The following is a 56,389-nucleotide window of genomic DNA, read 5'->3' as shown; positions in this document are numbered from 1 at the left end:
GCCCTGCACCAGCGAGGTGCCGGGGTAGACCTTGATGTTGATGCGGCCGTCGGTGCGCTCGCGCACCAGCTTGGACCAGATCTCGGCGCCCTGGCCCCACGGGAACGAGGTGCCGACGACGATGGACAGCTTGTATTCGGACTTGTAGTTTTGCGCCTGGGCCGGAGCCATGGCGGCGAAGGCGGCGCACAGCGCGGCGCCGATCAGGGTGCGGAATTTCATGGCAGGTCTCCTCTTTGCAGTCTGTAGTCGTAATAGGACGGGCATGGGTTCAATAGCCCAGCTTGTGCGGCAGCCACAGCGCCAGTTGCGGAAAAGCCAGCACCGCGACCAGCACCAGGAACATCGCGCCCAGCAGCCAGACCACCCAGCGCACGGTGGCTTCCATGGGTACGCGGGCGATGCGGCAGGACACCATCAGGTTCACGGCCAGCGGCGGCGTGAACTGTCCCAGCGCCACCTTCAGAGTGAGAATCACGCCGAACCATACCGGATCCCAGCCATACGCATTGGCGATGGGCGTGAGCAGCGGCACGAAGATCAGGAAGATCGAAATGCCGTCCAGGAACATGCCCACCGTCATCAGCAGCAGGATCAGCAGCGCCAGCACGCCCCATTCGCCCAGGCCCGAATTCACGATGGCGTGGGTAATGGGATCGATCACGCTGAGCGTGGACAGCGCCCAGGCGAAAATGCCGGCCAGCGTCACCACCATCATGATGACGGCCGACAGCTCGGCCGCCTCGCGCAGGATCACGAACAGATCGCGGATCTTGATGGTGCGGTGGATGCACATCCCCACGAAGAGGCCATAGAACACCGCCACCACCGCGGCCTCGGTGGGCGTGAACCAGCCCAGCCGCATGCCGCCCAGAATGAGCACGGGCGCGGCCAGGCCCCAGGACGCCTCGCGCAGGCTGCGCCAGAAGGGCGGGCGGGGAAGGTGGGCCTCCAGCGCACCCATCCTGTGCTTGCGCGACAGCCATACGGCCGGCACGATGAGCGCGATGCCGGCCAGCACGCCGGGCACCATCCCCGCGGCGAACAGCGCGGGCACCGAAGCCGCCGGCACCAGCACCGAATAGATGATGAACGCTACCGACGGCGGGATCAGGATGTCGGTGGCGGCGCCCGCGGCCACTACCGAGGCCGAGAACGCGCCGGGGTAGCCGGCGCGCGACATGGCGGAGATCATCACCGCGCCCACCGCGGCCGCGCAGGCCGGGCCCGAGCCCGAGATGCCGCCCAAGAACATCGCCACCGCGATCGACACCAGGGGCAGCATGCCCGGGCCGCGCCCGACGATGGCAATGGCGAAATCCACCAGCCGCTTGGCCACGCCCGAGCGGTCGAAGATCGAGCCCACCAGCACGAACATGGGAATCGCCAGCAGCGGATACTTGGCCAGGCCCGCGTAAAAATTCTGCGGCACCGTCAGCAGCCCATACCAGGGCGTGTCCAGGTTGGACAGCACGATGGCCACCGTGCCGCCGATGCCCAGCGCCACGCCCACCGGCACGCCGATGAGCATGAGCAGGATGAAGACCGCGAAAAGCAGGGTGGCGATCATTGGCCGCCCCTTGCCAGGCGGCGCAGGGTGCCCAGCGTGCGCAGCGAAATCGCCGCCGCCATCACGGGCAGCCAGATCGAATACCACCAGGTCGGCACGCCGATGGCGGGCGAGGTTTCCTCGTAGGTGAACTCGTCCATCACCAGCTTCACCGACAGCACGGTGAGCAGCGCAAAGAACAGCAGCACGAAGCCGTTGGCCCACAGCGCCATGATGCGCTGGCGGCGCGCGGAGCCGGAGTCGGCCAGGATCTCGATGCGGATGTGGTGATTGCGCACGAAGGCCATGCTGCCGCCCGCCATGGTGAGCACGATCAGCAGGAACACGGAAATCTCTTCCGTCCAGGCGAACGACTGGTCGGTGAAGTACCGCACCAGCACGTTCAGGAAGGTAATGACGGCCAGGAGGCCCAGCACGCCCACGGCCAGCCAGTCTTCGATGGCCAGCGGCACTTTTACTTCGGGGTCGGTCTCGGGAGGGATGATCGGTTCGACGGGCTCGTCGGGAGCTTCGGGGCGGGACATGAGGGTTGCAGCCAGCGCGCCGCGGCGCGGTTTGTCTCTTTTTAATAGGGTCGCTGCATCCTACCGTCGCCCGCCGGGCGCGTTAGTTCGTGTTTTCCCGTGTTTCGCGCCGGGCGCAACATGTTGCGTTGCCGCAAGACGGTGGCTCTCGGGCGGGTTGCCGGGATTAAAACAACCCCATCGCACTGGTAAATGCGGCATTGTTGCGTCGCAATATCGAACTGGCGGCGCGGCGGAATTCTTTTGTAACAGAACCCCGGGGCATCCCGCCGGGCCCTCGGCAAATACGAATCCGGGAAAACCCCTGAACGGGTAAAATCTTTGTTTTGCACCCATCCCATTACGGCGCCCGCATCGTGTCCCTAGTTCAGCATCTGCCCGGTTCCTCCGTCCTGTCCTCCTTCCGCCGCGAGCGCCTGCTGGCGCAACTGAAGGGAGCCGGCCTGCCGGTGGCCGACATTTCCGCCCGCTACGAGCACTTCGTCCATACCGACGCCGCCCTGTCGGCCGAGGAGCAGCAGCGGCTCGTCCAGTTGCTGGACTACGGCACGCCCTCCGAGGCCGGGCAGCCTTCGGCCAAGAGCCTGGCCCTGCTCGTCATTCCGCGCCTGGGCACGATTTCCCCCTGGGCCAGCAAGGCCACCGACATTGCCCACAACTGCGGGCTGTCGGCGGTGCGCCGCATCGAGCGCGGCGTGCGCTACCTGCTCACCCCCGAGCGCGGCCTGCTGGGCGCCAGGTCCTTCGACGCCGACATGCTGGCCCGCGCGGCCGCCTGCCTGCACGACCGCATGACCGAAACCGTGGTCGGCGCCGGTTTCGATGGCCGCGCGCTGTTCGAGCCGCTGGCGGGCAAGCCCATGCGCACCGTCGACGTGCAGTCGCGCGGCGCGCAGGCGCTCGAGGAAGCCAACACCGCCCTGGGCCTGGCCCTGTCCGACGACGAAATCGAATACCTCGCCAAGTCCTTCGGCGATCTGGGGCGCAATCCCACCGACGTCGAGCTCATGATGTTCGCGCAGGCCAACAGCGAGCACTGCCGCCACAAGATCTTCAACGCCCAGTGGGTCATCGACGGCCAGGAGCAGCCCGACACGCTGTTCGGCATGATCCGCGCCACCCACAAGGCGCAGCCGGCCGGCACCGTGGTGGCCTATTCCGACAACGCCGCCATCATGGAAGGCGGCGCGGCCCAGCGCTTCCAGGCCGGGGTGCCGGGCGTGGCGGGCGAGGGCGCCGAGGCCGCCCGCTACGTGCGTCGCGACACCGTCGTCCATACCCTCATGAAGGTGGAAACCCACAACCATCCCACCGCCATCGCGCCGTTTCCGGGCGCTTCCACCGGCGCCGGCGGCGAAATCCGCGACGAGGGCGCCACCGGCCGCGGCTCCAAGCCCAAGGCCGGCCTTACCGGCTTCACCGTCTCGCATCTGCGCTTCGACGACGCCCTCCAGCCCTGGGAGGCCGACCACCACGGTCTGCCGGAGCGCATCGCCTCGCCGCTGTCCATCATGATCGACGGCCCCATCGGCGGCGCGGCCTTCAACAACGAATTCGGCCGGCCGAACCTGCTAGGCTATTTCCGCACCTTCGAACAGACCGCCGGGGGCGTGCGCTGGGGCTACCACAAGCCCATCATGATCGCCGGCGGCCTGGGCAGCATCGACGCCGGCCTCACGCGCAAGGAGATCATTCCGCCGGGCGCGCTGCTGATCCAGCTCGGCGGCCCGGGCTTTCGCATCGGCATGGGCGGGGGCGCGGCCTCCAGCATCAGCATGGGCAGCAACTCCGCCGAACTCGACTTCGACTCCGTCCAGCGCGGCAACCCCGAAATCGAACGCCGCGCCCAGGAGGTCATCGACCGCTGCTGGCAGCAGGGCGAGCGCAACCCCATCCTGGCCATCCACGACGTGGGCGCGGGCGGGCTGTCCAACGCCTTTCCCGAGCTCGTCAACGACGCGGGCCGCGGCGCCGTGTTCGACCTGAAGCGCGTGCCGCTCGAAGAATCGGGCCTGTCGCCCGCCGAAATCTGGAGCAACGAGTCGCAGGAGCGCTACGTCCTCTCCATCTTGCCGCAAGACCTGGAACGCTTCGACGCCATCGCGCGCCGCGAGCGCTGTCCGTATGCCGTGGTCGGCGTGGCCACCGAAGAGCGCCAGTTGCGCGTGGTGGACGGCGAAGGGCTGCCGGGCCTGGACGACGTCCGACCGCAGGGCGAGAGCGAAGTGCGCCCGGTGGACGTGCCCATCGACGTCATCCTGGGCAAGCCGCCCCGCATGACGCGCGACGTCCGGCGCCTGCCCGGCGTGTCCGGCCCCCTGGACCTCGCCGGCATCGACCTCACCGAAGCCGCGTACCGCGTGCTGCGCCATCCCGCGGTGGCCAACAAGACCTTCCTCATCACCATCGGCGACCGCACCGTGGGCGGCCTTTCCAGCCGCGACCAGATGGTCGGCCCGTGGCAGGTGCCGGTGGCCGACTGCGCCGTCACCCTGGCCGACTACGAAGGGTTCCGCGGCGAAGCCATGGCCATGGGCGAGCGCACGCCCATCGCCATGCTGGACGCCCCGGCGTCCGGCCGCATGGCCGTGGCCGAGGCGCTCACCAACCTGGCGGCCGCCGACGTGGCCCGCCTCGAAGACATCAAGCTCTCTGCCAACTGGATGGCCGCCTGCGGCGTGCAGGGCCAGGATGCCGCGCTCTACGACACGGTTTCCGCCGTCAGCGAGCTGTGCCAGGCCACGGGGCTGTCCATCCCCGTGGGCAAGGACTCCCTCTCCATGAAGACCACCTGGGAGCAGGACGGCGAGCAGCGTCAGGTCGTGGCGCCCGTGTCGCTCATCGTCACGGCCTTCGCGCCCGTGGGCGACGTGCGTGCCAGCCTCACGCCGCAATTGCGCACCGATGCCGGCGACAGCGTGCTCATCCTCATCGACCTCGGCCGCGGACGCCACCGCATGGGCGGCTCCATCCTGGCCCAGGTCTACAACCAGGTCGGCCAGACGGTCCCCGACATCGATGCGCCGCAAGACCTGCGCGCCTTCTTCGTCACCATCCGCACGCTGGCCGAGGCCGGCACGCTGCTGGCCTACCACGACCGCTCCGACGGCGGCCTGTTCGCCACCCTGGCCGAAATGGCCTTCGCGGGCCGCACCGGCATCTCGGTCAACCTCGACATGCTCACGTTCGACCCGCAATCGGCCGATTGGGGCGACTACAAGATCCGCCCCGAGCAGGTGGCCGTGCAGCGCGACGAACTCACGCTCAAGGCGCTGTTCTCGGAAGAGGCGGGCGCCGTCATCCAGGTGCCGGCTTCCGAGCGCGACGCGGTCATGCAGGTGCTGCGCGGCGCCGGCCTGTCGGCGCACTCGCACGTCATCGGCGGCTTGAACGCCGCCGACGAAATCGAATTCTTCCGCGACGGCAAGAAGGTCTGGGGCCAGCCGCGCGCCGGGCTCGCGCGCGCCTGGAGCGAGGTGTCCTACCGCATCATGACGCGCCGCGACAATCCGGCCTGCGCCCAGGCCGAGTTCGACGTCTGGAACGACGCCCAGGATCCCGGCATGACCCCCTCGGTGGCGTTCGACCCGCAAGAAGACATCGCCGCCCCGTTCATCGCCTCGGGCAAGCGTCCGCGCGTGGCCATCCTGCGCGAACAGGGCTGCAACAGCCAGGTCGAGATGGCTTGGGCCTTCGATACCGCCGGCTTCGAGGCCATCGACGTCCACATGACCGACCTGCTGGCCGGCCGCATCGACCTGGCCGGCATGCAGGGCCTGGTGGCCGTGGGCGGCTTCAGCTATGGCGACGTGCTGGGCGCGGGCGAGGGGTGGGCCCGCACCATCCGGTTCAACGGCAAGCTCTCCGACCAGTTCTCCGCCTATTTCTCGCGGCCCGACACCTTCGCGCTGGGCGTGTGCAACGGCTGCCAGATGATGGCCGCGCTGGCGCCCATGATCCCCGGCGCCGAGCACTGGCCGCGCTTCACCCGCAACCAGTCCGAGAAGTACGAGGCGCGCCTGTCCATGGTCGAGGTGGCCGAGTCGCCGTCCATCTTCTTCGCCGGCATGCAAGGCGCCCGCATTCCGGTGGCCGTGGCCCACGGCGAAGGCTATGCCGATTTCTCCCAGCAGGGCGACCCGAGCCGCGTGCTTGCCGCCGCTCGCTACATCGACAATTACGGCCGGGCCACGGAAGCCTATCCCTTCAACCCCAACGGCAGCCCCGGCGGCCTGACCGCCGTCACCACGGCCGACGGCCGCTTCACCGTCATGATGCCGCACCCCGAACGCGTCACCCGCAACGTGATGATGTCCTGGGCACCCGCCAAGTGGGGCTCCGCCGACAGCGGCGGCCAGTTCAGCCCCTGGATGCGCATCTTCCGCAACGCGCGCGCCTGGTTGAAGTAACGGGCGCAGTACGCCATCCGCCTCTCTTGCGGGCAGAAGCCCGCCGGCGCGCCACGCCGGCGGGCTTTTCGTTTCGGGCGCGCCGCGCAACCGTACATGCAAGCTAATGAGATATTTAACTTTTCATTGCATGGACCGTTATAGCTGCAACAGCCGCGCTGGCGCTTCAAGCGCGCAGCAATCCGTATCCCGTCCGTCCCGTTGAAAACGGCGTGGGTTCCCAAGCATCGTATCTGGAGGTGCGCCCATGGTTTTCATGGGGCGCTTTTGGCGCGACGCCCGCCCTCGCTTGCTTCTGCCTCCGCGTCTGCTTTTCGCCAACCCGGAGCGCTTTCTTTCATGTTCAAGAACCTGAGTATCCGCGCGATCCTGACCTCGGCCCTGGGGTTGTTTTTCGCGCTCTTTCTTCTCGTCGGCATCGCCGTCTATCAACAACTGACCTCCAACCGCAACTCCATCGAGGTGCTGCTGGACACCAACCTCGTGCGCGCCAACGCCATCGACGACGCGGGCTCCGAGCTGCTGCGCGCCCGCCTGGTGCTGCTCGCCGCCCAGACCACGCTCATGGAAGGCAAGAGCATCGACAAGCTGGCCAGCATGCAGCGCCTGGATGGCTACCTCAAGAAGGCCGGCGACCTGATCCAGCTCGCGCGCGGCACGCCCGAGACGTCGGCCGAAGGCAAGCCGTTGTACGAAGCGGCCCTCGCGGCCTACGACGTCTACAGCCGCGAAGCCATCACTCCCATGGTGGCGGCCATCCGCGCCGGCCGCGCCGACGAGGCCGGCCGCCTCAACCTGGACAAGGTCACGCCGCTGGGCATCACCTTCACCCAGGCCATCCAGAAATACGCCGACTATGCCGACCGCGTGGGCCAGCAAGTGGCGCACGACGCCTCCTCCCGCATCGGCGGCGCGATCGGCCTGCTCGTGGGCGTGCTGGTGGTCGTGGCTTTCATCGTCGTCTGCCTGTATGCCCTTTTCACGCGCTCGGTCTTCCGTCCGCTGCGCGAGGCGGGCAGCCTGTTCGACCGCATCGCCGGCGGCGATCTCACCAACCACATCCCGCAGCGCGGCAACAACGAAATCGGCGTGCTGTACGCGGCCGTCAAGCGCATGCAGGACAGCCTGTCGCGCACCGTGTCGGCCGTGCGCGAGGGGGTAGAGGAAATCCACACGGGCGCGCGTGAAATCGCCGCCGGCAACATCGACCTGTCGTCGCGCACCGAAGAGCAGGCTGCCTCGCTGGAAGAAACCGCCGCCAGCATGGACGAGCTCGCCTCCACCGTGAAAAACAATGCCGACAGTTCGCGCAATGCCGCGCAACTGGCCGAGGCCGCCTCCGACGTGGCGGCGCGCGGCGGCCGCGCCGTGGGCGAAGTGGTGGGCACCATGCGCGCCATCGCGGACAGCTCCAACCGTATCGCCGACATCGTGGGCGTGATCGACGGCATCGCCTTCCAGACCAACATCCTGGCGCTCAATGCCGCCGTAGAGGCGGCGCGCGCGGGCGAACAGGGCAAGGGCTTTGCCGTGGTCGCGAGCGAAGTCCGCGCGCTGGCGCAGCGCAGCGGCCAGGCCGCCAAGGAAATCAAGACCCTCATCGACGACTCGGTGCAAAAAGTATCGGTGGGCTCGGAGCAGGTCGAATCGGCCGGCGCCACCATGCAGGAAATCGTCAGCTCCGTGCGCCGCGTCACCGGCATCATCAGCGAGATATCCAGCGCGTCCGACGAGCAGTCGCGCGGCATCGAACAGGTGAACCAGGCCGTCTCCCAGATGGACGGCGTTACCCAGCAGAACGCCGCCCTGGTGGAACAGGCCGCAGCCTCGGCCGCCTCGCTGGAAGCCCAGGCCCAGAAACTGCGCGAAGCCGTGGCCGTCTTCAGGCTCGGCAGCGGACGTGTCATCGAGGCCGATGCGCCCGCGCTGGCGCGCGGCGAGCCGGCGCTGATCGGGGCCTGATGCGGGGAGGGCGGTGTGTCGCCGCCCTCCCGCCCCGGAAAGGGACACATCCGCCGGCAGGGCGTCCCGCGGCGCGCGGGCAGGCATAAAATAGCAGTTTGTCCACCCTCCCAGTCCAGGACCCCGCGCCATGAACGCCCGACTTCCCGACGACGCCCTGCCGCCCACGCTCGATCCCAAGGCTCTGCAAGCTTTCGTGGACGACAAATGGGACCGCGAAATCATTCCCGCGCTTACCGACTACATCGCCATACCGGCCAAGAGCCCTGCGTTCGACGCGGACTGGGAGAAAAACGCCTATATCGACCGTGTGGTGCGCGACGCGGCGCAATGGGTGGAGGCGCAGAAAGTCGCCGGCCTCAAACTCGAAGTCGTGCGCCTGCCGGGCCGCACGCCGGTCATCTTCTTCGACGCGCCCGCCACGCGCAGCGACAACGGCGACACCGTGCTGCTCTACGGCCACCTCGACAAGCAGCCCGAGTTCTCGGGCTGGCGCGCCGGCCTCGGTCCCTGGACGCCCAAGTACGAAGACGGCAAGCTCTACGGACGGGGCGGCGCCGACGACGGCTACGCCATCTATGCCTCGCTCACCGCCATCATGGCGCTGGACAAGCAGGGCATTCCGCGTCCGCGCTGCGTGGGCATCGTGGAAACCTGTGAAGAATCGGGCAGCTACGACCTGCTGCCGTACGTCGACGCCTTGCGCGACCGCCTGGGCAATGTGGCGCTGGTGGTCTGCCTGGATTCCGGCGCGGGCAACTACGACCAGCTCTGGATGACTACGTCGCTGCGCGGCATGGTGGCGGGCACGCTGGAGGTCCAGGTGCTGGACGAGGGCGTGCACTCGGGCGACTCCAGCGGCGTGGTGCCGTCCAGCTTCCGCATCCTGCGCCATCTGCTGGACCGCCTCGAAGACAGCGCCACGGGCCGCCTGCTGCCGCGGAGCCTGCATTGCGAGATTCCCGCCGAGCGCATCGAACAGGTGCGCGACACTGCGCGCATCCTGGGCGACGAAGTCTGGCGGCGCTTCCCCTGGAGCTGCGGCGCCGACGGCGGCTTCGTGCTGCCCATGACCACCGAGCCCGAAGAGGCGCTGCTGAACCGCACGTGGCGGCCCACGCTGTCGGTCACCGGCGCCGAGGGCCTGCCGCCGCTTTCCAGCGCCGGCAACGTGCTGCGTCCGCGCACGGCCTTCAAGCTTTCGCTGCGCTTGCCGCCGCTGGTCGACGCCGTGGCCGCTTCGCAGGAAATCAAGGCCCTGCTCGAAGCCGACACGCCATACAACGCCAAGGTGGTCTTCAAGGCCAACGAGGGCGCGGCCACCGGCTGGAACGCCCCGGCCTCGCAGCCCTGGCTGACCCAGGCCCTGGACGCCGCCTCGCAAGCCTACTACGGCGCGCCTTGCGGCTACATCGGCCAGGGCGGCACGATTCCGCTTATGAGCATCCTGCAGAAGGGTTTCCCCAAGGCGCAGTTCATGGTCTGCGGCGTGCTGGGTCCGCGCTCCAATGCGCACGGCCCCAACGAATTCCTGCACGTGCCCTACGGCAAGAAGCTCACCGCCGCCGTGGCCCAGACCATGGCCGCCATGCCGGCGTCCTGACCGCAAACCTCACCCGTTCCGGCGCAGGCCGTTCGCCACGGCCGCGCCGCCGTGGCGGCCCGGCCATGCCATTTCAGCCATGTCTTCTCCGCGGACCCTTCTTTCATGATTTCCACCTCCGACGCCTATGATCACGTGCTGGAAGAAACCCGCCACTGGGTGACGGCGGCGGTCATCGGGCTGAATCTCTGTCCCTTCGCCAAGGCGGTGCAGGTCAAGGAGCAGATTCGCTATGCCGTCAGCGACGCGACTGACGAGGAGAGCGTGCTGGCCGATCTGCAGACCGAGCTGGCCCTGCTGGCCGAAGCCGACCCGCAGCGGATCGATACCACGCTGCTCATCCTGCCAGACGCCCTCGACGACTTCCTGGACTTCAACGATTTCGAGGCCCGGGCCGAGCGCCTGCTCAAGCGCATGGGGCTGGAAGGCGAACTGCAGGTCGCTACCTTCCACCCCGACTTCCAGTTCGCCGGCACCGAGCCGGACGACATCGAAAACTGCACCAACCGCTCGCCATACCCCATCCTGCACCTGCTGCGCGAAGCGAGCATCGACCGTGCCGTGGAAGCGTTTCCCGACGCCGCGGAGATCTATGAGAAGAACATCGACACGATGCGCCGCCTCGGCCTGGACGGTTGGAAGAAGCTGATGGCCGGGCAATAGCCCGGCGGCCTCATCGGGTGAGGCTGATGAAATAGATCTTCTTCACGTGGCGGTCCACTTCCCAGCGGCCGGCGTATCCCTCGGGCATGACGAACGCGTCGCCCGCCGCCAGCTCGTGCACGGCGCCGTCCGGATCGACCAGGCGGCATCCGCCGTCGACGATGTAGCCGAACTCGATATAGCCGGCGTTGTCGGCCTGGAAGGCGCCCGCGGTGCTTTCCCACACGCCGGCGCGCGCCTTCGGATGATCGAACGCCTTGACGCTGAGAAACGAGGCGTCGCCGGTCAGCGGTTGCTTGGGTTTGCCGGGAACCGGATCGACCATCGGGCCGCCGTCGAAGCGGATCAGTCGCGCATTGTTGTCGGGCACTGCATGCTCTCCATGAAACAGGAAAAAAAGGGGTTATGCGAAGCGCGACAGACGGAAGGCGGCGGGGTCCACGGCAGGCGTCCTGCCCAGGACCAGCTCGCTCATCAGCTCGCCGGCGGCGGGGCCGATGCCAAAGCCGTGGCCCGAGAATCCGGACGCCAGGAAGAACCCCGGCACGCTCTCGACCGCGGACATCACGGGCAGGGCGTCGGGGGTGACGTCGATCATTCCGGCCCAGGCGGCGGCGACCCGGGCCGGCGCGAAGGCGGGAAAGGCCGCCTTGAGCTTTTCCAGGGCCGTGGAAATGGCAGCCATGCCGGGCCGCGGGTCGAGGATCCGGTGCTGCTCGAAAGGCGTGGGCGCGTCCAGCGCGAAGCGCCGCGGCATCGCCAGCTCTTCGAAGAAGCGCCGGCCCACCCGCAGCTTCAGGTACTTGCGCTCCGCCATCCAGGCAGGCAGGAACTGGCGCATGAGGCGGATGCTGTCGGGCGTCAGGTCGGCCGTGGAGGCGCCGAGCTGCGAAACCGTATAGCCGCCGTCGGCGCGCTTGCGGCAGGTGAAATCGCCGCCATTGATGGCCAGGTCCATGCCGGTGTCGAGCGGCGTGGTGCGCAGCACGGACGCGTGCACCTTGAGCTGCGGGAACGACACGCCGCTGTTGCCGCAGAAAAGCCGCGACCAGGCGCCGCCCGCCAGCACGGCCGCCGCTGCGCCCACCGTGCCGCGCTCGGTGACGACGCCGCCGACCTTGCCGGCGGCCACGTCCAGGCCGCGCACCGCGCAGCTCTCGAAAATCAGGCAGCCCGCCGCGCGCGCCAGGCCGGCGATGGCCGCCGTCGCCAGTTGCGGTTCGGCCACGCCGTCCTCGGGGTTGTAGAGCGCGCCGGCCCAGTCGCGCGCGCTCTGCGCGCCGAGCAGGGCGGGCAGGCCCGCCGCATCCACCAGCCGGGCGGGCACCGCATAGGGACGGGCGGCTTCCAGCCATTTGGCGTGGCTCTGCATGTCTGCGGCGTTGCGGCCCAGGTAGGCGAGGCCGCGCTGCCGGTACCCTACGTCGGCCTGTTGCTGCAATGCGCGCCACAGAACGTTGGCGCGCAGCGCCAGCGGCAGTTCGCGGTGGTCGCGCCCGACCGAGCGGATCCAGCCCCAGTTGCGCGACGACTGTTCGCCCGCGATCGCGCCTTTCTCGAAAACAGCGACGCGCAGACCCGCGCGGGCCAGGAACCAGGCGGTGCTGATGCCGATGATGCCGCCGCCGATGACCGCGACGTCGACTTGGGAGGGTAAGCGGGTGTCCATGAAGCGCAAGCGTGTAAAAAAGGTTGTCGGAAGTTCAGCGGACCCGGGCGCGCACGCTCGCCAGCGCGACGATGGCGACAAGGCCGATCGCGATCAGGTAGTAGGCGGGCGACATGATCGTGCCGGTGCGGGTCACCAGGAAGCCCACCACCACCGGCGTGATGCCGCCGAAGAAGGTCTGCGAAGCCACGTAGGCGATCGACACGCCGGTGGTGCGGCAGGAAGTCGGAAACAGCTGCGCCAGGAGCGAGCCGACCGGCGCGAAATAGAAGCTGTAGAACACCAGCGACATCAGGCACTGGAACAGCACCAGCGAGCCGAACGACGGCGTGCCCGTCAGCACCCTGAAGGTGGGCACGATGACGATCAGCCCCAGCACCAGCGCGCAGGCCATGGTCTTGACCGCGCCGTAGCGGTCGGCGGCCAGCCCGCCCAGCATCGGCAGGAAGGTGCACACCAGGCCGCTGCAGATCGACGCCACGAACGCGTCGTCCTTGGAAATGCCCAGGTTGTTGATCGCAAAGGTCGGCATATAGATGTTGAGGTAACTGGCCACGTTGCCGGCCGCCACGATCAGCGCGCCCAGCAGCAGATAGCGCTTGTGCAGGCGGAACGTCTCGCGCAGCGGCGCGGCGCGCTGCGCTTTCTCGTCGTCGAACTCGGGCGTCTCGTCGATCTTGAAACGGATGTAGAGGGCGACCGGGCCGATCAGGCAGCCGAACACGAAGGGCAGGCGCCATCCCCAGCTGTCGACCTGCTCCTGGGTCAGGTAGTGGTTGATGAAATACGCGAACAGCGCGGACACGACCAGGGCCAGCCCGGTGGTGGAGAACTGCAGGCTGGCCAGGAACGCCTTGAGCTTCGGATTCTGCTCGGTGAGGTAGGAATTCGCCGTGCCGAACTCGCCGCCCGCCGAAAAGCCCTGCAGCAGGCGGCCCGCCACCAGCGCGACCGGCGCCAGGGCGCCGATGGTCGCGTAGGTGGGAATGAGCGCCATCAGCGCGGTGCCGATCAGCATCAGCGTGGCGGTCAGGGAGAGGGCGGCCTTGCGCCCCTTCTTGTCGGCGTAGATGCCCAGCAGGACGGCGCCCACCGGCCGGATCAGGTACGAACTCGCGAAGGTCAGGAAACTGAACAGCAGCGCGGTCTGCGGATCGTCGGCCGGAAAGAACAGCCGCGAGATCGGCAGCGCGAACAGCGCATAGACCAGCAGGTCATACCACTCGAAGAAGGCGCCGATATTGGCGGCCACGATGTCGCGCAGCTTGCCTTTGCGCGCGGGAACGCGCGCCGCACGCACGCCGATCGATGCTGAGGAGGAATTCATTGCGTGTTTTCCCTTGCGAGGCCGCCTGCCGGCCTTTCATTTGGTATGTGTCGGAATGCGTAGAAGAAACCGGGGGAGAAGGGCTCAGACGTAGAAGTGGGTGCTGTTGATGACCAGGAAAACGGTCTTCTGGTCCCAGCCGTTCTGCCAGCGGTACGGATGGCTGCCGGAAAAGCCGTAGCTGTCGCCGGCCTCCAGCAGGAAGGATTTGTCGTCGACGTAGACTTGCAGCCTGCCGGACAGCACGTATCCGATCTTGTCGCTGGCCTGCACCAGGAAACCGGGGTCGGAGGCGGCGCCCGGCTCCAGTTCCATCAGGAAACCTTCCAGCGTGGCGCAACTGCCGGGCGTGATGCGGTACTTGGTGACGCCGTTGTTGCCCAGCTTCAGCGGTTTGCGCGTGGAGGCCCGCACCGTGAATTCGTTCTGCTCGTCAGTGGCCGCGCCGCCCGCGGCGGGAGCCAGCAGGCTGGCGCCGTCTATGCCCAGGGCGTGGCAGATCGCGCGCAGGCTGCGGATGGAAGGGGAGCTGACGCCGCGCTCGACCTGGCTGATGAGCGCGATGGACATCTCGGTGCGCTCGGCCACGTCCTTCAGTTTCAGTCCCCGCTGCAGCCGCGCCGCTCGCAGGCGTTCTCCCAGGGCCTTGTCGTGGTCGTCGGCGGAAGCCGGGGCGTTTTCCAGGCTGTCGGTTTTCATGAAATCCGTCTTTATTTTTCAATCACACTTCAAAAATATTAAGTAGATTTCACTTTTGCCACAATATTGGCTCGGGTATACCCCTAGAAATCGCTTGCGCGCCCGATGGCCGCCTCTTCGGTAGCCGCCTCTTTCCCGAGCGCGAGGCGGCTGGCCGCCGCCCGCCACGGCACAACATTTTCCAAAGCTTGGTAACCCGCGCCGGCGCCGCCGGCGGCTATCGTCGATGTATCGCACATCCCTCGAGCCGGGCAGTCCGCCGGCGGGCCGGGTTCCACATCGATTGGAGAAGCAGAATGGCCAGCAAGAACACGATCTGCGTCTGGTACGATCGCGACGCCCTGGACGCCGCGCAGTTTTATGCCCGGACATTTCCCGACAGCGCCGTGGGCAGGGTCTTGCGCTCGCCCGGCGACTATCCGTCCGGCAAACAGGGCGACGTACTGACGGTGGAATTCACCGTGGCCGGCATTCCCTGCGTGGGCCTGAACGGCGGCCCGTCGGTCAAGCACACCGAAGCCTTTTCCTTCCAGATCTCCACCGAAGACCAGGCCGAAACCGACAGGCTGTGGAACGCCATCGTCGGTAACGGCGGCCAGGAAATCGGATGCGGCTGGTGCCGGGACAGATGGGGCGTGTTCTGGCAGATCACGCCGCGCGTGCTGCTGGAAGCGATCGCGGATCCCGACGCCGCCGCGGCCAAGCGCGCTTTCGAGGCGATGATGACCATGCGCAAGATCGACGTCGCCGCGATCGAGGCCGCGCGGCGCGGGTGAGGGGGCGGGGCCTCGTGCGGCTGGCGGCCCTTGCGGCGGAACGGGCCGCCGCCGGGGTTCATCCCCTGTCCGGCAGCAGGTTCAGGCCCGTGCGCCGCACGAATTCGTCGTAGCTGATCGGGGGACCCGCCTTGGTGCCCGCGGCGTTCGCCTGCCAGTGCACCCAGGAGCGGTGCGTGGTGGCGTCGTACACCACCTTGTACAGATAGCTGGGCACGGCCACGCCCGAGCCTATCGTCCTGGGCTTGCCGGCGTACACCGGCCCCGTGAACACGTACACGTCGCCCGCCGCGCGCATCACGTATTTCCGCGTGTCCTGCTCGATATGGCTCCACGCGCCGGCGTTGTGCGTCTGGTCCTGCGGCACCATGTTCGCCAGCGAAAAACTTTGCGCCATGGCCTGCGGCGTGGACATGTCTCCCGCCGGCGCCATGTGGCCGCGCGAATAACCCGAACCGCGGTAATCGTCGAGCTCGGCGCGCTCCGAGCGCGGCAGCCGCGCCTCGGCGTAGAACTTGTCCGTGCGGCGCAGTCCCTGCCCGTCGGCCAGCATCTTGCGGTTCAGCCGCTCGGCCACGAAAACCGGCGTCTTGGTCTGGCCGTCGTGCAGGATGGCGAACGCGGAGAAACAGATCTCGCGCAACTGCTGGCTGGCGGGAACCACGGGCGGGCGCGCGTCCGGAAAGAACTGCGGGCACTCCGCGAACATCGTATGGGCCAGCGGGCCCTTGGGCGTCGAGACCGGCACCGCGGCCGGCGTGGCGGTTGGCGTGGCGGTTGGCGTGGCGGCAGGCGCGGCGGCAGGCGTCCTGCCCGGCGCGGCGTGCTCCCGCGGCGGCCATCCCAGGCGCGCCAGCAGGTGCTCCAGCGAAACCGGAACCGGAACGGAAATCGAAGCCGGAATGCGCCATTGCGAATGCAGCATGTACGTCCCGGCGCCGAAACCCGCCAGCGACGAGAGGGCCAGCGCCCGCAGGAACCGCGTCACGCGTCCGGACGACCGGGCGCCCGTTCTGGTTTTTCTACTGTTAGCGGAACTTCTCTTCCGGGAGGCGGATGTCTTCGCTCGCGTCATGCTACCTGTGGACTGCTGACCGGCTGCGGCAGGCAGCCAATGTGGCCACGAATTGTAGATGAGAGACGAAATCGTCACATCGGGATCTGCGACGCCGCCATTCCCTGTGGAGCCGGTCCCTTCCCGCGCGCCTGCTTTTCCGTGTGGCCGATTTCAGCGAGATGGCCGCCAGGCCGCGCGCCGCGCCGCCTTCGGCCTGGATGCCACCCCCATCCGCGCATCTCGCGCCAGCGCAAGCGTGGCGAGTTTCGCCGAGATGGCCTCGAAATCTTCATCTGTCTGCGGCAGATACAGCCACTTTCCCAGGACCGGATGCGGCAGCAGGCCGGGGAGGTCGGCCGCCAGCGCCGCGTGGCGTTCTCTGGACGTGCATACCAGGACGCCGCTCCAGGGATCGCCGCGGTCGGCGACGACGAGGTACAGCACGTCGTCCAGGTAAGCCGCGTCGCAGCCGAACATTTTTCGACGTGCGTAGCCGGCGTCCCGTTCCAGCGTCTCAAGCACCCACAGAAGCGAGTTGGGGCGCGCAGGGCGCTGCTTCCGGGGCGGGGCGAACAGATCGGGCGGATGGCGCATGCGAGTGCTCAAAAACGCAAAGGACCGCATTGCGATCCTTTGTCGATCTTCATTCCTGCGCCGCCTGCGGCAGGAAAAAACGGTCTTTCAACTCCTGCAGCCCGATACGCTCCAGCATCTCCGTCAGCCGCTCCGCGGGCTTGCGCCGCGGCAGGTTCTTGTACTGCGCGATGATGAGCTCGTTTTTCATCGAATGCTCCCAGCCCACCAGCTCGGTCACGCTGACCTGATAGCCATGCGCCTCAAGCTGCAGGCACCGCAGCACGTTGGTGATCTGGCTGCCGAATTCCCGCGTGTGCAGCGGATGCCGCCAGATCTCGGCCAGCGGGTCGGCCAGGGCCTTGGCCTTGTTCTTGCGCAGCACGGCGGCCACTTCGGCCTGGCAGCAGGGCACGACGACGATGTGCCTGGCTTTCTTTTCCAGCGCGAAGCGGATGGCGTCGTCGGTGGCGGTGTTGCAGGCGTGCAGGGCGGTGACGATGTCCACCGTCTTGGGCAGCTTGTCGGAGGCGATGGAGTCCGCCACCGACAGGTTGAGGAAAGACATGCCGGCAAAGCCCAGGCGTTTGGCCAGTTCTTCGGAGGATCTGACCAGTTCTTCGCGCGTTTCGATGCCGTAGATGCGCGAACCGCTTTTCGCGGCGTCGGGCTGTTCCTTGAAGAACAGGTCGTACAGGATGAAGCCCAGGTACGACTTGCCCGCGCCGTGGTCCACCAGGGTGACCGCGCCGCGCTGCTGCACGTCCTTGAGCAGCGGTTCAATGAACTGGAACAGGTGGTAGACCTGCTTCAGCTTGCGGCGGCTGTCCTGGTTCATCTTGCCGTCGCGGGTCAGGATGTGCAGGGCCTTGAGCAGTTCGATCGACTGGCCGGGGCGGATGTCGTGGGTTTTCTCGGGCATGGGGGCAAGGCAATGCGCCCCGCGTGGGCGGGGCGCTGGGAAAGGCGGAAAGCGTCAGTGTAGCGAAAGTGCGGGCGGTTTCCGCTTCCGGAAGGATTCAGGCCAGCGCGGGCGGCGCGACCGCGGCCCCTTCGATGCCGTGGCGGGCCAGCGCCTGGGCAACGAAGCCGCTGCGTTTCATGTCTTCCACGAACGCCGCCAGCACCCGGGCCGCCGCGCCGCCCCGTCCGCGCGGCAACCCCATGGCCTGACGTACACAGCGCCGGCAGGCCGCGACATTTCTGCGAAGTGCAGCATGTGCCGGCGCTGGTCAGCATGGTGGAAGCGGGGTTGGGCGTCGGCGTCGTTCCGCGCCTGGCAATGCCGGACGACGGCCATGGCATGCTGGTCAGCATTCCGTTGCGCGACCCGGCGGTGAGCCGCACGATCGGCCTGATTCATCCGCGCGGCAAGGCGCTCAATCCGGTGGCAAGCCTGTTCTATGACCTGTTGGCGCAAAGGGTGGAAGCGCGCCAGAAATGACAGGCCGCAAAAGCGGCCTGTCCCGGGGGCTTCCGGCTCTGGCGGCAGGCCGCCTCAATCCCCCGGAAACACCGGCTCGCCCAGGTTCAGCATCAGCCGGTTAGCCCAGGCAAAGATCGCGTCCGAGTGCAGCAGGTCCAGGATCTCGGCCTCGTTCAGGCCGACGTCTTTCAGCGCCTGGACGCTGTCGGCGTTGACGGAGGCGGGCGCCTGGGTGATCTGGATGGAGAAGCGGGCGATCGCTTTTTCGCGTTCGGTGATGCCGGCGGTGGCGGGGTCTTCGAAGACCTGGGCGATGACGTCGTTGCGCTTGGCGAGCTGTTCGAAGCGCTGGGCGTGCACGGAGGCGCAGTAGACGCAGCCGTTCACGCGCGACACCACGGTGGCGCCCAGTTCGCGTTCGGCGCGCGCCATGCCGCCCGGGGCATACATGATGGCGTTGAAGGCGGTGGAGCGCTGGCGCAGGATTTCGGGCTGGTGGACGAGGAACAGGTAGTAGTCCGAAACCTTGGCCTTGGGGTGGCTTTCTTCCAGTACGGCGATCTGTTCGGGCGTGGCCTTGTCCAGGTCCACCACGTCGAGCCAGGCCTTCCATTCCAGGGTTTCGTTGGTGAAGCCATGGGCCTTGATGACGGCGCCCAGGGTATTGCCCTGCGCGGCAGGCGCGGTGCAGGCGGGGGGCGGCGCGACGGCGGGGCCGCTGGGCCGGCTTTCCAGCGCCTTCATGGCGTTCAGGCCGGCGACCAGGCGAACCTGGTACGACAGGAAGGCGATGAGCTGCGAGAGCGTGACGACGGCGGGCGTGGACACGCCGGCGGCCGGCAGGGTCTTGAGCGCGGCCTCGTCGCCCTCGACAGGCTTCTCGATGAGCTTGCGCGTGAACTCCAGGATGGCCGCCAGGCGCGGGTCGGCGGCGTCCGCGGGTTTGCCGGATCCGGCGACGGCGATATCGGCGGCGCTGGCGCCGGCGTCGGCCAGGCGCTGGCGGTAGTGGGCGGCCAGTTCGGGCGCGGGCGTCAGGCGCGAGGCGTAGAGCGCGACGAGCAGGCGCTCGGCCAGCGTGAGGCCGGCAAGCGCGGGGTCGAAGAGGGCGTCGTAGCTGCCCTGGGTGGCGGCCGCGACCTTGTCGCGCTGGTGGCGGACGGCGTAGGTCCTGCTGTCGGGCTTCAGGCCGGCGATCTGGTCCACCAGGTCGCGGGCAGCGTCGTACACGATGGGTTGCTGTGCCATGTTAGAGAATCTCCTGAGGTGTCGTTCAGCCGGCGGCATGGCCGGCAGGGGCGGCCTGCGCGCCGCCGGCGCGGGCCTTGACCGCCGCGTCCAGGAACTCGCGCACGCCTTCCCAGGACTCCTCGTCCGCGCGCGCATTGTCCCGGGGGTTGCCGCCGCTGGTGCTGATCTTGCCGGACACGGGGTGGGCGTAGACGAGCTGGGTGGTGGGCACGTAGGGAAACAGAATGGCGTGACCGCCGTTCTGATAGTCCAGCCATCGCACCGGATACGGGTGTCGCACTTCTTCCAGCTTGTCGCGCACCATCCTCGAGTAGAGGCTCGACGGCCAGGAGCCGTCGTCGGTGGCCGAGAGCAGCATGACCGGGCCCCGGATGTTCTCCACCTTGATGCGGGCGCGGGCCACGGCGTCGGGATCCCGCAGCGCGGTGAGAATGGCGCGTTCGTGGCGGTGCGGGGCGGGGCCTTCGTCAAAGGGCGCCCAGGTGGCGGTGCGGTTGTTTTCCCAGACGTGGGGCAGGGGCTTGCCGCCCAGGAGCCAGGTCGGGCCCTCGCGGCCGAGCCTGGGGTCGCAGGCGTTCTGCGCGCTGTGCACCACCGCGCCCGGCACATAGGCCACCACGGCCGAGACTTCGTCGGGGAAGGTCGCGCCCAGCAACAGCACCAGTTCGCCGCCGCGCGACTGGCCGCTCACCGCCACGAAGTCGTGCAGCGGGCGCACCTTCTTGCGCAGCCAGCGCAGGCCGGTCTGGAAATACTCCAGCGGCGTGTTGGAAATGTAGTCCGACAGGCCGGGCGCCTTGAAATACGCCAGGGCGAAGGCGGCGTAGCCCCGCGATGCATAGAGCGCGGCGCGCGGTTCGTTGATGCCGCCGCCCGAGCCGTTGAGGATCATTACCGCGGGATGCGGGCCGGGGCCGGGCGGCAGGTACAGCGTGCCGACCAGGCCTTCTTCACGCACGTCCTGGCGCGTGACGCCGTCGGCGGCCAGGCGCTGGACGAAGCTGGCGCGGGCTTGCGCGCCGGCGGCGCGCACGATCACCTCGGTAACCAGCGGTTCGGCGACGGGATGGTTGAACAGCTCCCGGCTGGGCGGATCCACGGGGGACTGGGACCAGACCAGACCCATGGGCGAGAGGCCGGCGTAGTCGCCGGAGACCGGCGCGTCGCGGGTGAGGTCCACGCTGCCGTCCTCACCCGCCGCGTAGGCGGCATGGCTTTGCCACAGCACGCCGTTGCGGCGGGTGAGGGCGGTGATCTCCACCGTCTGGCCGGGCGCGACGTGTTCCACCCGGATGTGGCGCGGCACGTCGATCAGGGCGTCCGGCGGCGTAATGGAAAGGGTAGGCGCCATGGCGTTACTTGCCCGAGTCCTTGGTCACCATCATGGCGGCCGTGCGGTCGCTGGTCAGCGGGGTGACCTTCAGGCCTTTCCTGGCGGCCCAGATGTTCTTGTAGTGGTACAGCGGAATAATGCCCACGTCGTCCGACACGGTCTTGGCGGCGGCGCGCATGATGGCTTCGCGTTTCTCGGGATCGAACTCGGAAGTGGCCTGCTCCAGCGCCTGGTCCAGCGCCTTGCTGCTGTAGTGGCCCCAATTGGAGGCGCCCAGGCCCTTCTTGGTGTCCACGGTGGCCAGGATGTTGACCATGGCGTAGGTGCCTTCGCCGGTGCCGTTGCCCCAGGCCAGCATGCTCATGGCGTATTCGTTCTTGTTGGCGCGGCCCGAGTACACCGCCCAGGGCACCACTTCCACCTTGGTCTTCACGCCGATGCGCGACCAGAACTGCGCCACCGCCTGCGCCGTTTCCGGACCCTGCGGATAGCGGTCGTTGGGAACGTGCATGGTCAGGTTGAAGCCGTCGGGGTAGCCGGCCTCGGCCAGCAGCTTCTTGGCGCGCTCGGCGTCGTAGGGAACGTTCTTGATGTCGGGGTTGTAGCCGATGGTGCCTTCCGGCATCCACTGGTTGGCCTCGGTGGCGGCGTCGCGCAGGATGCGGTCCACGATGGCCTTGCGGTTGATGGCGAGGTTGAGCGCCTCGCGCACGCGCACGTCCAGCAGCGGGTTCTTGGGCAGCGGCTTGCCGGCGTTGTCGGTGATGTAGGGATTGGGCGCCGGGTTGAAGCTCGGCTGCAGCAGCATGACGCGCAGGCCGTTGTACGGGAAGACCGAGATGTTGGGCGATTGCTTGAGCTTGGCGAGGTCGGACACCGACACCTTGTCGATCACGTCCACGTCGCCGGCCAGCAGCGCCGCGGTGCGCGCGGCCGCATTGTTGATGTACCGGTAATTGACCTTTTCCCAGATCGGCTTGTCGCCCCAGTAGGCTTCGTTGCGCGTCATGAGGACGCGGTCGCCCGGCGTGTACGAAACGAACTTGTACGGGCCGGTGCCGATTACGGCCTTGCCCGAGTTGTAGTCTTCGGTGCTCGACTTCTCGCCGATGTGCTTGCTGACGATATGCACCGAAGCCAGGTTGAGCGGCAGGTCGGGGTTGGGCGCCTTGGTCTTGATGATGAGCGTGTGCGGATCCTTGGCCGTCATGCCGTCGATGGTGCGCAGGTAGCCGGCGAAGGTCGCCACGCTGCCCGGCACGGCGCGCGCGCGGGTGTAGGAGAAGATCACGTCTTCGGCGGTGAAGGGCGCGCCGTCCTGCCACTTCACGTTTTCGCGCAGCTTGAATTCCCAGGTGGTGTTGTCCAGCGGTTTCCAGCTCACGGCCAGGCCGGGCTGCAGCTTGTTCCACTTGTTCTCGATCAGCAGATCCCAGAAATGCAGGTCCACCGAACGGTCGCCCGCGTGGTTGTTGAGCTGCGGGTCCAGCGAGGAGAGCGGGTCGGCAAAGCCGATGGCGAGGTCGTCGGCGCTGGCGGCGGCGGAGACGCCGAAAAGGGCGGCGGCCAGGGTGGAGAGAATCAGGCGTTTCATGTCCGGAGTCCTTGGTAAGGGGGAACGTTCGTCGGAATGGTCCAGTTCAGGCCATGTCGTTGAGATGACAGGCCGACTGGTGGTTGATGGCGATTCCCTTCAGCGTGGGAACCTCGGTCTTGCAGCGCGGCATCGCATGCGGACATCGCGGGTGGAAATGGCAGCCGGCGGGCGGGTTGATCGGGCTGGGGATCTCGCCCTTGATGGCGGTAAAGGTCTTGTGGCGCGCCTTCAGGCTCGGGATCTCGGCCAGCAGCGCCTGGGTGTAGGGATGGTTGGGCCGGCGGAACACTTCCTCCACCGGCGCGCTCTCCACCACGCGGCCCAGGTACATGATGACCACGCGGTCCGACAGGTGCTCCACCACGCCCAGGTCGTGGCTGATGAAAAGATAGGTCAGGCCCAGCTCTTCGCGCAGGTCCATGAAGAGGTTCAGGATCTGCGCCTGGATGGACACGTCCAGCGCCGCCACGGCCTCGTCGCAGACCAGCATGTCGGGCTGCACGGCCAGGGCGCGCGCGATGCCGATGCGCTGGCGCTGGCCGCCGCTGAACTGATGCGGATAGCGCTGGCGCAGCGCGGGGTCGAGCCCGGCGCGCTCGAGCTGCGCGCTCACATAGTCGTCCAGCCCGGCGCGGTCCACCAGGCCGTGGATGCGCGCGGCTTCGCCCACGATCTCGTCCACGCGCAGGCGCGGGTTCAGGCTGGCGTAGGGGTCCTGGAACACCATCTGCACCTTCAGGCGCGCCTCGTGCGCCTGGGCCGGCGTCATCTGCGCCGCGCTGCGGCCGTTGACCAGCACATCGCCGTCGGAAGGCGCGAGCAGGCCCACGGCCATGCGGCCCAGCGTGGACTTGCCGCAGCCCGATTCGCCCACCAGGCCCACCACCTCGCCCGGGCGCACGGCCAGGTCCACGCCGTCCACGGCGCGGGTGATGGCGGGCGGACGGGCCAGGCCGAGTTTCTGCATGGCGCGGCCGGCCGCGCCCACCCGGCGTTCGCCGAAGCGCTTGCTGACCCGGCGCAGCTCGATGAGCGGCGTGGCCGCGTCTTGTCGGACCGCCGCCGTCATGCCGCCGCCTCCGCGAGGTTGAGGGCGGGATGGAAACAGCGCACCCGGTGGCCGGGCAGCGGTTCGGTAATGCCGGGCGTCTGGCCACAGACGGCGGTTGCGCGGGGGCAGCGCGCCGCGAAGGCGCAGCCGGGCGGAAGCGCGAGCAGGTTGGGTGTCATGCCGGGAATCTGGCGCAGCCGCTGGCCGCGCCGGTTGTTGCTGGGCAGGCTGCCGATCAGGCCCGCCGTGTACGGATGCTGCGGACGGTCGAGCACGTCGTCGACGCTGCCGTGCTCCACGATGCGGCCGGCATACATCACGGCGACTTCGTCGGCCAGCCCGGCCACCACCGAAAGATCGTGCGTGATCCAGATGAGGCTGGTGCCGTGCCGCTGGGCGAGCTTCTGCACTTCGGAGAGGATCTGCGCCTGGATGGTTACGTCCAGCGCGGTGGTGGGCTCATCGGCGATGATGAGGTCGGGCCGGTGCAGCATGGCGATGGCGATCGCCACGCGCTGGCGCATGCCGCCGGACAGCTGGTGCGGATAGGCGCGCAGCCGCTCCTCGGGGCTGGGAATGCCCATCATGCCCAGCGTGTCGCGCGCGAGTTCGCGCGCCTGCGAGCGGCTCATCTTGCTGTGGGCCAGCACGGTCTCGATCATCTGCACGTCCACGCGCAGGACCGGATTGAGCGTCATCATCGGATCCTGGAAGATCATGGCGATGCGGTTGCCCTGCAGCTTGCGCAGTTCGCGCGCGGGCAGCTTGGCCAGGTCGCGGCCCTGGAACAGCACTTCGCCGCCCACGATGCGGCCGGGCGGGTCCACCAGCCCCATGATGGAAAAGCCGGTGACCGACTTGCCCGATCCGGACTCGCCCACCAGGCCGAGGATCTTGCCGCGCTCCAGGGTGAACGACACGCCGTCCACGGCCGGCAGCACGCCGGCCCGGGTATGGAAATGCGTGCGCAGATCGCGGACCTGCAGCGTGGCCGGCGCGTGCTGCGCGGGAGAGGCCGCGTTCATTTGTGGGTCCTCGGGTTGAGCACGTCGCGCAGGCGGTCGCCCACCAGGTTGATCGCCACGATGGTGACCAGCAGCGTCATGCCGGGGTAGAAGCTGATCCAGTACTCGCCGGAAAGCATGAACTGGAACCCGTTGGAGATGAGCAGGCCGAGCGAGGGCTCGCTGATGGGCACGCCCAGCCCCAGGAAGCTCAGCGTGGCTTCCAGCGTGATGGCGCGCGCGATCTGCAGCGTGCCGATCACGATGAGCGGCGGCAGGCAGTTGGGCAGGATGTGCTTGAGCATGATGCGCCACGTGGGAATGTCCAGGCAGCGCGCCGCCTCCACGTACTCGCGGCGCCGTTCCACCAGCGCCTGGCCGCGCGCCGTGCGCGCGTAATAGGCCCATTCCAGCAGCACCAGCGTGAGCACCACGTTGCCCACGCCCTTGCCCAGGTAGGCCAGGATCATCATCGCCACCAGGATCGACGGAAAAGACAGCAGCAGGTCCACCAGCCGCATGAGCAAGGCGTCCACCTTGCCGCCCGCGTAGGCCGCGAGCAGCCCCAGCAGCGTGCCCACCACTCCGGCGATGAGGGCAGAGCCCACGCCCACCATCAGGCTGATGCGCAGGCCGTACAGAATGCCCGAATACAGGTCGCGGCCCTGGCCGTCCGTGCCCAGCCAGTAGTGGAACGTCTCCATGCCGTTCATGGAGCCCGGCGGCAGGCGCGCGTCCAGCACGTCGATCTGCATCAGGTCGTAGGGATTCTGCGGCGTGATCCACGGCGCCAGCGCCGCCGCCACCACGAGAAGCACCGTCAGCGCCAGGCCCAGCACGGCCGTTTTGGAAGACAGGAATTCCTGCAGGTTGCGGCGCCAGGGCGACTCGCGCCGCAGCGCGGGCGCGGCGGGCGGCAGGGAAAGCGCTGCGCCGTTTTCGGGGGGGCGGGCCGGAGTCATGCCGTCGCCTCCAGCCGCACCCGGGGGTCCAGCACCTTGTACAGAATGTCCACGATCAGGTTGAGCGTGACGAACATGAAAACCACCACCATGAGATACGCCACGATGACCGGGCGGTCCAGCGAATTCAGGCTGTCCAGGATCAGCTTGCCCGCGCCCGGCCAGGCGAAAATGCTTTCCGTGATGACGGCGAAGGCGATGGTCGAGCCCAGCTCCAGGCCCAGCACCGTCACCAGGGGGATCATGGTGTTGCGCAGCACGTGCACACAGACCACGCGCCAGGGCGACAGCCCTTTGGCGCGGGCAAAGCGCACGAAGTCCATGGGCAGCACGTCGCGCACGCCGGCCCGCGTCAGGCGGATCACCAGCGAAATCTTGAAGAGCGACAGGTTGAGCGCCGGCAGGATCAGGTGGCGCCAGCCGTCGGCGGTGAGCCAGGACCATTGCAGCCCGAGAAGCTCCACCGTCTGGCCGCGCCCGCTGGCCGGCAGCCAGCCCAGGTGCACGCTGAACGTCATGATGAGCATCAGCGCGATCCAGAACGTGGGCAGCGAAAAGCCCACGATGCTGCCCGCCATGACCAGCTTCGAGAACCGGCTGTCTGGATAGAGCCCCGCCAGCAGGCCCAGCGGCAGCCCGATGACGATGGCCAGCAGCATGGCGGCGATGGCGAGCTCGAACGTGGCCGGCAGGCGCTGGATCACCAGCTCCACCGCCGGGATGTTGTAGACGAAGCTGTTGCCCAGGTTGCCGTGCAGCGCGCCATTGAGAAAGGCCAGGTATTGCCGCCACAGCGGCTGGTCCAGACCCAGCTCGGCGATGATGCGTGCGCGGTCCACCTGGTCCACGTCCTGCCCGATCAGGATGTCCACGGGGTTGCCGATGGCGTGCAGCCCCACGAACACGATGAGCGTCATGAGCAGCACGACCACGGCCGCCTGCCCGATGCGCCGGATCAGCCAGCCCGTCATTGCGCGGTCTCCGCCTGCGGAGCGGGGGCGGGCGTCCATTCGTCGCCGAACACCTCCGGCTCGCTGAACGCCACCATGTTGGCGTAGTGCGCCTCCACGTCCTCGCGGTAGAACAAGGCTGCGATGCCTTGCGCCAGCCGCTTGGCGCCGTCGCTGATGGCGGGTATGTCGCCCGACACCGTGCCGTGCGTGAGCGCCGCGGGGTAGGAGAAGCAGTGCACGCGGTCCAGCCCCGGACAGGCGCCCGGGGTTTTCTCCTGCAGCTCGAACGCCGGCCCCAGGTCGGGAGAATCGTGCAGCTCCTGGTCTTCCTCGCCGGGCCCGGGCGTGTAGCGGTCGCCCCAGGCGCGCACGTGGGGAGCGAGCGCGGCGAACTCCGGCCTGGCGTTCCAGTCGATGCGAAAACCCGTGGAGAAAACCAGGAAATCGAGCACGAAAACGCCCTTGGGCGTCGCCACGCGGATCTCGTCGCCCGACATGGAAACATCCAGGATGCCGCAGCCCAGGTTGAAGCGCGCGTTGGGATGGCGCGAAACGCGCAGCGTGCTGCCGCGCGGCGGCGGCACCTGCTGCACGTTGATGTAATGGCGGATGCGCCATTTCCATTCGTCCGGCAGGCTCAGGTGCCCGTGCGTCAGGCCGGGATTGCCCGCGCCCTTGCCCTTGTTGACGCGGGGAATGTCGGCGCGCCGGATCAGCAGGTCCACGCTGGCCGCGCCGGCTTCCAGGGCGGTGGCCGCGCTGTCCATGGCCGAGGCCCCCGCGCCCACCACGCCGACGCGCTTGCCCGCCAGGTTGCCGTAATCCATGACGTCGGACGAGTGCGCCCAGCGATTGCGCGGCAGCTTGCGCGCGAAGTCCGGCACGTACGCGCCGCCCAGCCCGTCGCGGCCGGTGGCCAGCACCACGCGGCGCGCCAGCACCGTGCGCGCGCCCTCCGGCGCGGCCATGTCCAGCCGCACCAGGCCGTCGGCGCGCGGCGCCACTGCGGTTACGCGGTGCTCGTTGCGCACGTCCAGTTCCAGCACGCGGCGGTACCAGCGCAGGTAGTCCATCCATTGCAGGCGCGGAATCTTGTCCAGCGCCTCCCAGGCCCGCAGCCCGAACTGCGCCTCGAACCAGGCGCGGAAGGTCAGCGCCGGCAGGCCCAGGGCCGGGCCCGTGAGCTGCTTGGGTGAACGCAGGGTTTCCATGCGGGCCGTCGTGGCCCAAGGGCCTTCGTAGCCTTGCGGCGCCTGGTCGAAAATCACGGCGCGCACGCCCAGGTGCCGCAGCGACGCGGCCGCGGCCAGCCCCGCCATCCCGCCGCCGATGATGGCGACCTCCAGCACCGGCTCGCCATTCTCCAGGCGGGGCACGACCCAGTTCTTCGCGGGGAGTTCCAGCCAGGCCAGATCCTGGCGCAGGCGCGCCTCCAGCGCGTCCAGGCCATGGGGCGGGGCAGCTACGGGCAGATTCATGATTGAGCGGTTTCCGTGACAGCGGCGTCGTCGCCGTAGAGCGTGTTCAGCAGCGCGCCGTGCGCGCCGGCGTCGTGCAGCACGAAGCCCGGCAGCAGATCGGCGGCGGCGCGCGCCAGGGCGTCGACCATGGCCTGGCAGGCCGTGGACAGCGCCTGCGACGGCGGCGTGATGACGCCGAAGAAAAAGGGAATGTCGAGATCGATGGGGCGGATGGCGACGCCGGGCATCGGCACGCCGTAGGCGGTAACGGGCTCCAGCACGGCCACGCCCAGCCCGGCGCGCACGGCGGCCAGCGCATTCACCGTGGAATTGGTTTCTATCGTGGCCGGTCCCGGCTTGTCCTGGGCCAGCGCGGCATCCAGGCGGCGGCGCAGCCGGAAGGGATTGGACATGGTGATAAGCCTGCGGCCCGCCAGGCAGGCGACCGGCACGACGCCCAGCCGGGCGGCGGGATCGTCTTCGGGCAGCGCCGCCACGCAGGCGGCCTGGCCGATCCAGTGCACCGTCAGGCCGCGGTGCTCCAGCGGCAGGCTGGTCGCGCCCAGTTGCGCCGCGCCGGTCAGCACGGCGTGCACCACGCGCTCGGGAGATGCGCTGCGCAGCTCCACCTGCCCCGGGCCGCCGTCCGACTCCAGCAGCCGGAGCGCCGCGGGCGCCAGCCCCGCCGCCAGCGCCGAAGTCGCCGCCAGCCGCAAGGGCTGCGCCTGGCCACGCGCGATCTGCGCGGCGCGTTCCCCGACATGACGCATGCCCGCCAGCGCCCGCTCCACGTCTTCGTAGAGCAGGAATCCCTGCTCGGTCGGCGTGACGCGCGGGCCGCTGCGCGTGAAGAGCGCATAGCCGATCTCGGCCTCCAGCTCCTGCAGCAGACGGCTGATCGCGGGCTGCGACCGGCCGAGCAGGCGTCCGGCGGCAGTCACGCTGCCGGTGGACATGACGGCTGCAAAGGCCTCGAGTTGACGTAATTCCATGGGGGCTGCTTTATATCAAGGACGAATTCTTGCGCAGTCAGTATGCGTCCTACAAATAATTAAAGGGCATAAGTAAATACCCTTGCCGGATTCGGAGACGCCCGTCGATGCGTTGGGCAGCGCGCCGCCGGTGCGCAGGACGTGCCGCGCCGCACGCGCGCCCGGACCGCCGCACGCCGGCGGGTATGCCGGCTGGGCGGCGCTGGTGGATGTTTCCGCGAGAAATGTGCAAGTTAGGACAGGGTTAGGGGAAATTCCCGGCCCATGGCCGAAAAACCGAGAATCGTCTTGTGGCTCCCCTGGGCTGTCCCAAAGAGAATCGAATAGGAATCATTCCTATCAAATTGGAGTCTCTTTGATGGCCCGTTATCTCGCTTCTTCAGCATTGCCGCCCAGCGCCACGCTGTTTTCCGCCATGGCTGCGGCAACCCTGGTGGCTCCCGCCCATGCCGACGGCGCCGCTTCAGGCCGCCACATCGTGCTCGATCCGGTCACCGTATCCGCCACGCCGGTGGAGGCCTACAAAACCGAGTCGTCCGGGTCGCCCAAATACGCCGTGCCGCTGCTCGACGTGCCACAGACCGTCACCGTGGTGCCGCGCGAGCTCATCGAAGAGCAGAACGCGCTCAGCCTGCGGCAGGTGCTGTCGAACGTGGCGGGCATCACGTTCAACGCGGGCGAGGGCGGCGGCGGTTCCGGCGATTCCTTCAACATCCGCGGCTTCGCGGCCAATACCAACTTGCAGGTCGACGGCCTGCGCGACAGCGCGCAAACATCGCGCTCCGACATGTTCAACCTCGAATCGGTCGAGGTCATCAAGGGCCCCAACTCCGTATTCGGCGGCGCCGGCACCACCGGCGGCTCGGTCAACATGATCAGCAAGGAAGCCCGCGCAGGCAGCTTCACGGAGCTGTCGACCGGCCTGGGCACCGACCGCTATCGCCGCATGACGCTGGACGCCAACCACGAGCTTCCGGGCTCCGACGGCTTCGGCGCGTTCCGCCTGAATCTCATGGGCCACCGCAGCGACGTGGCCGGCCGCGACGAAATCTACAAGCACCGCTGGGGCGTGGCGCCCTCGCTCTCCCTGGGCCTTACCGGCCCCACCCGCGTCACCCTGAGCTACTTCCACCAGCACGACCACAACCTGCCCGACTACGGCCTGCCGGCGCTGAAGGGGCAGAAGGCGCCCGGCGTGTCGCAGCATGCCTATTTCGGCTGGCGCAACCTCGACCGCGAGGAGATCGATTCCGACGCGGTCACGCTCAAGGTCACCCACGCCTTCAACGACCGCGCCAACCTGCAGAACCTCAGCCGCTACTCCCGCGTAGCGCGTGATACCGTCATCTCGGCCTCGCACGTCAATACCAAGGGCCTGCCGCCGGGCCGCTACAGGCCGGCGGGCCCGCAGGGCTACGGCCGCGATTCCGCCACCGACATGTGGGCCAACCAGACCAACCTCACCAGCCGGTTCGACACAGGCGGGCTGGGCCATACCCTGGTTTCGGGCTTCGAGTTCTCGCGCGAAACCTACGACCGCACCACGTATTCGTACAACATCAACCGCTATTTCCCGGCAGCGGGCTATGAGCTCTCCAACCCGCCGGGCTACTGGACGGGGCCCACCAGCAAGGCTTCCCTCGGCCGCCACCAGACCAGCATGGAGGTCAAGGCGCTCTATCTGTTTGACACCATCGCGCTGGCCCGTCAGGTCGATCTCAGCCTGGGCTTGCGATACGACTGGATCGACGCCTCGCTGCGCAGCGAGAGTTCCGCGGGCGCGGTCACCCGCGTCAAGGGCAATGAGCGTGCCCTGAGCAGCCGCGCCGGCATCATCTTCAAGCCCACCGACAACGGCCGCATCTACGCCTCCTACGGATCCTCGTTCAACCCGTCGGCCGAGCACCTCGTCACCACGGGATCCCAGTTCACCGCCGCCACCAGCGACCTCGATCCGGAAAAGAACCGGGCGTTCGAGCTGGGCACCAAGTGGGATGTGCTCGACAACCGGCTGGGCCTGGCGGCCGCCTTGTTCCAGGTCGAAAAGACCAACGCGCGCGAGCGCATGGCCGATGGTTCCTATGCGATGGCCGGCCGCCAGCGTACGCGCGGCCTGGAACTGAGCGCAACGGGCGCGATCACGCCGCAATGGAGCGTTTTCGCCAACTACACCTACGTGCAGAGCAAGACGCTGCGCTCCATTGCCTCTCCGGCTCGTGAAGGCAACCCGCTGGGCAACACGCCGCGCACGTCCTTCAATCTCTGGACCACGTACAAGCCCGTCGAATCGTGGACGGTCGGCTACGGCGCGCGCTTCGTGGGCACCCGCAACGTCACCGCGGAGGCCAATGGCAAGCTGTCCAAGTATCTGGTGCAGAGCGCCATGGTCGCCTACGACGTGGACAAGCACCTCAAGCTGCAGCTCAACGTGGACAACCTGATGGACAAGGCTTATGTGGAGCGGGTGCGTCAGGTGCTTGGCCAGGAGTCGCGCTCGTCGGCCATCGAATATGGCGACGGCCGGTCCGCCATGTTGAGCGCCACGTACAAGTTCTGATGGGAGCGCCAGCCGGCGCGCGCAGCGTGCCGGCTGGGTCAGCCGAACCGCATGCGCCTCTTGCCCAGCAGCGCCAGCGTGACATTGCGTCCCGCACGCATGAACGGGTAAAGCGTGGCCGACAGGCAGGGGCGCCGGAACACGGCGGCGTTGAATCTGTTGAAGAGATCGTCTTCGGTGCTGAGCAGCGCCAGGCGATGCATGCAGTCGGCCCCATAGTAGTCGCGGCCGTCCAGATGCAGCAGCATGCCCTGGTCGAGGTCGTAGCCCTGGGCTTTGTAGGCGGCAACCAGGTCGGGGTGGTCACGCATGTCCAGCAGCGCGACTTCTCCCACGGCCTTGCGCAATTGAACCAGGCGCACATAGTTCGAACAGAACGGGCAGTCGCCGTCGTAGAGCAGGAAATTGCGGGCGACAGGGTTCATGGCGCGGGCTCCCGACGGCAGTCAGCAGGCAGGCCGGTCAGTTGGATTCGCCATAGCCGAAGGGCCAGCGGCGACGCGCCGGTTCGGGCTTGGCTTGATCGTCTTGCACGGGCTGTTGCACAGGCTCTCCTTGTTTTTCTCTATGTCCCCGTAATTTTAGGGCGGACGATGTAACAGGATTGCAAGGGATCGTTAAGAACGTCTTACCCTTTCGAGGAAGCGGGGCCCGGACGCGCGGCGCTGCCGGGCGCCCGGGCTCGCGTCCGCGAGCATTTACGCCACATTGACAGGGATCTGGCGCGGCTGCGCTTTCTGCAGGCGCGGGATGTGCAGGCGCAATACGCCGTGCTTGAGATTCGCGCTGATCTTGTCCCTGTCCAGCTCCTGGCTCAGCGTGAAGGCGCGCCGGAACAGCGGCGCGCGCAGCTCGCCATGCACCAGCCGGATGTCCGCCGGCACTTCCACCGAAGCTTCGCCCTCGATCAGCAGCTCGTCGGCGTCGATGCTGATGTTCAGGCGGTCTTTCGATACGCCGGGCAGGTCGGCCAGCAGCGTGATGCCATTGGCGTCTTCGAATATGTCGACCGGCGGCAGCGTGACGGACCGCTTGGTGTTCTGGTTGCTTTGCGTCGTTTCGCCAGCGGGGGCGTTGACGGCGACTTCCGTTTGTTCATTCATGATCATGCTCCCTGTGCGTTGCGGTTACTGGACGGCGATCACGCGCGGCTGCGACGCTTCCTTGCGCTTGATCGACACCCTCAGGCAGCCATCGACATACCGTGCGCCGACCTGGTCGGGGTCGGCATCCTGCGGCAGCTCCACCACGCGCGTAAAAGAGCCGGAGGCGCGTTCGCGCGCATAGAACGTGGCGCCGGCAGGGGCCTCTTCGGCCTTGCGCTCGCCGCTGATGGTAAGCACGCCCTTGTCGATGGAAACCTTCAATGCCTCGGGCTCCACGCCCGGCATGAACGCAACGACCTCCACCGAGCCCGGGCACACGCCCACGTTGATGGGCGGAAAACCGGCCCGCGCCGAACCGCGCAGGGTGGAACGGGGACCCGCGCCGCGCAGCAGACGTTCCATCTGCTCCTGCATCGCATCGAAGGCCGAAGCGATGCCGCTATCGAAGAAAGGAAAAGTGGCCATCAATCGTCTCCCATGAAATCGGTGTAGCAGGGCTCGGGAGAGCCGCGCGGCGTTGCCGTCCTGGCTTGCCGTCCGCTACATCACAGATGTGGTTGCGATTGCGCCGCTTTCAAGACCCGCAGCGCAAGGCGGACGCTGCGCGCGCCCTTTGCTTGCCTGCGTTGCGGCGGTTTCAGGCCAGGTCTTCGCGTACTTGTGCATCGCGCCATGCGAGCCGCGTGGCGTAGGCCCGCACGTCTTCGGGCCAGGACTGGACATGTTCGGCAAAGGCTTGCGGGTCGTCCGCATACAGTGCGCGCACCGCCTCCTCGAAGCCAGGCAGATTGCCGGCCATGCTGGACATGTACCGGTACGCGGCCTCCTGCCGGCGGCGGCGGCGGTCGGCGGATTCGTTTTCTCGGCGCGCCTTCTCCACCAGTTTGCGCAGCGCCACCGAAGCGCCGCCCGGCTGGGCCGCCAGCCATTCCCAATGCCGGGGAAGCAGCGTCACCTCCCGGGCCACGACGCCGAGCTTGGGGCGGCCCCGGGCGCGGGCGGCGGCGGGGGCCGGCGCCAGATCGAGCGGCGGACGCTCTTCCGGCTCCACAGCGGGATGCCGGCGCACCACGTCGGCATCGGTGCCGCTCAGGTCGAGATCGATCTGCCGTCCGGTCGCGTCCTCGAACACGAGTATGGCGTCGGCGCTCCTGGGGGCGGCTGCCTTGACGGCCAGCGCCACGTCGGGTAGCGGACCCGCCGCCAGCAGGCGGTGTCCGACGAAAGCGGTATGGGTGGCGGGAAAAAGCGAATTCATCATGATGACTGCACCAGCACGATAATTTGATCCGGGTGATTTTTAGAGATTATGACCCGGGTAAAATTAAACGTCAATAGCCGGTGCGCCAGCCGCGCATGCCAGGGCGCGCGCCGCGCGGGCCGGGAAAGGCGAGGCGGCGCGCAACCCTACCACGGATGCGGGCGACGTTTTTCGATTTCGCGCTTCCAGCCCGTTTCCCAGGCTTGTACACGCCGCAGCCAGCGCGCGATTGATTCGCCGGTGTGGCCGGGCATGGCGGCGGCGCGGTAATAAGGGCAGTCCCACAGGCGCAGCCCGTGCCGCGCGGCCTCGGCTCCGAGTTCTTGAATCTGCTTGTGCATCAGGCGCACCTCCAGGGCAAGCAAGCCCCAGTATCGCGGCCAGGCCACGCGGAAAACAATAGTGCGGCGGCACCGGCCGGGGTAGGGCGGACGGACCCCCGCCACGCCCGCGTCTGGCGCTGTCCTCCGCGGGGCCGGGCCGGTTTTCTCCCGCAAAAAACCTAGGGTTATACCTAGGCAAAACCCTCGGTCGGCGTATAATCTTGCTTTGCGCCCGGAGTTACCCATGCGTCTCGTTCAAAAAGCGCTCACCTTCGACGATGTGTTGTTGGTGCCTGCGTATTCCGAGGTGTTGCCGCGCGACACCTCCCTGGCCACGCGCCTCACTCGCAACATCAATCTCAACATCCCCCTCGTGTCCGCCGCCATGGACACCGTCACCGAATCCCGCCTGGCCATCGCCATGGCGCAAGAGGGCGGCATCGGGATCATCCACAAGAACCTCTCCGCCGACGCGCAGGCCCGTGAAGTCGCCCGCGTCAAGCGCCACGAGTTCGGCATCGTGATCGATCCGGTCACGGTCACTCCGCAAATGAAGGTGCGCGACGCCATCGCGCTGCAGCGCCAGCATGGCATCTCCGGCCTGCCGGTCGTCGAGGGCCGCAAAGTGGTCGGCATCGTCACCAACCGCGACCTGCGCTTCGAAGAAAACCTCGACCAGCCGCTGCGCAACGTCATGACGCCGCAGGAACGCCTGGTCACCATGCGCGAAGGCGCCACGCTGGACGAAGCCCAGGCCCTCATGCACAAGCACCGCCTGGAGCGCGTGCTCATCGTGAACGACGCGTTCGAGCTCCGCGGCCTGGCCACCGTGAAGGACATCGTCAAGAACACCGAGCACCCCGTGGCCTGCAAGGACGCGCAAGGCCAGCTGCGGGTGGGCGCGGCCGTCGGCGTGGGCGCCGGCACCGAAGAACGCGTCGAGAAGCTGGTCGCCGCCGGCGTCGACGTGCTCATCGTGGATACCGCGCACGGCCACTCCAAGGGCGTGCTGGAAGGCGTGCGCTGGGTCAAGCAGAACTATCCCAAGGTCGAGGTCATCGGCGGCAACATCGCCACCGCGGCCGCCGCGCGCGCCCTGGTCGAATACGGCGCCGACGGCGTCAAGGTCGGCATCGGCCCCGGCTCCATCTGCACCACGCGCGTGGTCGCGGGCGTGGGCGTGCCGCAGATCACCGCCATCTCCGAAGTGGCCAAGGCCCTCGAAGGCACCGGCGTGCCCCTCATCGCCGACGGCGGCATCCGTTACTCCGGCGACGTGGCCAAGGCGCTGGCCGCCGGCGCGTTCGCCTGCATGATGGGCGGCATGTTCGCCGGCACCGAAGAGGCGCCGGGCGAAGTGGTGCTGTTCCAGGGCCGCTCGTACAAGTCGTACCGCGGCATGGGCAGCCTGGGCGCCATGACCGACGGCTCGGCCGACCGCTACTTCCAGGATCCCGCCAACAACGCCGACAAGCTGGTGCCCGAAGGCATCGAAGGCCGCGTCCCGTACAAGGGCAGCGTGCTCGCCATCATCTACCAGCTGGTGGGCGGCATCCGCGCCTCCATGGGCTATTGCGGCTGCGCCACCATCGACGACATGCGCACCAAGACCGAGTTCGTGGAAATCACCTCCGCGGGCGTACGCGAGTCCCACGTGCACGACGTGCAGATCACCAAGGAAGCGCCCAACTACCGCGCCGACTGATCCGCACAGTCAACTACAATGTCAGGCATCGCGCACCGGCAGAACCGCAGAACGAACCAGCGGTTCTGCCGGTGCGGTTTTATTGATCACCGGTAGATTCTCCATGCACCAGCGCATCCTCATTCTCGACTACGGTTCGCAAGTCACCCAGCTGATCGCACGCCGCGTCCGCGAAGCCGGCGTCTACTCCGAAATCCACCCGGGCGACGTCGACGACGCCTTCGTGCGCGAGCAGATGGCGCAGGGCTTGAAGGGCATCATCCTCTCGGGCAGCCACGCCTCGGCCTACGAAGAGGGCTCGCTGCGCGTGCCTCACGCCGTGTTCGAGCTGGGCGTGCCGGTGCTGGGCATCTGCTACGGCATGCAATCCATGGCCCAGCAACTGGGCGGCACCGTCAGCTTCTCCGACCATCGCGAATTCGGCTACGCCGAAGTCCGCGCCCACGGCCACACCAAGCTGCTCGAAGGCATCGAAGACTTCCGCACCGACGAAGGCCACGGCATGCTCAAGGTCTGGATGAGCCACGGCGACAAAGTCACCGCGCTGCCGCCGGGCTTCAAGCTCATGGCCTCCACGCCGTCCTGCCCCATTGCCGGCATGGCCGACGAAGAGCGCAAGTTCTACGGCGTGCAGTTCCACCCCGAAGTCACCCACACCGTGCAAGGCAAGGCCCTGCTGGCCCGCTTCGTCAACGAGATCTGCGGCTGCAAGGGCGACTGGAACATGCCCGACTACGTCTCCGAAGCCGTGGCCCGCATCCGCGAGCAGGTCGGCAGCGACGAGGTCATCCTGGGCCTGTCGGGCGGCGTCGACTCGTCCGTCGCCGCCGCGCTCATCCACAAGGCCATCGGCGACCAGCTCACCTGCGTCTTCGTCGACCATGGCCTGCTGCGCCTGGACGAAGGCAAGCAGGTCATGCAGACCTTCGCCGAAAACATGGGCGTGAAGATCATCCACGTCGACGCCACCGATCAGTTCATGGGCAAGCTCGCCGGCGTTTCCGACCCTGAAGCCAAGCGCAAGATCATCGGCCGCGAATTCGTCGAAGTCTTCCAGGCCGAAGCCGGCAAGCTCAAGAGCGCCAAATGGCTGGCTCAGGGCACCATCTACCCCGACGTCATCGAATCCGCCGGCGCCAAGACCGGCAAAGCCACCTCCATCAAGTCGCACCACAACGTCGGCGGCCTGCCCGACACCCTCAACCTGCAGCTGCTCGAACCCCTGCGCGAACTCTTCAAGGACGAAGTCCGCGAACTCGGCGTCGCCCTCGGCCTGCCGCCGCAGATGGTCTACCGCCACCCGTTCCCCGGCCCCGGCCTGGGCGTGCGCATCCTGGGCGAAGTCAAGCACGAATACGCCGAGCTCCTGCGCCGCGCCGACGCCATCTTCATCGAAGAACTGCGCAACACCAAGGACGAAGCCAGCGGCCTGACCTGGTACGAACTCACCTCCCAGGCCTTCGCTGTCTTCCTGCCGGTGAAGTCGGTCGGCGTGATGGGTGATGGGCGGACTTACGAATACGTCGTCGCCCTGCGCGCCGTGCAAACCTTCGACTTCATGACCGCCGACTGGGCCCCGCTGCCGCACCCGCTGCTCGCGCGTATCTCCTCGCGGATCATCAACGAAGTGCGGGGGATTAATCGCGTGGTGTATGACGTGTCGAGCAAGCCGCCTGCGACGATTGAGTGGGAATGATCATGGGTCTCGCGCATCGTCGCGTATCCTCGCATTAAATCGCTCTCAAGCCCGCGTAATTGCGGGCTTTTTTGTTTTTGGCGTCGCATATCCTCGCGCATTCTCGCGTAGCCAAGCACCGCATTTCTATGGCATGGTAGATGGTACGATTTGAACCTGATGCCATGTTCGGCACTCGATACCATGGTGCTCCTGACGAGCTGTTCATGGTATTGAAAACGCGTAACGCATTGATTTATATGTAATATATAGGGAAGATGCGAGGCTTTTTGAGCATGGTATTTTTGAGTGGAGACCCAACCCGACCATGCTGACTGATACCAAGCTGCGCAACCTCAAGCCAAAGGACAAGCTCTACAAAGTGAATGACCGTGACGGCCTATACGTGGCCATCACCCCTGCGGGTTCGATTTCATTCCGCTACAACTACTCGATCCACGGCAGGCAGGAGACCATCACCTTCGGCCGTTACGGCGTCGGAGGGATCACGCTGGCGGAAGCTCGCGAACGGCTGGGCGAAGCCAAGAAGATGATCGCCGCAGGGAAATCTCCAGCCAAGGAGAAGGCGCGGGACAAAGCCCGCGTCAAGGATGCAGAGACATTCGGCGCGTGGGCCGAGAAGTGGTTGCGCGGCTATCAGATGGCCCCCAATACCCGAGACATGCGCCGCTCAGTCTACGAGCGCGAGCTAAAGCCGAAATTTGGCAACCAAAAACTGGTAGAGATTACCCACGAAGACTTGCGAGCGCTGACAGACGCCATTGTAGAGCGAGGCGCACCGGCAACGGCGGTGCATTCGCGAGAGATCGTCTTGCAGGTCTATCGCTGGGCCATCGAACGCGGCCAGAAGGTCGAGAACCCGGCCGATCTGGTGCGCCCCTCGACTATCGCCAAGTTCGAGCCGCGAGATCGAGCACTGACGCCCGATGAAATCGGCTTGATGTACCAGTACATGGAGCGCATTGGCACCACCCCTTCCATTCGGGCAGCCGCCAAGCTGCTGTTGCTGACGATGGTACGCAAAAGCGAACTAACTAACGCGACGTGGAGCGAGATCAATTTCACCGAAGCGCTCTGGACAATCCCCAAGGAGCGGATGAAGCGTCGCAATCCCCATCTGGTGTTTCTGTCGAGGCAGGCGCTGGACATTTTCATAGCTCTGAAAACCTTCGCGGGCGGCTCGGAGTACGTGCTGCCATCGCGCTATGACTCTGACTTGCCGATGAGCAGCGCCACGCTCAATCAGGTGCTCACGCTGACCTATCGTCTGGCTCAGAAGGAAGGGCAGTCGCTTGGCAAGTTCGGACCGCACGACTTGCGGCGTACAGCCAGCACGCTGCTGCATGAGGCAGGCTATAACACTGACTGGATCGAGAAGTGCCTTGCGCACGAACAGAAGGGCGTTCGAGCCGTCTACAACAAGGCCGAGTACCGCGATCAGCGCCGGGCAATGCTACAGGATTGGGCGGACATGATTGACGAATGGACGCTCAGGAAGCGCAGGACAACAGAGTGATTTTGGCAAGATGATAATTGGTCATTCTAGTTGACGCAAGAAATAGGATGGAAAGCCGCTTAATGTCGGAAGTTCGCGGAACAGCGCGGGGGTCGAGGTAAGAGCCTTGGATACGGCTTGGCGACTGATCCGCAGCATCCTAGAAATCTCGGACTGTCTCACGCCATACCGCTGAAGCATCACGATTCTCTTTTTCTGATCTGTGAATTTCATGTCCGCCATCCGCCTTGCGTGATGGCGCAATTCTGGTTCGTCAGCTGGTTGAAGGCCGTATTTGCGGACATAGTGATAGACGTAGCTGTCTATGAGTGGGTCGCCGGAAGTTGCCAAAGGCGTTCGGAGATTCGCGGATTGAAGGCTAAGCCTGCTTAGTTCGAGATCGAACTGCGCCACGGATCGTTTCGCTTGACTGTATGCGGGGTTCCACGCGCCATCCGGCAATTTGGGTCGATGGGCAGCACAGTACAGGTTGCTCAGTCGCAGTTGTTCATCTGGACCGCGCTGCCCGTTCCCACCCGCGAATGAAGCCAGCTCCGCAAGCTCGCCGCAAAATCGGCAGAAGCCTTGTACGCGTTGACTATTCAGCCCGCGCACGTCTCTTTTTTTCGGTTGTTTGCGCTTACTTGCCCATACCAACTCCATCATCGTTTCGAGCGTTGCGATAAATTGTTGGTCTCTTTCGGTCTGTTTATCCTCCGTCAGAACAAACGCTCGTATCAACTGGCGCTGTAACCGAACCATCGCATCGGTCCCCACCAATTGCATGATCTCGCTAAAGCGGACGCCTGTTCCGGCTCCAGGTATGTGCCCAAGATAGCGCGAGGGAAGCATTGCCGAATAAGCGGCTACGGCGGGATCAATGAGTTCTTCAATTAGCCGCACGATGGGGTAACGCTTGGCTGACTCGGAGTAGGACTCCCAACGACTCTCAAATTGCTTGATGGCGTCTGCAATGGTTGGATCACATCCTTCCCAGACGGTAATGGTTGATCTTTTTTTCATGTCAACCATTATAACCAATCATTCCCTCGAAGCAAACCGCGTATCCACGCATATTCAGGCACATGTTTACGTGACTGAAGAGGCCAAGGTATGCACCAAAAAAACATAACGCTCATCGACAAGAAAGCATTGCTGGCAATGATTCCGCTGGCAGAGCGGGCGATCGACAGACTTGAAAAAGAAGGCCAATTCCCTCGCCGCATGGCGCTTACCAACTACAAGGTCGCTTGGGATTTGGCCGAGGTCGAGGCGTGGATTGAATCGCGCCGAGGTGGCAAAGCTCATCGACCGGGGGCCTGAATTGTGGCGATTGACTTGATTGACTTACGGGCAGCGTTCGAGAACGAACCGCCCGCACTAGACTTTATTTGGCCGGGCTTCCTTGCTGGGACAGTAGGCGCGTTGGTGGCTCCCGGAGCCACGGGTAAGAGCTTCTGGGCGCTAGAAGCGGCAATGTCGGTCGCCTGTGCTGCAACCGTTGAAAGCAGAGCGGCCGGTGGTGACTTGGTAGGGCTTGCACCTGCGAAAGCTGGCCGCGTCGTCTATTACGCCGGAGAAGACCCCAAGCCAGCGCTGATTGGGCGAATTCATTCTATTGGCAAACATCTTGGGCACGAAGCTCGCGAAGCCGTCATAGAAAACCTCATGGTCATACCGATCATGGGAAAACTAATGGACGTGATGAACGAAAGTAAGCGGGCCAAGGTAATCGAGCAATGCGAAGGCGCTCGACTAATCGTTCTGGACACGTTGAGCCGTATTCATACCCTTGATGAGAACAGCAACGGCGAGATGGCTCAGCTTGTCGCTAAGCTTGAGGAAATTGCGACCATTACTAATGCGTCAGTGCTTTATCTGCATCATGTCAGCAAAGGCAGCGCCCGCGACGGGCAGGCCGACCAGCAGCAGGCAGTACGTGGGGCCTCGGCTCTTGTCGATAATCCCCGATGGTGCGGTTTCGTCGCGAAGATGACTGACAAAGAAGCGCAGAACCATACTGACCGCGTCTATGACCGACAGCCTATCGGGGAAAACCGCCGGAAGTTCTTTGTTCGTTTCGGCGTTAGTAAACAGAACTACGCCGAGATTGACGCTGATCGTTGGTATCAGCGTCATGACGGCGGCGTGTTGCTGCCGGTGGAGTTGGCGGCGGTGACGAAGGAACGCACTCTGCACGTCGTAAGTGGGAGTGACGATGAGCGGTGGTAATGCTGTGACCCCCACCAGTACTAGCGCACAGGCGCGGGTAATGCTCTATCAGCCTAGCCAGCGCCCGCGATTGCGCGAGGGTGATTGGACAGACACATCATTTGGCCGCTGCCGCGTGGCAGGCAGGCTAGGCCAGAGGCACGCCGATATTGTGGAAGCGGTCCTGTACTGCGCAGAACGTCGGCGTCCTGTCTCTGACGGCGGCGTAGAGCTGCTGGTAGACCCCGCTCGGGTGAGAAAGACGCTTTCCGACAGCCGCTACAGCTTTACACAGATTGAAAAGCTGTTGGCCGAGCTGCGAGCGGCGACGATCACAATTGAGACGCCACAATTCGATTTCCCAATAATCGGGGGATTGATTGATCACGTTATCCCATCGCCCATGACACGGCCTGATCCCCTAACTGGGGGAGAGCGGAATCTGTGGAGAGTGCGCCTTGGCGTAGCGCTGGTGATGCTGCTTGAGCATGACTTGAGTCTGTACTACGACCCAGCCCCCATTGCCCGCCTACAGCATGGCATCAGCCAAGCAGTCGCAAGACACGTCTTGAGCCACAAAATAGAGCCGACAGGCGGTTGGTATCTTGATACTGTTATCGTGGCCGTTGCTGGGATCGTGCCGAGCAAAGCAATGCGAGATGCTCGATTCAGGCTGAGAGAAGATGCCGACGAATTGAAGGCGCTCGGCCTGATTCTAGATGGCGACCGGGTGAGGAAAAAAGGTACTGGCGACGCCTAAAGCGTCGCACACCCGCCCGATAGCGTCGCACAGCCGCCCGGTAGCGTCGCACACCCGCCCGAAACGTCGCACACCCGCCCGGAGTTAGCAGGATATTCAGGATATTCAGATCCTGCGCGGCACAGCCCGCGCTTGAGGCGCGGTCCGGCCTTGCCAGTCGGCCTACGGCCGTAGGGCACCAAAAAGGGAAGGGCGAGGGTCTAGGCTCCTGCGGCCGGTGCGGGGCCGCCGTGGGTTGGTTTGAAAGTGAGCCGCAGGCCAAGCGCCTGAGCGACTTTCACAACGGTTGCGAGGCTCGGATTGCCATCGCCTGAAAGGGCCTTGTCCAGCCCTTGGCGGCTCATTCCCACGTCGCGGGCAAGCTGGCTAAGGTTGCGGGCACGGGCCACGTCTCCGAGCGCCGCCGCGATCAGTGCGGGATCGCCGTCCTCCATCACGGCATCGAGATAGGCCGCAATATCGTCCTCGGTCTTGAGATAGTCCGCCGTATCGTAGCGGCTGAATTTGACTTCCATCTTGGTCACTCCTTCCACTGCGCTGCAATGGTCTTGGCTAGGGCAATGTCCCGCTCCTGACTGCTCTTGTCGCCTCCACAAAGCAGCAGCACCACCAAGGGGCCGCGCCGCATGAAATAGACGCGATAGCCGGGGCCGTGGTCGATCCTCATTTCCGACAAGCCTTCGCCTACCGGCTTCACGTCGCCGGGGTTGCCAAGGCTCAAGCGCCGAATGCGCGCCTCGATCCTCGCACGGGCCTGACGATCACGAAGGCCGACAAGCCAGCGGTCGAATAGGTCGGTTTTTATTAGCTCGATCATGTGTCAACTATAGTTGCTAATTGGGCGAGTGTCAACTGTAGTTGCTAACACTAAGTCGGCTGCCGCAGGGAGCCTTCCTTTGGTGCCAGATTTTACGCGCCCGACGCTTTTGTCCGGCACAGCCGGGAGTAGCCCGTGGATTACCCACCGCGCCATTTGCACTTAGTCAGACCCAGGAAGGGCAAAGAACGATCAGGCACCAAAAAAAGGGCGAGGCAGCGCCAAGACTGGCTAATGAGCTGTAAATGCGTCGCAAAATGGCCATGTATGGCCCACGGGCGTGTTTTTTTCACCACCCCCTATGGTTGTAGCGCCCGGCACGAAAAATTCAGTAGAGCGAGATGCAGGCCGTTTTCGCGGTGTGTAATAGACGGAGCTGCTGCGGCAGGAAAACAAAACCCCGCGCTCAGGCGGGGTTGTGGGTGATGGAACTGGCTGTGCTCGTCAGCGATTGATGACCCTGCCTCGCTGCCGTTCTTCCTCTTCCATCTGAAGGATGGCCATTCTCACACGCTCTACCAGTACCACCTGATTCTTGTTGCCGAAAAGTGGCATGCGATTAAGCATACCCATGCCGCCGTAGAAATGCGCAGCGGCAGGCAGAGCCAATCGGTTCACACGATGCTGTAGTGCCGTGTACTGCTTATCCAGTGCATCGAGCTGCGGGCCGAAGCCTTTGCGTCGCAGCCATTGACCAAGCGCCCACATACCAATACCGAGAACAAAAAAGCCGCCGAGCATCATCAGGCCAAAAAATATATCGTTCATCATGATTACGTCTCCGATTGAGAGTTAACGCTAGAAGCCATGCCGGGCACATTGAGCGCGCCGACGTCTCCGGTGCTAGTGGTGTCCGATGCCGGACGAATAATGTTGGATTCCGCTTGTGCAGTCGGCTCCGCGCCGTCATCAGGCGTTGGACTGTCACCGCCGGGGACTGGAGGGGGAGAACCGGTGCCCCCAAGCGAAAGCCCGTGGGAGCTTTCCATGCCGGGTACGCTGATAGCGCCCAGCACGCCAAGCGCCCGTGTGGCCACCTCGGCGCCCTGCGCAACAGCCTTGCCGTTGCCGCCAGTCCCTTCTTTTGGTGTCATCTGCCGTTGCTGCGCGACGGCTTGCTGATCCATATCGTCGTCACCACCCTTCGCAGCTTTTCCGGCCTGTTTGGCGGCTTGCTTCAAGCTGCTGCCTGATTCTTGGCTAGCAGGCGAAGCGGCCGCCGACACTGGATTTTCCGATCCTGACGCGGCACCACCCCCGACGCGAGAACCTGCGGCCTTTGCGGTCGCACCGCTGCCCCCTCCTGTGCTTGCGCCAATTCCAGCGCTGCCGACGCCCGTCGCACCACCAATGCCCCCTGCGGTACTGCCGCCTGCCATGCTGGCGTTCAATGCGGAGGCCAGTCCACCACCCGCGGCACTGGCAGCGCCTCCGCCAGTTCCCGCGGCCCCTAGTGCTCCAGCAGCCGGGGCTGCTGCCCCAGCTGTTGCAACAGTAGCGATTGCGGCCGCCGCACCGGCTGCACCGGCTGCGGCCATGCCCCCAATTGCAGAGCCGCCGCCCATCGACGTGCCGCTAATCATGCCGCCGATCAGTTCAGGGATGGTTTTGGTCAGGTAAGCGCACACCAAAGACAGGCCGACCAAGGTCATCAACGACGCTTCGTCGTTGGTGTAGGCTGCCGACCATTCTGCGGAAACCTGCATGATCAGACCCACAATCAGAGTCAGGACAAACAGCTTGGCACCTACCGCAACGGCATAGCGAATGGGAGCCAGTGCATATTCGCGTGTCCATTGAGAGCCACCGAAACCCATGAACAGGACGGCGGCATTGATGATGACGTAGGCCTCTACGAGCGTCACGAACACCAGAGCCGCTATAAACGTGAAACATATCAGGACGATCAATGCAGATACGGCCACTACAACCGATGTGATTGGGCTGAACATCGAAACACCGGCCGTCAGCACCTGCCGTGAAAAGTCCACAGCAGTTGAGAACATATCCCCCGGCATCAGCTCCGCACTACCCAACCCTGCCGCGTGCGCCCCGGCCTGCCGGAAGCTGTTGACGATGGCCCCGCCCCACTCGGTCGCGTGCTCGAGCATCGCATAGAAGAACCCTATCACGAGGATGAATTTCACCAGCTCATGGAGGATGTCGCCCAGTTCAGCTCCGCGCATGACCAAAGGAGCAAAAGTCCAAACTAACTGGATGACGGCAAGGCATCCCAAGAGCCACAAGGCGTAGTCATGCAGGCGCGGTGCCCATTGGTTTGAAGCGTTCTGAATCAGCCGCAGAAGGCTGTTCATAGACGTGTTGCTCTGCGCCAAATCGACCCCGGCAGCCATCGCACTAGTTGCAGATAGCAAGAGCACCGCGCCGACAAGTGCGAAAACGGTTGAACGTCGCATAGTCAGAACCCCTCAGATGGGCCGCGAGTGTTTGGGCGGCTGCGGAATTGGTCATCCTGATGGCCATTGCCGACCGCTGCGCATTCCGGCGCGGCGGCGTTCGTGACGACCACGGCCGTCAGTGCCGACCCACCAAGGGCCGAGACGAGACAGAGGGCGGCAATCAGCGCCTTAGAAATCATCATGGTTAGAACCCCTCAGACGGGCCGCGTGTATTTTCACGGCTGCGGAATTGCTGTTCGGAGGCATCGCTAACGGACTGTCGTTCGTTTTGCTGCGCCATGTAGTTGCCTTGCAGGGTGATTTGTGTGGCTACCAGATCGCGCAGCTTCTGGAGCTGCTGCACGTTCTGCGCCGCAATCTCGTTCCCGGCTTGAATGGCCTGCTGACGGCCAACGGCCGACTGCGAACGGCTCACCAACTGATCCAGCATCGCGTTCTCATCCTCGAATGTGCTGGTATTTACGCCAGCGGCCTGCATGGCCGTGCGGGCGTTATCGAAGCCGGATTGTGCCCAGTCCCGATAGCGCTGCGGCATGTTGTTTTGCCCTTGGCCAATCGAGTTCAGATAGCTGTCATAGCCCTTGAACTGCTGGCGAAACTGTTCGTCCAGATTGCTGATGTTGCGGCCGAGCGACTGCGCCGAGTTGTAGACGCTGGCCACGCGCTGGAGGTCGCCAGTGATGGTGTTGAACATGCGGCTGGGCAGCGACATGCCCTGCTTAATCATGTTGTCGTACTGCTGGATCTGCGTCTGCAACTGCTGCGCGGTGTTCAGTTGCGTATTCACCGCTTCGGCGTACTCGTACATCTGCTGATAGAACGTCGAGCAGTTCGAGCAGTAGATGGCATAGGCCGGAGCCGGTGCCATGTAGAGACTCACACCAAGGCCTGCGCTTGCCATTGCTAGAGCGAGCGCCGTGCCTCGACCGAATTTTCGGGCGGCATAAGCCGACGTTTTTTGCGATTCCATTTCCATACCGAATACCTCATTTTGTCATCGTCCGAGGTTTAATTATTGACCGATATGGAGCGGTTTTAAATATGCGGATAATCTTGTATCCGCATAGAATTCAATGATGTATGTCCGTAAACTGTCCGTCAATCTTCACGAGATTGTTTCTCAACACTATGATTTTGATCGCGTTTTTCATGACGAGCGGAACGGGCTTGGCTGTCCGTTTTGATACGTTTTGCGGACAAAAAAAGCCCACCGAAGTGAGCTTTTGATAAGCCGGTGCGTGGCGTCAGTGGGCCGCGTAATAGGGATTCTTTACGCGATAGAGGTCACGCTCTGTTTCAGGGATGTGCAACGTCTCAAGGTGCCACTCTTCGAGTAAAGAAGCTAGCTCGGCCGCAATGCGCTGGGCTTCCATAACGCTCTTGCTAGGCCGCCCACTGGCTCGACCGAGGCAGGCTTGCAGTTCGTTGAGTTGATTGGCCAATGCGCTGATGCGGTGAGCTGTCTTCATGATCAATTCCCCTTGCTGATCCTTTCCACGATTCTGTCGAATTCTTCCCGGACTTGATCGTCCGTCAGTTCAAGATTAACTAATCCTGACTTTATTGCAATTCTTCCGATTCTTTCTGCTGCCTCATTGTCGAGTTTTGCCAATCTGGCTTTTGCCATTTCAAGCTCCGAAAGGGCATCAGAACGGCGCTCTGCAAGGGTTTTTCGTGCCATGATTACTCCGTTGTTTCTTGATGATCGAGTTTCTAAAAAAAAGCGCGTAAACGGAGGCTATGTTCTCACCCGAGTCGGGCAATTTACAAGGCTTAGATTTGGCTGGCCTACCTGATGGCCTCTCAAAGCTCCTCCTTTTGGTGTCAGTCCATCCTTGATGCTCATGTACTCAGTCGGAAACGCGTTTCTATGCGAATGTACGCGAATCTATGCGATTAGAAGAATTGATTAATGCGATGCTACGCGAATGTATGCGAATTAGCGCGAATGTACGCGATTACGCCATATTTTACTGGCGATTCTGCTCCAGTCGCATAGAATCGCATGAAGCAGTACGGCAAGATGTGTGTTGTACCGGTACGGGCAAGCCCGGACCAGTCCAACACCGCCCCTTACTCACCTGCGGTTCGACGGCATCTTGTTCTGCGAGGCTGTCAGTCGCTCCGCGACATTTACACCAAAGAGGAAAGGCTTATGGCCGGTGAAAATGCGATTGAGGCTATCAAGCCGCATTCGCGTGGGACACGTCCACGGCGGGAGCGAATTGAAGTTTGGGTCAGCAGTGATGAGAAAAAAGAGCTAGCCGAAAGGGCCGATCAGGCGGGATTGTCGAATGCCGCTTTCCTTCGCGCTGTTGGGCTGAATCTGCCTATAGGTTCACGTGCCGATTTGGAAGCTGTCCGCCAGTTGGCAAAAGTGAATGGCGACCTAGGCCGAGTGGCCGGATTGCTGAAATTGTGGCTCGCTGAGAAACGCGTACAGGGCGCTCGACCGATTGACGTGGAAACGATGATGATGGATTTCCGCGCAATCCAAGAGGACATGCGGGCGCTCATGGGGAGGATTTCCAAATGATCGCCCATCGCATCAACCGTGAACGCAAGGCCTCAAGCCCAGCCCGGTTAATCAAGTATATGGTGGCGGCCAAGGGCGGCATTGACCCGACGAGCTGGGAGCGCACAGCCGATTACATTCTGGATTCCGCCAATGGCACGACTGAGGGCGAGAAGGTCGCCAGCTACCGCGTTACCAACTGCGGCACGGATGATCCGGCAGATGCCGCAATCTTAATCCAAGCCACGCAAGCGGCTAACACCAGGTCGAAGGCGGAAAAGACCTACCACTTTGTCTATTCCTTCCCGCCCGGCGAGCAGCCAGACCTTGAGACGCTGCACGCCATCGAAGACGAACTATGCGCTGCCATCGGCCTCGATGAGCACCAGCGTGTATCAGCGGTTCACATCGACACCGATAACCTGCATGTGCATGTAGCCATCAACAAGGTTCACCCGACCGGGTTACAGAACATCGAACCCTATTACGATCAGTTCCGCCTGATGGAGGCCTGTGAGCGTCTTGAGGTAGAGCACGGCTTGCAAAGAACGTTTCATGGTCTGGAGGCGAAGCAGCGGCATCAGAACCGCGACATTGAGCTGTTGCCAGCGAAAGCCCCAGAGCAGCGCGATAGCCTATTCCGTAAACACCTTAGAAACGCTTGCGATCTCGGCATATCGGAGCCTCCCGAAGCCAAAACCCTGAACGGGTTGCGCAAGCTGTCCGATACCCGTCTACAGAAGCAGTCAACAGATAAAGCGCAGCCAGTCCGCATCGGCGCGAAGGTGGCCAGCGTGGAGGCGCAGTCCGGCATCGAGACGCTGACCGGGTACGCGGCTCGCGAGCTGGCCCCGGCGATGCGACAGGCGACGAGCTGGCAGGAGCTGCACGACGCAGCGGCCGAGCACGGCCTAGAGGTTCGCCAGCGCGGCGCTGGCCTTGTTATCGGAGAGCCGGATTTAGGCATTTGGGCGAAGGCCAGCAACGTCGGCCGCGACCTTTCCATGAAGGCTCTAACTGATCGTCTTGGCCTGTTCCAGCCTTCCGAACGGCAGGCCGAGGCGAAGGCGAACCGCAAGCGGTACGAGCCACGACCCCGGCGGCCGGACAACCCGACGACAGCGGGCCTGTTCAACCAGTACCAGCGCGACCGACAGGCGGCCATTCTGGCCCGCCGTCAGGGTCTCGACCAGATCAAGCGCGAGAGTGCGGCTTTCAATGCGCAGGTGAGGCAGTGGAGCCAGACAGAGAGAATGCTTTTGAAGGTCGCGGGCAAGGGGCCGACCAAACGCCTGATGTACGGCACTATCAAACAGCAGGCCGACGCCTCGCGCCAGAAAAACCGGCAGAGCGCAGATGCTCGCCGTCAGGCGCTGTTCAAACAGACGACGATGCCCACTTGGGCCGACTGGCTGACGCAGCAGGCCGAGCGCGGCAACGCCGAGGCGCTGGCCGTGCTGCGCGACCGCGAGGAACGGACACGTCGCTGGAACGGGGAGCTACTGACCGCCGACCGGGCCGACAAGGCCAAGGCTGTCGTTCTCGACAAGCTCAAGCCCAAGGCCCGGAAAGACGGAACGATGGCGTACAGCACCATCGACGGCGGCATGGTGATCGACCGGAAGACCCACGTTCAGGCGCAGAAAGCCACGACCGGCGCGGCGCTGGTTGCGCTCGAACTCGCGTCCAAGCGGTTCGAGGGCCAAGCCCTCATCGTGGAAGGCACAGACGAGTTCCGGCTTGAAGTCGCCCAGCTCGCCGGTATGCACGGCCTCAAGGTCACGTTCACCGATCCGGCGATGGAGCAGATGCGCCGCGAGACGGTCGAGCATAAGGAAATGGAGAAGGCCTTTCAGACCGAGGTATACGCTCCGAAGGACACCAAAAAGGGGGAGGCGAGCGAGATGCCGGGCGTGGCCCCACAGCGTAGGCAGAAGCAACCGAAGGACCGCTCTAATGGACTGATATAGTTGAAAACATCGTTCAATGACTCGTCAGAAAGTAGGTTGTCCTGCGTTATTGGCACTGTTCTATGCTGACGAGGCATTATCCCATAAAGTGTATGGATTGAATCTTGGAAAGAATAATTAGTAGGAGCTTCAATGCATCTAATAATGCTCGATACATGTGTTTGGCTTGATATTTCGTCTCAAAAAGCTGAATTGCCGATGCTTACTGCCATAGAACATCTGGTGCAGGATGGGAGTATCAAAATACTACTGCCCGATCTGATACGTGCCGAGTACGAACGAAATAAAGATAGGGTGATTGAGGCTACGCGCAAACGGCTCGCCAGTGAATTTCGAGTAATTAAAGGGGTGGTTGAGTCGTTTGGCGGTGAAGGTAAAGAGACTGCGCTCAAAACCTTGGATGATGTTAATCACAGGCTGCCTATTCTTTCCGAAGTAAATCGGAACACAGTAAATCGTGTTACCAAACTTTTTGACATGGCCCACGAAGTTATAATCTCTGATGCCGCAAAAATCAGAGCAGCAGAGCGGGCTATCGCTAAGAAGGCACCGTTTCATAAGCAGAAGAATAGTGTTGCTGACGCAGTGTTAGCAGAGACTTTCCAAGAGTTTCGGGTGTCACACGCAAGTGAGTACGAAACCTTTAGATTTGTCACTCATAATGTCACGGATTTTTCCGGCAAAGACCACAGGCAGCCACACGACGATTTCGCAGATATTTTTGACGGCAGCAGCTCTTTATTCTTTAACGCCACAAGCTCTGCCATCGAGGATTTGCTCGATCTTGAAGAATTTCACTATGAGAATAGCTTTGCTTGGGAGGACGAAACTCGTGGGCTTCAGGAAATCATGTCTGCGATGGACGAGTTGTTCGATAAAGTTTGGTACAACCGCCATATGAACATGATGTATCACCTAGATAATGGTGACATAGAGATCGTCCCCGCTGGCACAAAACGCTATGGCAATGATGTGATTCACGAAGATATCCTCGGCCAAGCAGAAATTGCAGCTCAACGGGTCAGGGATAAATATGAAGATACTGGGCCTTGGAGCGACTTTGAATGGGGGATGCTCAATGGGAAGCTCTCTGCCCTGCGATGGGTCTTGGGGGATGACTGGGACATGCTCGACACGTAAGTAAGGATGATATCGCTTCTTATCTATCCCAATGCAAATCCAATTGAGAGCGTGAGTATCCCGATATTTTATGTCGATATCCGTATATCCAGCGATTTCATTTGTCAGATGCTCGATTGGATTGTGCAATCCAATCGAGCATTCATAATAATTAGTCTATAAATACTGCCGTGCTGAGGACGCAAATGGGCAATGTAACAATTATTACCAATGCTATTGGGCGTTTTGCCAACGCCATGCGGCTCTATGGTGAAGCCTTCATCAGATATCGAGGGCTGGCAGCAATCGACCGTGAAGAGGCTATCCACAACCTCGACCGCGCATTTGAGCAAAATCTTGAGAGTTTTCATACGTTATATGATGTATCGCAAGGGGTGTTTGACTTTCATGCTCATCCGGATACCAGTCTCCTAATTGCTATTCGTAATGCTCTTCATCATCGTGACCATCCTTTGTTCCATAGTCTTCTTCAGACTATTTGGTTGGACGGGGAGCCAGAGCGTCTGCTTGGAGCGGAGTATTTAATGGCTAGGCATCGAACGACGGGTGGCAATCCCCCGCCGATGATGCACTTGATCAAGTTGGAAGATATATACAGTCGCCTCGACCCACGTCGTGAATCGGTGCACATAAATCCAATGGGTAAGGGCAATGCTTTATCTAGATTTATCACTCTGGAAAATGGCCTTGCCTTCGAGAGAGTGTGGGCCAAAGCAAAAAAAGATCGCTATCCTACCAAGCAGGTGTATTTGGACTTGTTGCCGATATTTAATTCTGCGGTTTCGAGAGTTTTTGCTGCATTGGATACGGCTGGAGTGCCGTTTCAAGGGTTTGATGCAAACGCCTATAAATCTACATTTATTGATGAATTAAAGACAGACCTTCAACATTTCGATTTCTTTGGTCTGCGTATGCATGCGCTACAGATAGAATTAGGCCCGAAGTTCACAATCCAAGAGGCCTCTATCAGACGGGGCTGTACCTACGAAAAGGTGATGGAGGACGAATAGACGTCTATTATCGGGGTAAGGATGGTGCAGATATCATGACCTTGGCTAGGAGAATGGCATCAAATGAAAGACAGACCACATAGAGAGGCCATGGCCGAGTACTTCCGAGCCGATCCGACCTATGCAGCGGAGTTGCTTGCCGAAGTCCGTCGTGACGGCAACCCGGACGAGCTGGCAATTCTGTTGCGGCAGATGGACGAGGCGTTCGGGAGCGACTGCAAACGTTCGGGCTCTCCGGTGAGACAACTATGACGCAAGCAGCTTGGACACGCGACGGTCGGCCGGTAGATGCGGCTTCCATTCCCGGCGCCGAGTGGGAGGCGTTGAAACAGACGGCGCAGTTAGGTGACTTCGTCATGCCGTGCTGCAAGGCACCGGCAGTACTCAAGACAAGCATCAATGGTTTACCTTTCTTCGCTCATCTGTCGGAGGAGTGCGGCACTGCGCCCGAGACTAAATGGCATAAGTCGGGTAAGGCCGCAGTGATGGCCGCCTTGACCGGCATGGGTATCGAAAACCGTGACGAGGTGCCGGGCCGATCACCAAGCGGCGACAAGTGGGAGGCTGATGTTCTCTTCTCGGCTTCCGGTCGCACCATCGTCATCGAGCTGCAACGTTCCTACCAGCATCTACGCGACTTCACGCGTCGGCAGGAGCGGTACGCTGCATCGGGCGTTGAGTGCTACTGGCTGGTTCGCAAAGAGACATTCATGACCTTAGGAAAGGCCACGTCACGCCTATTGTTGAAGCGTGATTTCGGCAACGTGTTTCCGGCTAGTGGAATCGGTACTGGCATGCTGCCCGAGTTGCCGGTGGCGATGCTGGACACCGAGGGCGAGCAACCGGTTCAGTTCGGCGGGTTTAAGACCGCGACTGTGCCTGTGTGGTTGGCTGGCATCCTTGATGGTGCATACCAATATCGCGGCGGCTCTTGGAACCTTAATTAACTGAAAGGGGGATTGAGCGCACGCCATACGGCGCCTTAAAAACTGAGATAAGAGTACTTCTCAAGTTTTCTAATAGAATGCGTTTTATATATTTTAATAGTGCATAAATTCTGCAATTTATAAATGTATCTTTATAAACTGTAAGGGGGGAAGGGATGTCTGCATTTACGATTCAGATAAAAAACTGCAACAGCATCGAAAGTGCTGAGATTCGGATCAATAAGGGCACGCTTAATATAAAGTACGGTCCTAATGGATTGGGGAAAAGCTCAATAGCGAAAGCAATCCTAGCATCCGTGAGCGATGATGGAACGCTTCAAAAATTGAAGCCCTTTAAACATCGTGCGTTTGCAGGGCAGTTTGATCCGTCTGTGGTTGGGGTTGAAGATATAAGGTCGGTTTTGGTTTTTGACGACACCTATGTGTCGCAATTTGCATTCCAGCGGGATGAAGTCCTCAAGAATAGTTTTGAAATATTCATCAAGACAGATGATTTTCTTGCTGCTATGCAGGAGATAGAAGCGCTATTCCAAGGAATTAAGGCGGCCTTCGACGGAAATGAGAACTTGGGCAATGCTATATCAGACCTGAAAGAACTTCGTGATGCATTTGGAGTTACAAAAACGGGGGCGCTTTCCAAGTCAAGCAAGGGATATAAAGCATTTGGTTCCGGAAATAAAATTGCAAATATTCCAGAACATCTCAAGCCATTTGAAGAATTTATAAAAAGTGATCAACCGGCGACGTGGATAGCTTGGCAGACTAAAGGTAATTCCTTCTTGGAATTGTCGGATAACTGCCCTTATTGTTCTTCTAGTTTTCAAGGTACTGATAAGAAGGACGTGGCGCAAGCAGTTGCCAAAGAATACGATTCAAAGTCCGTTGAGCATTTGAGTGCGTTACAGGCAATCATTGCAAGATTGGGAAAATATTTTGATGATGCCTGCCGTGAGAGCTTGGAGAAAATCACAAAATCAAAGGTTGAGCTTTCGTTAGAAGAAACTAATTTCCTAAGCGCCCTTAGAGGCGACGTTGAAACGCTCATTGCAAAACTCGAAGGGTTACGATCTATCTCGTTTTTTGCACTTCGAGATGTTGAGAAAATTGAAGACGAAATCAGCAAGCTGAGAATTGATCTCGGCCTTCTTGGGAGGCTTAATTCGGCAGATACTAAATCTGTGGTTGATCCCGTAAATGCTAAGCTCCAAGAGTTGGCGGAGAAGGTGGGAGAACTTAAAGGTAAGATCAACAAGCATAAAAAGCTAATTGAGAGGACCGTCGCGGAAAATCAAGATGGCATTAATGGCTTTCTGAAGTCGGCTGGCTACAAATACAGCGTAGTTATCAAGTCTGAAGCCGAGTCTTACAAGATGAAGCTGGTACACCAAGACCATGACGAACATATTGAGACAGCGGCCCAGCACCTAAGCTATGGAGAAAGGAACGCCTTCGCTCTTATTCTATTCATGTATCAGGTTCTGAGGGAAAAACCTGGGTTGGCGGTCTTGGACGATCCTGTCTCAAGCTTTGATAAGACGAAGAAATTCGCCATTCTGAACGAGTTGTTTAGAGGCAAGGCAAGTCTTCGTGATACGACCGTCCTTATGCTGACACATGATATTGAACCTGCAATAGATGTTATACGTGGCGTTAAGCGATTATTCCAACATCCTAAGCCAACGGCATATTTTCTGGCGTCGAAAGCGGGTGTAGTGTCCGAGGTGGAGATTAGAGAGGAAAATATTCAAACATTCGCGCAGATATGTAGTGATAATATTCACGAACTTGATGATGAAGTTATAAAGTGCATATATTTGAGGAGGCATTTTGAGATCATCAATGATCTAGGTGCGGAATATAATTATTTGGCCAATCTTTTACACGCTAGGGACGTGCCAATTCTAAAATCTGCCGTGGGCGATATCGCTATGAATGCTGAACAGATTGCGAACGCCGAAGCTGGCATCAAGAAATTCATCCCGGCTTTTGATTACTCGGCGGTGCTTGCTGCGATTAAAGATAAAGCAGAGATGAAGCGTCGCTTCACAGAAGCTACCGTTGGGTACGACAAAATCCAGCTTTTCCGCATCTTTAAGGAAGTGCATGGTTCCGCCAATGGGGAGCAGGATAGCATTCTTCAGAAATTTGTGAACGAGTCATTCCACATCGAGAACGAATATGTGATGCAGCTAAATCCCCACAAGTTCGATAATGTGCCGGAGTATGTCGTTTTGGAATGTGATAGGGCCATTCTGGCGTCTTAAACCTGTCACCAAATCTATGTGTGGTGACGTGGTATTAATCATGGTATTTGATTTAAATTCTCATGCAACTATATGAATTTAATGGTTTTTTTTAGTCAAAACACCATTGAGTGGGAGTGACGGGCACTGGCTGGCAATGTCTAGCAACGGCAGGCATTTCGGCTGAGGGTAAAAGAACTTTCCGCTAAGCGATAGACTGTATGTAAACACAGTATTGCAAGGACGCGGAACATGCCTCATGTGGCGGCCAGGACGGCCAGCCGGGATCGGGATACTGGTCGTTACCAGAGCCACCGACCCGAGCAAACCCTTCTCTATCAGATCGTTGACGAGTATTACCCGGCATTCGCTGCGCTTATGGCAGAGCAGGGAAAGGAATTGCCGGGCTATGTGCAACGGGAATTTGAAGAATTTCTCCAATGCGGGCGGCTGGAGCATGGCTTTCTACGGGTTCGCTGCGAGTCTTGCCACGCCGAGCACCTGGTCGCTTTCAGCTGTAAGCGTCGCGGTTTCTGCCCGAGCTGTGGGGCGCGGCGGATGGCCGAAAGTGCCGCCTTGCTGGTTGATGAAGTACTGCCTGAACAACCCATGCGTCAGTGGGTGTTGAGCTTCCCGTTTCAGCTGCGTTTCCTGTTTGCCAGCCGGCCCGAGATCATGGGGTGGGTGCTGGGCATCGTTTACCGCGTCATTGCCACGCACCTGGTCAAGAAAGCGGGCCATACCCACCAAGTGGCCAAGACGGGCGCGGTCACCCTGATCCAGCGTTTTGGATCGGCGCTCAATCTGAATGTTCACTTCCACATGCTGTTTCTCGACGGTGTGTATGTCGAGCAATCCCACGGCTCAGCGCGTTTCCGCTGGGTCAAGGCGCCGACCAGCCCAGAGCTCACCCAGCTGACGCACACCATCGCCCACCGGGTGGGTCGCTATCTGGAACGGCAAGGCCTGCTGGAACGGGATGTCGAAAACAGCTATCTGGCCTCGGATGCGGTGGATGACGACCCGATGACACCCCTGCTGGGGCACTCGATCACTTACCGTATCGCTGTCGGTTCACAGGCGGGGCGAAAGGTGTTCACTTTGCAAACTCTGCCGACCAGTGGTGATCCGTTCGGTGACGGGATTGGCAAGGTAGCCGGGTCCAGCCTGCACGCCGGCGTGGCGGCCAGGGCCGATGAACGCAAGAAGCTCGAACGGCTGTGCCGGTAATCCCCCCGCAAAAGCGTTGAGGTCAGAAGTAGAATTTTCTCGTTGAGGAGTTCTACAGCATGAAGAAGTCACGATTCACGGACAGCCAGATCATCGAAGCCATCAAACGGGTGGAAGCCGGC

General features: G+C 63.2%; 51 protein-coding genes and 3 pseudogenes (1 of these 54 cut by a window edge). 21 read left to right on the top strand and 33 right to left on the bottom strand.

Annotated features, from left to right (window positions below):
• The 3 genes in view from NGJ44_RS18415 to NGJ44_RS18405 are tightly spaced (at most 49 nt apart) and all read right to left on the bottom strand, a layout consistent with a single transcriptional unit that may run on beyond the window.
• On the bottom strand, window positions 1-222 hold the 5' portion of the coding sequence (locus NGJ44_RS18415) for a DctP family TRAP transporter solute-binding subunit (RefSeq protein ID WP_251864936.1). Its footprint begins 804 nt before the window's first position; 222 of the gene's 1,026 nt are visible here — the first part of the coding sequence; its start codon is at window positions 220-222; its stop codon lies beyond the left edge, outside the window.
• A gap of 49 nt (window positions 223-271) precedes the next feature.
• Complete coding sequence (locus tag NGJ44_RS18410) at window positions 272-1,570, bottom strand: TRAP transporter large permease (RefSeq protein WP_053244601.1); 1,299 nt, start codon at window positions 1,568-1,570, stop codon at window positions 272-274.
• Window positions 1,567-2,094 (bottom strand): TRAP transporter small permease, encoded by a 528-nt coding sequence (locus NGJ44_RS18405; RefSeq protein ID WP_053244600.1) that lies wholly within the window; start codon window positions 2,092-2,094, stop codon window positions 1,567-1,569. Before NGJ44_RS18405 ends, NGJ44_RS18410 begins: the two co-directional genes overlap by 4 nt.
• 356 nt (window positions 2,095-2,450) lie before the next feature.
• Here NGJ44_RS18405 and purL point away from each other — a divergent pair, with 356 nt between their 5' ends.
• From purL to NGJ44_RS18385, 4 genes are all read left to right on the top strand, one after another.
• Window positions 2,451-6,503 carry a phosphoribosylformylglycinamidine synthase gene (gene purL / locus NGJ44_RS18400; RefSeq protein WP_251864934.1) on the top strand — a complete coding sequence of 1,351 codons (4,053 nt, stop codon included), beginning with the start codon at window positions 2,451-2,453 and terminating at the stop codon, window positions 6,501-6,503.
• 339 nt (window positions 6,504-6,842) lie between these two features.
• The gene (locus tag NGJ44_RS18395; protein ID WP_251864932.1) at window positions 6,843-8,465 is read left to right on the top strand and encodes a methyl-accepting chemotaxis protein; all 1,623 of its coding nucleotides are present in this window, start codon (window positions 6,843-6,845) and stop codon (window positions 8,463-8,465) included.
• Window positions 8,466-8,595: 130 nt separating this feature from the next.
• Entirely contained in the window at window positions 8,596-10,068 is a 1,473-nt protein-coding gene (locus NGJ44_RS18390) for a M20 family metallopeptidase (RefSeq protein WP_251864930.1), read from the top strand.
• A gap of 105 nt (window positions 10,069-10,173) precedes the next feature.
• Window positions 10,174-10,731 carry a DUF1415 domain-containing protein gene (locus NGJ44_RS18385; protein ID WP_251864927.1) on the top strand — a complete coding sequence of 186 codons (558 nt, stop codon included), beginning with the start codon at window positions 10,174-10,176 and terminating at the stop codon, window positions 10,729-10,731.
• 10 nt (window positions 10,732-10,741) lie between these two features.
• Here NGJ44_RS18385 and NGJ44_RS18380 read toward each other — a convergent pair whose 3' ends face one another.
• From NGJ44_RS18380 to NGJ44_RS18365, 4 genes are all read right to left on the bottom strand, one after another.
• A complete protein-coding gene (locus NGJ44_RS18380) occupies window positions 10,742-11,101 on the bottom strand; it encodes a cupin domain-containing protein (RefSeq protein WP_251864926.1) in 360 nt (119 codons plus the stop codon).
• Between the two features lie 33 nt (window positions 11,102-11,134).
• Window positions 11,135-12,400 carry an NAD(P)/FAD-dependent oxidoreductase gene (locus NGJ44_RS18375; protein ID WP_251864923.1) on the bottom strand — a complete coding sequence of 422 codons (1,266 nt, stop codon included), beginning with the start codon at window positions 12,398-12,400 and terminating at the stop codon, window positions 11,135-11,137.
• 34 nt (window positions 12,401-12,434) lie between these two features.
• Window positions 12,435-13,727 (bottom strand): MFS transporter, encoded by a 1,293-nt coding sequence (locus tag NGJ44_RS18370; protein WP_053244598.1) that lies wholly within the window; start codon window positions 13,725-13,727, stop codon window positions 12,435-12,437.
• Window positions 13,728-13,811: 84 nt separating this feature from the next.
• Window positions 13,812-14,426 carry a helix-turn-helix domain-containing protein gene (locus NGJ44_RS18365; protein ID WP_053244597.1) on the bottom strand — a complete coding sequence of 205 codons (615 nt, stop codon included), beginning with the start codon at window positions 14,424-14,426 and terminating at the stop codon, window positions 13,812-13,814.
• Window positions 14,427-14,722: 296 nt separating this feature from the next.
• On the opposite strand from NGJ44_RS18365, the gene NGJ44_RS18360 reads away from it, so the two are divergent.
• Entirely contained in the window at window positions 14,723-15,202 is a 480-nt protein-coding gene (locus NGJ44_RS18360) for a VOC family protein (RefSeq protein ID WP_251864921.1), read from the top strand.
• Window positions 15,203-15,260: 58 nt separating this feature from the next.
• Here NGJ44_RS18360 and NGJ44_RS18355 read toward each other — a convergent pair whose 3' ends face one another.
• From NGJ44_RS18355 to NGJ44_RS18340, 4 genes and pseudogenes are all read right to left on the bottom strand, one after another.
• Window positions 15,261-16,277 carry a DNA/RNA non-specific endonuclease gene (locus NGJ44_RS18355; RefSeq protein WP_251864919.1) on the bottom strand — a complete coding sequence of 339 codons (1,017 nt, stop codon included), beginning with the start codon at window positions 16,275-16,277 and terminating at the stop codon, window positions 15,261-15,263.
• Between the two features lie 153 nt (window positions 16,278-16,430).
• Window positions 16,431-16,853, bottom strand: a complete 423-nt coding sequence (locus NGJ44_RS18350; RefSeq protein ID WP_251864917.1) for a hypothetical protein — start codon at window positions 16,851-16,853, stop codon at window positions 16,431-16,433.
• Between the two features lie 49 nt (window positions 16,854-16,902).
• A complete protein-coding gene (locus tag NGJ44_RS18345) occupies window positions 16,903-17,754 on the bottom strand; it encodes a class I SAM-dependent methyltransferase (RefSeq protein ID WP_251864915.1) in 852 nt (283 codons plus the stop codon).
• Window positions 17,755-17,851: 97 nt separating this feature from the next.
• Window positions 17,852-18,010: pseudogene (locus NGJ44_RS18340) on the bottom strand (ABC transporter substrate-binding protein); the annotation flags it as partial.
• A gap of 20 nt (window positions 18,011-18,030) precedes the next feature.
• Between NGJ44_RS18340 and NGJ44_RS18335 the strand changes: the two are divergent.
• A pseudogene (locus tag NGJ44_RS18335) lies at window positions 18,031-18,276 on the top strand (LysR substrate-binding domain-containing protein); the annotation flags it as partial.
• Window positions 18,277-18,330: 54 nt separating this feature from the next.
• Here NGJ44_RS18335 and NGJ44_RS18330 read toward each other — a convergent pair.
• From NGJ44_RS18330 to NGJ44_RS18290, 9 genes are read right to left on the bottom strand one after another with little or no spacing between them, the layout of a single operon-like run.
• Complete coding sequence (locus NGJ44_RS18330) at window positions 18,331-19,506, bottom strand: CMD domain protein (protein WP_251864913.1); 1,176 nt, start codon at window positions 19,504-19,506, stop codon at window positions 18,331-18,333.
• A 25-nt stretch (window positions 19,507-19,531) separates the two neighbouring features.
• A complete protein-coding gene (locus NGJ44_RS18325) occupies window positions 19,532-20,860 on the bottom strand; it encodes an acyl-CoA thioesterase/bile acid-CoA:amino acid N-acyltransferase family protein (protein ID WP_251864911.1) in 1,329 nt (442 codons plus the stop codon).
• A 4-nt stretch (window positions 20,861-20,864) separates the two neighbouring features.
• Entirely contained in the window at window positions 20,865-22,436 is a 1,572-nt protein-coding gene (locus NGJ44_RS18320) for an ABC transporter substrate-binding protein (protein ID WP_053244592.1), read from the bottom strand.
• A gap of 46 nt (window positions 22,437-22,482) precedes the next feature.
• Window positions 22,483-23,508: an ABC transporter ATP-binding protein gene (locus NGJ44_RS18315; protein WP_251864909.1), complete on the bottom strand. Its 1,026-nt coding sequence runs from the start codon at window positions 23,506-23,508 to the stop codon at window positions 22,483-22,485.
• Window positions 23,505-24,515, bottom strand: a complete 1,011-nt coding sequence (locus tag NGJ44_RS18310; RefSeq protein WP_053246752.1) for an ABC transporter ATP-binding protein — start codon at window positions 24,513-24,515, stop codon at window positions 23,505-23,507. Before NGJ44_RS18310 ends, NGJ44_RS18315 begins: the two co-directional genes overlap by 4 nt.
• Complete coding sequence (locus NGJ44_RS18305) at window positions 24,512-25,456, bottom strand: ABC transporter permease (RefSeq protein WP_053246753.1); 945 nt, start codon at window positions 25,454-25,456, stop codon at window positions 24,512-24,514. Before NGJ44_RS18305 ends, NGJ44_RS18310 begins: the two co-directional genes overlap by 4 nt.
• On the bottom strand, window positions 25,453-26,427 hold the full coding sequence (locus NGJ44_RS18300) for an ABC transporter permease (protein ID WP_053246754.1): 975 nt from the start codon (window positions 26,425-26,427) through the stop codon (window positions 25,453-25,455). The genes NGJ44_RS18305 and NGJ44_RS18300 overlap by 4 nt, the downstream gene beginning before the upstream one ends.
• Complete coding sequence (locus tag NGJ44_RS18295) at window positions 26,424-27,887, bottom strand: flavin-containing monooxygenase (protein WP_251864908.1); 1,464 nt, start codon at window positions 27,885-27,887, stop codon at window positions 26,424-26,426. Before NGJ44_RS18295 ends, NGJ44_RS18300 begins: the two co-directional genes overlap by 4 nt.
• Complete coding sequence (locus tag NGJ44_RS18290) at window positions 27,884-28,861, bottom strand: LysR family transcriptional regulator (RefSeq protein ID WP_251864906.1); 978 nt, start codon at window positions 28,859-28,861, stop codon at window positions 27,884-27,886. The genes NGJ44_RS18295 and NGJ44_RS18290 overlap by 4 nt, the downstream gene beginning before the upstream one ends.
• Before the next feature lie 358 nt (window positions 28,862-29,219).
• On the opposite strand from NGJ44_RS18290, the gene NGJ44_RS18285 reads away from it, so the two are divergent.
• Complete coding sequence (locus tag NGJ44_RS18285) at window positions 29,220-31,418, top strand: TonB-dependent receptor (RefSeq protein WP_251864904.1); 2,199 nt, start codon at window positions 29,220-29,222, stop codon at window positions 31,416-31,418.
• 38 nt (window positions 31,419-31,456) lie between these two features.
• On the opposite strand, the gene NGJ44_RS18280 is transcribed toward NGJ44_RS18285, so the two are convergent.
• The 5 genes from NGJ44_RS18280 to NGJ44_RS18260 form a co-directional block, all read right to left on the bottom strand.
• Window positions 31,457-31,843 (bottom strand): DCC1-like thiol-disulfide oxidoreductase family protein, encoded by a 387-nt coding sequence (locus NGJ44_RS18280; protein WP_251864902.1) that lies wholly within the window; start codon window positions 31,841-31,843, stop codon window positions 31,457-31,459.
• 273 nt (window positions 31,844-32,116) lie between these two features.
• Window positions 32,117-32,521, bottom strand: coding sequence for an Hsp20/alpha crystallin family protein (locus NGJ44_RS18275; protein WP_251864900.1), 405 nt, complete (start codon window positions 32,519-32,521; stop codon window positions 32,117-32,119).
• Between the two features lie 24 nt (window positions 32,522-32,545).
• Window positions 32,546-32,989, bottom strand: a complete 444-nt coding sequence (locus tag NGJ44_RS18270) for an Hsp20/alpha crystallin family protein (RefSeq protein WP_251864898.1) — start codon at window positions 32,987-32,989, stop codon at window positions 32,546-32,548.
• A gap of 172 nt (window positions 32,990-33,161) precedes the next feature.
• Window positions 33,162-33,785, bottom strand: coding sequence for a DUF2239 family protein (locus tag NGJ44_RS18265; protein WP_502802145.1), 624 nt, complete (start codon window positions 33,783-33,785; stop codon window positions 33,162-33,164).
• A gap of 146 nt (window positions 33,786-33,931) precedes the next feature.
• Window positions 33,932-34,126 carry a CrpP-related protein gene (locus tag NGJ44_RS18260; RefSeq protein ID WP_053244638.1) on the bottom strand — a complete coding sequence of 65 codons (195 nt, stop codon included), beginning with the start codon at window positions 34,124-34,126 and terminating at the stop codon, window positions 33,932-33,934.
• A 226-nt stretch (window positions 34,127-34,352) separates the two neighbouring features.
• Here NGJ44_RS18260 and guaB point away from each other — a divergent pair, with 226 nt between their 5' ends.
• From guaB to NGJ44_RS18245, 3 genes are all read left to right on the top strand, one after another.
• Window positions 34,353-35,813 carry an IMP dehydrogenase gene (guaB, locus tag NGJ44_RS18255; protein ID WP_053244637.1) on the top strand — a complete coding sequence of 487 codons (1,461 nt, stop codon included), beginning with the start codon at window positions 34,353-34,355 and terminating at the stop codon, window positions 35,811-35,813.
• Between the two features lie 103 nt (window positions 35,814-35,916).
• The gene (guaA, locus tag NGJ44_RS18250) at window positions 35,917-37,509 is read left to right on the top strand and encodes a glutamine-hydrolyzing GMP synthase (protein WP_053244636.1); all 1,593 of its coding nucleotides are present in this window, start codon (window positions 35,917-35,919) and stop codon (window positions 37,507-37,509) included.
• Between the two features lie 307 nt (window positions 37,510-37,816).
• The gene (locus tag NGJ44_RS18245) at window positions 37,817-39,025 is read left to right on the top strand and encodes a tyrosine-type recombinase/integrase (protein WP_251864897.1); all 1,209 of its coding nucleotides are present in this window, start codon (window positions 37,817-37,819) and stop codon (window positions 39,023-39,025) included.
• Between the two features lie 21 nt (window positions 39,026-39,046).
• On the opposite strand, the gene NGJ44_RS18240 is transcribed toward NGJ44_RS18245, so the two are convergent.
• A complete protein-coding gene (locus NGJ44_RS18240) occupies window positions 39,047-40,036 on the bottom strand; it encodes a helix-turn-helix domain-containing protein (RefSeq protein ID WP_251864895.1) in 990 nt (329 codons plus the stop codon).
• Between the two features lie 81 nt (window positions 40,037-40,117).
• Between NGJ44_RS18240 and NGJ44_RS18235 the strand changes: the two genes are divergently transcribed.
• The 3 genes from NGJ44_RS18235 to NGJ44_RS18225 are packed head-to-tail and all read left to right on the top strand — an operon-like array spanning window position 40,118 to window position 41,975.
• Window positions 40,118-40,327, top strand: coding sequence for a helix-turn-helix transcriptional regulator (locus NGJ44_RS18235; RefSeq protein ID WP_128667424.1), 210 nt, complete (start codon window positions 40,118-40,120; stop codon window positions 40,325-40,327).
• 15 nt (window positions 40,328-40,342) lie between these two features.
• Window positions 40,343-41,236 (top strand): helicase RepA family protein, encoded by an 894-nt coding sequence (locus NGJ44_RS18230; RefSeq protein ID WP_251864893.1) that lies wholly within the window; start codon window positions 40,343-40,345, stop codon window positions 41,234-41,236.
• 40 nt (window positions 41,237-41,276) lie between these two features.
• The gene (locus NGJ44_RS18225) at window positions 41,277-41,975 is read left to right on the top strand and encodes an ABC transporter ATPase (RefSeq protein WP_251864892.1); all 699 of its coding nucleotides are present in this window, start codon (window positions 41,277-41,279) and stop codon (window positions 41,973-41,975) included.
• 200 nt (window positions 41,976-42,175) lie between these two features.
• Here the strand turns inward: NGJ44_RS18225 and NGJ44_RS18220 are convergent, their stop codons facing one another.
• The 7 genes from NGJ44_RS18220 to NGJ44_RS18190 all read right to left on the bottom strand — a co-directional run bounded on the left by NGJ44_RS18220 (window position 42,176) and on the right by NGJ44_RS18190 (window position 46,893).
• Complete coding sequence (locus NGJ44_RS18220) at window positions 42,176-42,490, bottom strand: addiction module antidote protein (protein ID WP_048279629.1); 315 nt, start codon at window positions 42,488-42,490, stop codon at window positions 42,176-42,178.
• A 5-nt stretch (window positions 42,491-42,495) separates the two neighbouring features.
• Window positions 42,496-42,792 (bottom strand): type II toxin-antitoxin system RelE/ParE family toxin, encoded by a 297-nt coding sequence (locus tag NGJ44_RS18215; protein ID WP_048279626.1) that lies wholly within the window; start codon window positions 42,790-42,792, stop codon window positions 42,496-42,498.
• Between the two features lie 444 nt (window positions 42,793-43,236).
• Entirely contained in the window at window positions 43,237-43,563 is a 327-nt protein-coding gene (locus tag NGJ44_RS18210; RefSeq protein WP_032422605.1) for a hypothetical protein, read from the bottom strand.
• A 2-nt stretch (window positions 43,564-43,565) separates the two neighbouring features.
• On the bottom strand, window positions 43,566-45,146 hold the full coding sequence (gene trbL, locus NGJ44_RS18205; protein ID WP_286012404.1) for a P-type conjugative transfer protein TrbL: 1,581 nt from the start codon (window positions 45,144-45,146) through the stop codon (window positions 43,566-43,568).
• Between the two features lie 250 nt (window positions 45,147-45,396).
• Window positions 45,397-46,188 carry a P-type conjugative transfer protein TrbJ gene (gene trbJ, locus NGJ44_RS18200; RefSeq protein ID WP_104605632.1) on the bottom strand — a complete coding sequence of 264 codons (792 nt, stop codon included), beginning with the start codon at window positions 46,186-46,188 and terminating at the stop codon, window positions 45,397-45,399.
• 268 nt (window positions 46,189-46,456) lie between these two features.
• Window positions 46,457-46,681, bottom strand: a complete 225-nt coding sequence (locus NGJ44_RS18195; protein WP_251864888.1) for a hypothetical protein — start codon at window positions 46,679-46,681, stop codon at window positions 46,457-46,459.
• A gap of 2 nt (window positions 46,682-46,683) precedes the next feature.
• Entirely contained in the window at window positions 46,684-46,893 is a 210-nt protein-coding gene (locus NGJ44_RS18190; RefSeq protein ID WP_000101768.1) for a TraC family protein, read from the bottom strand.
• Window positions 46,894-47,217: 324 nt separating this feature from the next.
• Between NGJ44_RS18190 and NGJ44_RS18185 the strand changes: the two genes are divergently transcribed.
• The 8 genes and pseudogenes from NGJ44_RS18185 to NGJ44_RS18145 form a co-directional block, all read left to right on the top strand.
• Complete coding sequence (locus NGJ44_RS18185; protein ID WP_502802144.1) at window positions 47,218-47,748, top strand: plasmid mobilization protein; 531 nt, start codon at window positions 47,218-47,220, stop codon at window positions 47,746-47,748.
• The gene (gene traI, locus NGJ44_RS23140; protein ID WP_286012398.1) at window positions 47,745-49,697 is read left to right on the top strand and encodes a TraI/MobA(P) family conjugative relaxase; all 1,953 of its coding nucleotides are present in this window, start codon (window positions 47,745-47,747) and stop codon (window positions 49,695-49,697) included. Before NGJ44_RS18185 ends, traI begins: the two co-directional genes overlap by 4 nt.
• 132 nt (window positions 49,698-49,829) lie before the next feature.
• Complete coding sequence (locus NGJ44_RS18170) at window positions 49,830-50,837, top strand: PIN domain-containing protein (RefSeq protein ID WP_251864886.1); 1,008 nt, start codon at window positions 49,830-49,832, stop codon at window positions 50,835-50,837.
• A gap of 185 nt (window positions 50,838-51,022) precedes the next feature.
• Window positions 51,023-51,847, top strand: a complete 825-nt coding sequence (locus NGJ44_RS18165) for a hypothetical protein (RefSeq protein ID WP_016943290.1) — start codon at window positions 51,023-51,025, stop codon at window positions 51,845-51,847.
• 90 nt (window positions 51,848-51,937) lie between these two features.
• On the top strand, window positions 51,938-52,099 hold the full coding sequence (locus NGJ44_RS18160; RefSeq protein WP_251864884.1) for a transcriptional regulator: 162 nt from the start codon (window positions 51,938-51,940) through the stop codon (window positions 52,097-52,099).
• A complete protein-coding gene (locus NGJ44_RS18155; protein ID WP_032437086.1) occupies window positions 52,096-52,794 on the top strand; it encodes a competence protein CoiA in 699 nt (232 codons plus the stop codon). The genes NGJ44_RS18160 and NGJ44_RS18155 overlap by 4 nt, the downstream gene beginning before the upstream one ends.
• 155 nt (window positions 52,795-52,949) lie before the next feature.
• On the top strand, window positions 52,950-55,058 hold the full coding sequence (locus tag NGJ44_RS18150; protein ID WP_251864882.1) for an AAA family ATPase: 2,109 nt from the start codon (window positions 52,950-52,952) through the stop codon (window positions 55,056-55,058).
• Between the two features lie 231 nt (window positions 55,059-55,289).
• Window positions 55,290-56,264, top strand: a pseudogene (locus tag NGJ44_RS18145) (IS91-like element ISCR2 family transposase); the annotation flags it as partial.
• Between the last annotated feature and the right edge of the window lie 125 nt (window positions 56,265-56,389).

Source organism: Achromobacter sp. Marseille-Q4962 (assembly GCF_943737005.1).
In the GTDB taxonomy this organism is placed as follows: domain Bacteria; phylum Pseudomonadota; class Gammaproteobacteria; order Burkholderiales; family Burkholderiaceae_B; genus Achromobacter.
Note: the sequence above shows the minus strand (reverse complement) of the source record. Positions and strands in the feature narration are given on the sequence as shown.

Bases quoted from the DNA above. Each gene is read 5' to 3' on its own strand.
- NGJ44_RS18355 (WP_251864919.1), bottom strand. From the start codon at position 16,277: ATGACGCGAGCGAAGACATCCGCCTCCCGGAAGAGAAGTTCCGCTAAC.
- NGJ44_RS18275 (WP_251864900.1), bottom strand. From the start codon at position 32,521: ATGAATGAACAAACGGAAGTCGCCGTCAACGCCCCCGCTGGCGAAACG.
- trbJ (WP_104605632.1), bottom strand. From the start codon at position 46,188: ATGGAAATGGAATCGCAAAAAACGTCGGCTTATGCCGCCCGAAAATTC.
- NGJ44_RS18280 (WP_251864902.1), bottom strand. From the start codon at position 31,843: ATGAACCCTGTCGCCCGCAATTTCCTGCTCTACGACGGCGACTGCCCG.
- NGJ44_RS18225 (WP_251864892.1), top strand. From the start codon at position 41,277: ATGCTCTATCAGCCTAGCCAGCGCCCGCGATTGCGCGAGGGTGATTGG.
- NGJ44_RS18290 (WP_251864906.1), bottom strand. From the start codon at position 28,861: ATGGAATTACGTCAACTCGAGGCCTTTGCAGCCGTCATGTCCACCGGC.
- NGJ44_RS18350 (WP_251864917.1), bottom strand. From the start codon at position 16,853: ATGCGCCATCCGCCCGATCTGTTCGCCCCGCCCCGGAAGCAGCGCCCT.
- NGJ44_RS18375 (WP_251864923.1), bottom strand. From the start codon at position 12,400: ATGGACACCCGCTTACCCTCCCAAGTCGACGTCGCGGTCATCGGCGGC.
- NGJ44_RS18190 (WP_000101768.1), bottom strand. From the start codon at position 46,893: ATGGCACGAAAAACCCTTGCAGAGCGCCGTTCTGATGCCCTTTCGGAG.
- NGJ44_RS18395 (WP_251864932.1), top strand. From the start codon at position 6,843: ATGTTCAAGAACCTGAGTATCCGCGCGATCCTGACCTCGGCCCTGGGG.
- NGJ44_RS18195 (WP_251864888.1), bottom strand. From the start codon at position 46,681: ATGAAGACAGCTCACCGCATCAGCGCATTGGCCAATCAACTCAACGAA.
- NGJ44_RS18310 (WP_053246752.1), bottom strand. From the start codon at position 24,515: ATGAACGCGGCCTCTCCCGCGCAGCACGCGCCGGCCACGCTGCAGGTC.
- trbL (WP_286012404.1), bottom strand. From the start codon at position 45,146: ATGGCTGCCGGGGTCGATTTGGCGCAGAGCAACACGTCTATGAACAGC.
- NGJ44_RS18235 (WP_128667424.1), top strand. From the start codon at position 40,118: ATGCACCAAAAAAACATAACGCTCATCGACAAGAAAGCATTGCTGGCA.
- NGJ44_RS18305 (WP_053246753.1), bottom strand. From the start codon at position 25,456: ATGACTCCGGCCCGCCCCCCCGAAAACGGCGCAGCGCTTTCCCTGCCG.
- NGJ44_RS18300 (WP_053246754.1), bottom strand. From the start codon at position 26,427: ATGACGGGCTGGCTGATCCGGCGCATCGGGCAGGCGGCCGTGGTCGTG.
- NGJ44_RS18405 (WP_053244600.1), bottom strand. From the start codon at position 2,094: ATGTCCCGCCCCGAAGCTCCCGACGAGCCCGTCGAACCGATCATCCCT.
- NGJ44_RS18315 (WP_251864909.1), bottom strand. From the start codon at position 23,508: ATGACGGCGGCGGTCCGACAAGACGCGGCCACGCCGCTCATCGAGCTG.
- NGJ44_RS18150 (WP_251864882.1), top strand. From the start codon at position 52,950: ATGTCTGCATTTACGATTCAGATAAAAAACTGCAACAGCATCGAAAGT.
- NGJ44_RS18365 (WP_053244597.1), bottom strand. From the start codon at position 14,426: ATGAAAACCGACAGCCTGGAAAACGCCCCGGCTTCCGCCGACGACCAC.
- NGJ44_RS18270 (WP_251864898.1), bottom strand. From the start codon at position 32,989: ATGGCCACTTTTCCTTTCTTCGATAGCGGCATCGCTTCGGCCTTCGAT.
- NGJ44_RS18215 (WP_048279626.1), bottom strand. From the start codon at position 42,792: ATGATCGAGCTAATAAAAACCGACCTATTCGACCGCTGGCTTGTCGGC.
- guaA (WP_053244636.1), top strand. From the start codon at position 35,917: ATGCACCAGCGCATCCTCATTCTCGACTACGGTTCGCAAGTCACCCAG.
- NGJ44_RS18360 (WP_251864921.1), top strand. From the start codon at position 14,723: ATGGCCAGCAAGAACACGATCTGCGTCTGGTACGATCGCGACGCCCTG.
- NGJ44_RS18385 (WP_251864927.1), top strand. From the start codon at position 10,174: ATGATTTCCACCTCCGACGCCTATGATCACGTGCTGGAAGAAACCCGC.
- NGJ44_RS18325 (WP_251864911.1), bottom strand. From the start codon at position 20,860: ATGGCGCCTACCCTTTCCATTACGCCGCCGGACGCCCTGATCGACGTG.
- NGJ44_RS18210 (WP_032422605.1), bottom strand. From the start codon at position 43,563: ATGATGAACGATATATTTTTTGGCCTGATGATGCTCGGCGGCTTTTTT.
- guaB (WP_053244637.1), top strand. From the start codon at position 34,353: ATGCGTCTCGTTCAAAAAGCGCTCACCTTCGACGATGTGTTGTTGGTG.
- NGJ44_RS18410 (WP_053244601.1), bottom strand. From the start codon at position 1,570: ATGATCGCCACCCTGCTTTTCGCGGTCTTCATCCTGCTCATGCTCATC.
- NGJ44_RS18320 (WP_053244592.1), bottom strand. From the start codon at position 22,436: ATGAAACGCCTGATTCTCTCCACCCTGGCCGCCGCCCTTTTCGGCGTC.
- NGJ44_RS18370 (WP_053244598.1), bottom strand. From the start codon at position 13,727: ATGAATTCCTCCTCAGCATCGATCGGCGTGCGTGCGGCGCGCGTTCCC.
- NGJ44_RS18185 (WP_502802144.1), top strand. From the start codon at position 47,218: ATGAAGCAGTACGGCAAGATGTGTGTTGTACCGGTACGGGCAAGCCCG.
- NGJ44_RS18345 (WP_251864915.1), bottom strand. From the start codon at position 17,754: ATGCCCGAGAAAACCCACGACATCCGCCCCGGCCAGTCGATCGAACTG.
- NGJ44_RS18260 (WP_053244638.1), bottom strand. From the start codon at position 34,126: ATGCACAAGCAGATTCAAGAACTCGGAGCCGAGGCCGCGCGGCACGGG.
- NGJ44_RS18295 (WP_251864908.1), bottom strand. From the start codon at position 27,887: ATGAATCTGCCCGTAGCTGCCCCGCCCCATGGCCTGGACGCGCTGGAG.
- NGJ44_RS18245 (WP_251864897.1), top strand. From the start codon at position 37,817: ATGCTGACTGATACCAAGCTGCGCAACCTCAAGCCAAAGGACAAGCTC.
- NGJ44_RS18265 (WP_502802145.1), bottom strand. From the start codon at position 33,785: ATGATGAATTCGCTTTTTCCCGCCACCCATACCGCTTTCGTCGGACAC.
- NGJ44_RS18160 (WP_251864884.1), top strand. From the start codon at position 51,938: ATGGCCGAGTACTTCCGAGCCGATCCGACCTATGCAGCGGAGTTGCTT.
- NGJ44_RS18170 (WP_251864886.1), top strand. From the start codon at position 49,830: ATGCATCTAATAATGCTCGATACATGTGTTTGGCTTGATATTTCGTCT.
- NGJ44_RS18220 (WP_048279629.1), bottom strand. From the start codon at position 42,490: ATGGAAGTCAAATTCAGCCGCTACGATACGGCGGACTATCTCAAGACC.
- traI (WP_286012398.1), top strand. From the start codon at position 47,745: ATGATCGCCCATCGCATCAACCGTGAACGCAAGGCCTCAAGCCCAGCC.
- NGJ44_RS18240 (WP_251864895.1), bottom strand. From the start codon at position 40,036: ATGGTTGACATGAAAAAAAGATCAACCATTACCGTCTGGGAAGGATGT.
- NGJ44_RS18165 (WP_016943290.1), top strand. From the start codon at position 51,023: ATGGGCAATGTAACAATTATTACCAATGCTATTGGGCGTTTTGCCAAC.
- NGJ44_RS18155 (WP_032437086.1), top strand. From the start codon at position 52,096: ATGACGCAAGCAGCTTGGACACGCGACGGTCGGCCGGTAGATGCGGCT.
- NGJ44_RS18390 (WP_251864930.1), top strand. From the start codon at position 8,596: ATGAACGCCCGACTTCCCGACGACGCCCTGCCGCCCACGCTCGATCCC.
- NGJ44_RS18330 (WP_251864913.1), bottom strand. From the start codon at position 19,506: ATGGCACAGCAACCCATCGTGTACGACGCTGCCCGCGACCTGGTGGAC.
- NGJ44_RS18285 (WP_251864904.1), top strand. From the start codon at position 29,220: ATGGCCCGTTATCTCGCTTCTTCAGCATTGCCGCCCAGCGCCACGCTG.